The sequence below is a fragment of the Methylobacterium nonmethylotrophicum genome (assembly GCF_004745635.1).
In the GTDB taxonomy this organism is placed as follows: domain Bacteria; phylum Pseudomonadota; class Alphaproteobacteria; order Rhizobiales; family Beijerinckiaceae; genus Methylobacterium; species Methylobacterium nonmethylotrophicum.
In genome coordinates this window covers 281,810-338,258 of the sequence record NZ_SRLB01000002.1, presented here as the reverse complement: position 1 = coordinate 338,258, position 56,449 = coordinate 281,810, and the positions used below count along the sequence as shown (strand labels likewise).

The window sequence follows — 56,449 nt, the reverse complement described above, 5'->3', positions numbered from 1 at the left end:
CGCTCTCCGACGCGGTGGCGATCGGCTACGCCTCGCCGCTCCTCGTGGTGGTGCTGGCCGCGGTCGTGCTGCGCGAGCGGGTCCAGGCCTATCGCTGGGCCGGGGTCAGCGTCGGCTTCCTCGGCGTGCTGATCACGCTCGCGCCCCATCTCGAGTTCGGCGGCGGCGCCGGCGGGGGCACCGGCGCCCTGTTCGCGATCCTGGCGGCGGGCTGCTCGGCGGCGGCCACCATCCAGGTGCGCAAGCTCACCGGGACCGAGCGCACCGGCGCCATCGTGCTCTACTTCTTCCTGTTCACCTCGCTCCTCGGCCTCTCGACCCTGGTCCTCGGCTGGCGGATGCCGGGGCTCGCCGATCTCGCGCTGTTCGTGGTCGTGGGCGTCCTCGGCGGCATCGGTCAGATCCTGCTCACCGAGAGCTATCGCCACGGCGACGCCTCCCTGGTCGCGCCGTTCGAGTACACCACCATGCTGTGGTCGCTGCTGATCGGCTGGTTCGTGTTCGGCCAGCTCCCCACCGCCTCGATCGCGGTGGGCGGCGCCATCGTGGCGGCGGCGGGCGTGTTCGTGGTGTGGCGCGAGCGGCGGCTCGTGGTCGAGCGGGCGCGCGAGGCGGCGGCGGGCGGGGCCCGCGCGAGCTGAAGCCACGACCCGTTGACGCCCGCGCCGCCCGGCCCTTACTCCGGGATGACGAGTTCGTCGCGCCCGCCGTCCCGGGCTCAGAAGGGAAGCGCCCCCGATGCCCGCACGCCCCCGCCCGCGTCCCGCGGGAGCCCGCCCGTGAGTCCCGAGGGCGGGCACGCGACCGTGCCGGTCGACCTGCGGCTCTACGGCCTCCTCGATGTCGGGGTCTGCGGCGGCGATGCCGATCACCTCGCCCGGATGGCGGCGGAGGCCGCGTCGGGCGGATGCACCCTGCTGCAATACCGCGAGAAGACGATCGCCAACGCCCGCGAGACCGTGGCGCGCCTGCGCCGGATCCACGACGCGCTCAAGGGCACCGGGGTGCCGCTCCTCGTCAACGACCGGGTGGATCTCGCGCTCGCCGCCGGCGCCGAGGGCGTGCATCTCGGCCAGGAGGACCTGCACCCGGCCGATGCCCGGCGCCTCCTGCCCCGCGGCGCGATCGTCGGGCTCACCGTCAAGAACGCGGCCCAGGCCGACGAGCTCTACCGGCTGCCGGTGGATTACGCCTGCATCGGCGGCGTGTTCTCGACCACCAGCAAGGACAACCCGGACCCGCCGGTCGGGCTCGACGGGCTCAACCGCATCGTCTTCCGGGCGCGGCTTGCCCGCGGCGCCGGCCTGCCGGTCGGGGCGATTGCCGGGATCGACCGCAGCAACGCGGCCGCGACGATCGGGGCGGGGGCGGACGGGATCGCGCTGATCTCGGCCCTGTTCGGCACCGGCCGCGACGTCGAGGCGCGGGCGCGCGACCTGCGCGCGGTCGTCGACGGGGCGCTGGCGGCGCGGGGGTCGGCATGAGCGGGAGCGCCGCATGATCGCCGTCACGGTCGCGGGCTCGGATTCCGGGGGCGGCGCCGGCATCCAGGCCGACCTCAAGACCTTCTCGGCGCTCGGCGTCTACGGCGCCAGCGTGCTCACTGCCCTGACCGCCCAGAACACACGCGGCGTCCAGGCGATCCACGACGTGCCTCCCGACTTCGTCGCCCGCCAGATCGAGAGCGTCTTCTCCGACCTCGACGTGAGGGCGGTGAAGATCGGCATGCTGTCGCGCGCGGCGGTGATCGCCGCGGTGGCCGAGGGGCTGGCGCGGCACGCCGCCGGCCTGCCCCTGGTGCTCGACCCCGTGATGGTGGCGACGAGCGGCGACCGGCTGCTCGCCGACGACGCGGTCGAGGCCCTGCGCCGCGATCTCCTGCCCCAGGCCGCATTGCTGACCCCGAACCTGCCGGAAGCCGCCGTGCTGCTGGGGGAGGAGATCGCCGGGACCGAGGCGGCGATGCTCGACCAGGGGCGGCGCCTCCTGGCGCTAGGGCCCCGGGCGGTGCTGATGAAGGGCGGCCACGGCGAAGGCCCCGAGAGCGTCGATCTCCTGGTCGGCCCCGGCGACGCGGTCCTGCGCCTGACCGGTCCCCGGATCGCGACCCGCAACACCCACGGCACCGGCTGCACCCTGTCGGCGGCGGTCGCGGCCGGGCTCGCCCGCGGCCTGCCCCTGCCGGAGGCCGCGCAGGACGCCAAGACCTATCTGAGCGCCGCGCTCGCCGCCTCCGGGCAGATCCGGATCGGGCACGGCAGCGGTCCGGTGCACCACTTCCACGCCTGGTGGCGCTGACCGCATCATCCCCCCGGGAATCACCCGACGCGGCCGCATGGACCCTTGCGCGCCCCCCGCGATTGCGTTTGATGGAGCGCACGGGCGTTCGGAATGCGGAACGCCACCAGCAGGGTTCAAGGGCGGGCGATGGGCGTCGAGCGGGGGCGGGAGCGCACGAAGGACCTGGTGACCGGAGCGCAGGTGCTGTCGGGCCAGCTCGGCAAGACCATCCAGCGCCTGCGCAAGGCCTACAACCTGTCGCTCTCGGAGCTCGCCGAGCAGTCTGGCGTCGCGAAGTCGATCATCAGCCAGATCGAGCGCAACGAGACCAACCCGACCCTGGCGACGATCTGGCGCCTGAGCCAGGCCCTCGACGTCTCGATCGAGCGGGTGCTCGCCACCGGCGACGAGGAGCCGTTCATCGAGAAGTCGTCCCGGGCCGACACGCCGATCCTGGTCTCCGACGACGGCCGCATGCGGCTCGCGATCATCGGCTGGATCAAGACCGTCGAGTGGCTGCAATGGTACGACCTCTCGGCCGATCCCGGCGGCGTGCTCGATTCCGACGCCCACCAGCGCGGCTCGGTCGAGTGCCTGTCGGTCACCGAGGGCGAGTTCGAGGTCGACGTGGCCGGCGCGGTGCAGCGGGCGCGAGCCGGCGAGACCCTGCGCTACCGCTGCGACCGCCCCCACACCGTGCGCTGCGTCAGCGAGGCGACGGGGCGCGCCATGATGGTGGTGATCATGAAAGCGGCGGTGATGGAGTGAGCGGCGCCGGCAGGCGACCGTGACCATGGGTGGGCGCGCCCTCACCCCCCCGAGTTGATCCACCGCACCATGTCGGCGAGCACCAGCGACAGCGCCCGGTCGAGGCCGTTCGCCGCGACCGGCGCGCTCACCGCCGCGACCGGCACCCGGGCCTGGAAGATCTTGGCGGCGATCACCGTGCCGCTGCTCTCCTGGATCAGCTTGGCCGAGAGGTCGACCACCGCCTCGCGGGTGCCGGCATTGATGTCGAAGGCGCGCAGGTCGGTGATCAGGATCGTGTCGGCCGCGACCTTGTCGCCCGGCCGGCTCACCGATTTCAGCCGGTTGGCGTTCTCGAGGCTCTGGATCAGCCGGGTCTGGACCAGTCGCGGCAGCCGGTCGGCCCACTGGCCGCCGCCGAGATAGGACACGGCGCCGCCGGGCTCGCGCACGATGATCCGGTCGGCCTCGAAGGGCTGCAGCCCGACCGGCTCCGCCACCACGATCGAGCGGCGCGCCGCGCCGCTGCGGGCCGCACCCGGCAGGGCGGTGAGGTCGAAGGTCGTCGGCGCCGCGCCGCTGCCGCAGGCGCCGACGAGCAGGGCCAGGCCGAGGGCGACGAGCGGTCCGGGCCGGCGGCGGGCGAGGCGCGGCAAGGGGGGCGGCAAGGGGCGCAGCAAGGGGGCCAGGAGGAGCATGGGAGCGGGCGAACCTGCGGGGGACCTGGCCGGGACGGACCCGGAAGCTTGGCCGAACATGGCCTGACAACGCCCCGGCACGCGCGCGGGTGCAACCACGCCGAGGCTGCACTGCAACATGATCAGCGACCGTTGTATTCCGGCAACGACGGCTTGCCGCCGAAGATCACCTGGGACGGGTCGCGCTCGATGTTGCGCACGGCGCTGTTGAGGCTGTTGAGGGTGCGCTGGCCGTCGGTCGAGAGGGTCTGCACCTCGCGCCGGCCGGCGCCGCTGAGGCGGCTGACGCTCTGGGTCAGGGTGGCGGTGCGCTTGTCGAGGTTCTCCGACATGGTGCGGAAGGCGCGGCCCGCCTCGCGGATCGAGATGGCGGCCTCGCGCACCTCCGCGAAGGTGCTCTTGCCGGCATCCCCCGAGGCCGAGCCGAGGAAGCCCTCGGCGCCCTTCAGCACCGCGTCGAGCCGGTCGGCCGAGGCGTTGAGCTTGCCGGCGAGGCTGCGGGCGTCGTGCAATCCGGCCTGGACGTCGGGCGAGGCCGCCGCCAGCGCCCCCGAGAAGCGGTCGGCGTTGTCGATCAGGCTGGCGAGCTTGGCGCCGTCCACCGCCTTGGTCAGGGCGTCGAGGGCCGGCGCGCTGTCGCTCAGCGTCTTCGAGAACCGCTCGACATTCGCGAGCGTCCGGTTGATCGCGCCCTCGTTGCCGGCGACCACCCGGTCGAGACGCTGGAGCATGTCGTCGGCGCGCTGCGCGATGGTGCGGGCGGCCACCATCAGGTCCTGGATGTCGGAGGGATCGGCGAAGATGGTCGGGATCGGATCGTCGCCGATCGGGGCCAGGGCTGCGGCCTCGGCGCTGCCGCCGACGAGCGCGATCGAGGCGACTCCGGTCAGCATCGCCATGTCGAGGCGGGCCCGCGTATCGACGCGCAACGGCGTGCCGCGGTTGATCTCGACGATCGCCGTCACCCGGCGCGGATCCTGCGGCAGCAGGTGCACGTCGGTGGCCTCGCCGACCCGGATGCCGTTGAAGGTGACGCTCGCCCCCTTGGCGAGGCCGCCGACGCCGCCCGAGAACACGATGCGGACCGGCATCCGGGCCTGGTTGGACGAGCCGCCGCGCAGCCAGAACGCGAAGGCGAAGCCGAGCGCGATCACCGCCAGCGTGAAGGCGCCGATCAGGACGTTGTTGGCGCGGGTTTCCATGCCTTAACGGTTTCCGTGCTCGTGCGGGGCGGGGGGCCGGGGGATCAGCCCGGCGCGGAACCTCGGGGCACGGCCCAACCCGCCAAGCTTAGGCGAGGCGGGCCGTCCGGCTGGTGCGCGAGCGCACATCAGGCGACGCCCTCCACCAGCCCGCGGGCCGAGGCGGCCGCCTCCGGCACCGCGATCGAGCGGGCGCGCTTGCCGTGGAAGTAGGAGCGCAGCCAGGGATGGTCGGAGGCGAGCATCGCGTCGATCGGCCCCTCGGCGATGATCTGGCCGTCCCCGAGCGCCGCGATGCGGTCGCAGGCGGTGTAGAGGCTGTCGAGATCGTGGGTGACCATGAACACGGTGAGCCCGAGCGTGCGCTGGAGGGTCGCCACCAGCTCGTCGAACTCGCCGGCGCCGATCGGGTCGAGGCCGGAGGTCGGCTCGTCGAGGAAGAGCACCTCGGGGTCGAGGGCCAGCGCCCGGGCCAGAGCCGCCCGCTTGATCATGCCGCCGGAGAGCTCCGAGGGCAGCTTGTCGGCGGCGTCGGGCTTCAGGCCGACCATCTCGATCTTGAGGCGGGCGAACTCGTCGAGCAGGCGCTCCGACAGGTTCAGGTGCTCGCGCATCGGCACCTGGATGTTCTGCTTGACGGTGAGCGCCGAGAAGAGCGCGCCCTGCTGGAAGAGCACGCCCCAGCGCCGCTCGATCACCCGGCGTTGCGCCAGGGTCAGGCGGTCGACGTCCTCGCCGAAGACCTCGATCGTGCCGGAGCGCTTCGGCACCAGGCCGAGCAGCGTGCGGGTGAGCACCGACTTGCCCTGGCCGGAGGGGCCGACGAAGCCCAGGATCTCGGCCCGGCGGATGTCGAGGTTGAGCCCCTTGAGCACCGTGCGGTCGTTGAAGCCGACCACGAGGTCGCGCACGCGGATGATCGCGTCGCCGCTCGGCACAGTGGAGGGGGCGGGGTTCGGGAGGGGCAAGGGTCGGGTTCGCCTCGCTCAGAAGTCGATGGCCGCGAAGAACACCGCGAAGAGTCCATCGAGGACGATGACCATGAAGATAGACTTGACGACTGAGGCGGTGACATGGCGGCCGAGGGATTCGGCCGAGCCCTCGACCATGAATCCCTCGACGGAGGCGATGATGCCGATGATCAGCGCCATGAACGGCGCCTTGATCAGGCCGATCGCGACGTGACGGAAGCCGATCGCGTTCTGCAGCCGGAACGCGAAGGCCTCGAGCGACATCCCGCCATAGATGAGCGAGGTGAGCGCGCCGCCGGCCAGCGCCGCGAGGTCGGCCAGGAAGGCCAGGAGCGGCAGGGCCAGCATCAGGGCGAGGATGCGCGGCACGATCAGGATCTCGATCGGGTCGAGGCCCATGACGCGCAGCGCGTCGACCTCCTCGCGCATGCGCATCGAGCCGATCTCCGCCGTGAAGGCCGAGCCGGAGCGGCCCGCCACCATGATCGAGGTCAGGAGGACCCCGAGTTCGCGCAGGGACAGGATGCCGATCATGTTGACGACGTAGCTCTGGGCGCCGAAGCGCTGGAGCTGGATGATGCCCTGCTGGGTGACGATGCAGCCGACCAGGAACGCGATCAGCATGATGATCGGCGCGCCGCGCAGCGCGATCTGCTCGACCTGGTTGACGAGGGCGGGCCCGCGGAAGCTGCGCGGTCGGGCGAGCACCCGCAGGCAGCCCGCCACCACCTCGCCCAGGAAGGCGAGGCCGGCCACGCCCTCGCGGCCGAGGTTCCGGACCCCGGACCCGAGGCCCGCCACCGGGTCGAGGGGGCGCAGGCGCCGCCGGCGCGGCGCCGGCTCCGCCTCCCGGTAGGCGACCTCGCGCAGGAGGATCAGGTGCTCGGGTGCGGCGCCCGCATAGGCCGTGCCGGCGGGCAGTCTCGCGCGGCTGCGCTCCAGCACCCACGCCCCGAGGGTGTCGAGGCGGGACAGGCCCGAGAGGTCGATGACGAGGGGAGCGCCCCCGGACGCCGCCAGCATCTCGGCGGACGCGGCCTCGACGGCGGGTGCCTGGTCGGCGGTCCAGCGTCCGGTCAGGCGCGCGGCGAGACCCTCGCGGACGCGCTCGACCGCGACGCGGGCCGGATCGGCCCCCCGCGTGCTGGGTGCGGTCGGCACGGGCCGGCCTCCCTGGTTCGCCACGTGATCCCCTCGGGCCGGTCCTATACCCCGTCGTGCTAACAATTCGCAAACCATGGGGCGGGAGCGCAACCCAGCGTGGCGCGGCGGCTCACCTGCGGAAGGCGGCTACCGGCGCGACGCCCTCGCGGCCGCCAGGGTCAGGGCGAGGCCGAGGCCGGCCACCGGCAGCATCAGCCCGAAGGCGAGGGGCGCGCCGCCGGCCCGGTAGGCCGCGCCGCTCGCGAGCGTTGCGCTCGCCGAGGCGAGGGAGGCGCAGGCGGCATAGATCCCCTGGGCGCCGCCGCGCCCGCCCTCCGGGGCGAGGCGCGACAGGGCCGCCATGGCGCCGAGCTGCGTCGCCCCGAAGGTGAGCCCGTGCAGCAGTTGGAGCGGCAGGACCAGCGCCGGCAGGCCGGAGGCGGCGAGCAGGCCGGCCCAGCGCAGGAGGGCGGCCGCGGCCCCGAGGGCGAGCAGGCGGAACGGTGCGTCGCGAAGGACCGCGATGCGGCCCGCCAGGGCGAAGAACGCGATCTCCGCGACGACGCCGAGGCTCCAGGCGAATCCGGTGGCCGCCGGCGACAGGCCGAGGTCGACCCAGTGGATGCTGCCGAAGGCGTAGAATGCGGCATGGCTCGCCTGGATCGCCGCGCCGGCCGCGATGGCGAGCCACAGGGCGGCCGGGAGAGGCGTGCGGCCGGACGGGCGGGGACCCGGCCGCGCCGTGTCCGCCCGGCGGAGCAGGAGGGCGGCCCCGGCGGCCGAGGCGAGTTCGAGGCCGGCGAGGAACCCCGTGATGCTGCCGGTGCCGACGACGCCGAGGAGCCAGCCGCCGAGGAGGCTGGCGGCCAGGAAGCCGAGGGAGCCGCCGAGCCGGATTCGGGCGTAGTCGAGGCCCGGGCTGCGCCGCGATGCGGCGAGGCTCTGGTAGTCGAGGCACGGCACCAGGGACGCCCCGGCGACGGCGTTGAGGGCGATCACCCCGGCGAGCAGCGGCCAGCCCAGGGCGGCGGCCGCCGGCATCAGCGCATAGGTCGCGGCGAGCCCGAGGCTGCCGGCGACCATGAGCGTGCGCGCCGGGATCCCGCGGTCGATGAGGCCGACGAGGGGCGCCGTGACGGCGATCCTGACCAGGATCGGCAGCGCCACCAGCGCCCCGATCAGCTCCGGCCCGAGGCCGAGGCCGGCGAGCCAGAGCGGCAGGAACGGCATTGCCACGCCGATGCCGGCGAACACCGCCGCGTAGAGCAGGGCGAGGCGAAGGCCGTCGCGGGAGGAGGGCGGGGGAGAGGGCACGCGGATCCCCGGGATCGTGGCCCAGGGTCCTGCCCTGGGGCCTGGGCGAATCAGCCGCCCCTGGACGGGCCTGGCGTAAGCCGTCGTTAACGCCGGGATGTCAAGCCTCTTCGACGTTTCGCCCTCGCGGGCGACGCCGCCGGGCCGTCCGATCTGGCTGGCGATGACAGGGCAGGTGAGATGACCGGGACCCCTTCGCTCCCCGCGCCGCGGGAGGAGTACGACGTCATCGAGGGCGCCATGCTGGAGACGGCGCGCGGGCGCTGGTTCCTCGGCGAGTATGCGAGGCGCAACCGCACCGCCGATACCGACATGCTGCTCCAGGCGATCGGCCGGCTCGAGAACGCGGTGACGGGCGAGCGCGGGCCCCCCGGCATGGAGCGCCTGCGCTTCGACCTGATCGAGATGGCCAAGGCGATCAGTCGGACCAAGTCCGAGATCGCGGCGATCCACACCCCCGACCAGGACCAGAGCCAGCTCGGCGCGGCGTCGGAGGCCCTGGACGGCATCGTGCGCACCACCGAGCGCGCCACCTCGGACATCCTCCAGGCGGCCGAGGAGGTGCAGGAGGTGGCCTGGACCCTGCGGGAGACCGGGGCCGACAGCCGGATCTGCGACCGCCTCGACCACAACGCGACCCAGATCTATACCGCCTGCTCGTTCCAGGACCTGACGGCCCAGCGCACCAGCCGCATCGTCAACACCCTGCGCTACCTCGAGCAGCGCCTGACCGCGATGATCGAGATCTGGGCCAGCGAGGACGACCCGCCGGCGCCGGCCCAGAGCCGGGAGGCCGTGCCGGACACCACCCTCGACCAGGACGATGTCGACCAGATCGTGGCGACCGGCCAGGGGCAGGCCCCGGTCGAGGACGAGGAGGCCGCCCCGGCGCCGCGGCTGCGCCTGGTCGAGCCGGCCTTGCCCGACGACGACCTCGCCTTCCTGCCGATCCGCGAGGCGGCGGCCGCACCGGAGCCGGAGTACGCGGTGCCGCTCGAGGACGCCTTCGCGGAGATCGACGACCTCGACCTCGACGAAAAGCTCGCCCGCTTCACCTGAGCGCCGTGCGGGCGCTCGCCCTCGCGCTGCCACGATCGCCCCGCAGGGAGCCGGCCTCCCTCACCGTCAGGCCCGGCCGCGATGCCCCTGCACCTCCTCAAGCTCTGCGTCGGCTGCGAGTCCATCGCCGACCTCGAGGAGTGGATCGCCGCCCGCCGAGCCGAATCGGCCCGCCAGAGCCGCCCGCACGAGCAGGCCCACATCACCCGCATGGTGCCCAAGCGCGGCGACGAGATCGTCGGCGCGGGCTCGCTCTACTGGGTGATCCGCGGCCTGATCGCCTGCCGCCAGCCGGTGCTGGCGATCCGCCCCTTCACCGATGGGGAGGGCGTCGGCCGCTGCCGCCTCGTCCTCGACCCGGAGGTCACGCCGGTCGAGCCCCGGCCGTGCCGGCCGTTCCAGGGCTGGCGCTACCTCGCGGCCAGCGACGCGCCGCGCGACATCTCGCGCAACGCCGCGGGCGACCTCGCGGCGATGCCGGAATCGATGCGGCGGGAACTGGCCTCGCTCGGCCTGCTCTGACGGGCAGCGCCCCGGGGCCGGCCGCGGACCGCTCACGCCGTCGAGCGGATGAACGCCGTGATGAGCCGGGCGACCTCGGCCGGCTGCTCCTGCTGCACCCAGTGGCCGGCGCCCTCGACGAGGTGGAAGCCGGTCAGGCGTGTGCAGGCCTCGCGCATCGCCTCGACGGCGCCCGGCGTCTGGTAGACGCCCCAGTCGCTCCGGCCCGAGATGAAGCTCGCCGGCACGTCGATGGTGCGGCCGGCGAAGATGCTCAGGTCGGCGATACAGTCCGCATCGGTGTAGCGGCGGTAGCCCTGCAGGCCGCCCTGGAAGCCGGTCCGGCTGTATTCCGTCACGTAGACGTCGAGTTCGGCCTCCGTCAGCCACGCGCAGGACCGGACCTGATCCGCGGACGGCATCTCGGTTGCCACCGTCTCCGCCATGCCCTTCCGGCGGTCCATGATGTAGTAGGTCGGAAGCTTGGCGAACTCCTCGGCCGCGCGCGACGCGAGCGGGTGGGGCGCGTTGTCCGCCCAGTCGGCGCTCTTGGCATGGTAATAGGCGCGCAGGAACGCGTGCAGACCCTGCGGCGCATGCAGCATGTCGTCGTTGGCCTCCCGCATCCGGTACCAGCGCTGGTAGAACTTCCGTGGCCGCGGCAGGGCGGCGAGCTGGGCGTCCAGCGCATCGTCGCTCTCGGCCGGGCCGGGGCGAGGGGCACCCACCGGCAGCGCCGGCGGTCCGGCGAAGGGCGCGCTCATCATCACCACGGCGCGGAAGACGTCGGGCCGGATGAGCGCGCACCACGCCGCGGCGGGCGAGCCGGCATCGTGGCCGACCACGCAGGCGACCTGCCGGCGGCCCAGGGCGGCGGCGAGCGCCAGCGTATCGGTGACGACGTTCACGAAGCCGAAGGGATGCGTGCTCGCCTCGTAGGACGGGTCCCACCCCGTCGTCCGGCCGTAGCCGCGCTGGTCGGCGGCCACGACGTGGAAGCCCGCCTGCGCCAGCGGCAGCATGATTCTGCGCCAGCTATAGGCGAGTTCCGGGAACCCGTGCAGGAGGATGACGAGCGGCCGGCCGGCCGGCTCGAACCCGGCCTCCAGCACGTGGACGGTCAGGCCGTTGAGCCCCGGGATGAGCCGCGACCGGATCCCCGCGGGCAGCGTCCCGTTCCCGTATGGCGGCAGTGCGGCGTCGCCGGGGACCTGAGCCGAGGATTGCATGGGTGCGACGCCCGCGAAGAGACCTGCTCCTTGCAGGATTGCAGCGCGGCGCGGGAACCGCAATCCGGCGGCAGGGTCCAAGCGGAGGTGATCGCAGGGCCGCTGTTCTTCCACGACGGCCATTGCGCTCGGCATCTGACCGCATGCGAACCGCAGGCACCATTCCGACGGCTTCTGCTTGCTCCGCTCCGACACGTACAGGGCTTGTCCCGTGTCCAGCCTCTCCCCGGTGAGCTTGCAGATCCACGCAAGGGCGGTGCGCATGACCTCTCCCCGCGGGCGGGGAGGGCTTGGGGATCGAAGATCCCACGCCCGGTCAGGGAACGCAGCGAGGCGGCGCATCGATCCCTTAGGGATCGACCCGACGGTGAGGGGGAGGTGCCGGATGGGGCACTTCCGGAAACACCCCCTCGCCCTCGCCCTACGGGCTCCCTCCACCCCCGACGAGGGGGGGGTGAAGGCCTCTCCCCGCCCGCGGGGAGAGGAGAAGGCCCGCGCTCACGCAATGAGAGCAGATCGGGCGGAAGCGGTTTCGCGCCTCGCGAGGCGAAGACGCCCCCGATCCGATGCGGACCGGGGGCGTCTCTCATCCGTCTCTGGCCGCGTCCGGCGCCTACGCCCCGTCGAAGCGCCCGCTGGCATGGGCCAGCATGGTGTAGACCTTGCCGCTCTCCGAGGTGAGGTAGGCGTTGGCCCGGCGCGGGTCCTTGTCGGTGCGGGAGACCTCGCCGAGCAGCCGCTCGAACTCCCGCACGTAATGGTCGACGGTGCGGCGGAATTCCGGCTCGGCGCGGTAGCGGCGGCGGATCTCGTCGAAGGTCTGCTGGCCCTCCGCCGTGTAGAGGCGGCGGGTGAACAGGTCCGACTCGCCGCGCCGGTAGCGCTCCCACAGGTCGACCGCGGCCGGGTGCTCGATCATCCGGGCGATGTTGCTCGAGATCGAGTCGATCGCCGCCGTCCCGGAGGCCGCGGGCCCGGCCGCCTTGCCGGTGGGCTTTGCGTCGTCCTCGTCCTCCTGGGAGGCGCGGCTGAGGAGGTCGGAGAGCCAGCCGCCTGAGCCGGCGCGGGCCGTCGGGGCGGCGTCCCGGCGCGCCTCGGTGCCCGCGCGGGTCGCGGCCTGCGGCGCGGGCTGGCGGACCGCGCCCTGCGGCGCCGCCGGGCGCGCCGGCTCCTGGACGGTGCCGGGTGCGCTCCGGGCGGCCGGCTGCCCGGAGGACTGGACCGGAGGCTTGGTTGCAGCGGCCGGGGGCTTCGGGGCCTGGGCCGGCGCCGGCCCGGAGGCTTGCGCCGGGGCCTGAACCGGTGCCTGTGCCCGCGGGGCCGCGGGAGCTGGCGTCGCGGGTGCCGGGATCGCCGCCGCCGGGGTGGGCCGGCCGGCCTCGGCGGCGCGGGGCAGCGCCACGTCGACCGAGCGGGACGAGCGCGAGACAAGGGCCGAGAGCTCGTTCAGCGCCTTGATCTGCTCGGCCACCACGCGGCGCATCTCGCCGGTGGCATCCTGGGCCTCCTGCGGGATGCTGACCACGCCGCGCTGCAGGTCGCCGCGGATTTCCTCGAGGGTGCGGCGGATCTCGCCCGCCATGGTGCGCATCGACTCGACCGTGCCCTGGAAGCGCTCGGCGGCGTCGCCGAAGGCCTCGCGCAGCTCGCCGGAGGCGCCCGCCACCGCCTGGCGGACCGATTCGGCCGCCCGCTCGCCCTCCTGGCCGGTGCCGGTGCGCAGGCGCTCGAACGCCTCCGTCACCGCGCTGCCCGCCTGACGGGCGCTGGCCTCGATCTCGCGGCCGAGGGCCTGGGTGCGGGCCTCGATCGTCCTGAGCGTGGCCTCGACGCGGGCGCCGACGCCCTCCGTGGCGGCGGCGAGCGCCGCCGAGCGGGCGTCGATGCTGCCGAGCAGGGTGTCGATCTCGGCCTGGCGCCCGCCGAGCGAGGCGGACACCCGGCCCTCCGCGCCCTCGAGCGCCCCGGCGGCGGCCGTGAGGTCGCCGAGATGCTGGCGTGCGGTCTCGGTCAGGGCCTTGCCGCGGGCGTCGAGCGTCGCCGCGAGGCTGGCGGCCTGGCGCAGGGCCCCGGTCGCCGCGCCCTGGAGCGCACCGACCTGCTCGGCGACCCGGTCGGAGGCCTTGCCGGTCTCGGCGGCGATCTCGGCCAGCGCCGCCTGGATCTCTTGCACGCGGCCGGAGAGCCCGCCCTCGATCGCCGACAGGTTCTCGCCGGAGCGGCCAATGAGGTCCTGCAGGGCGTTGCAGGCCGCCTCGATGCGCCCGATCAGGCCGCCGAGCTCGCCCCCGAGACGCTGGTTGATCTGCGCCAGGGCCTCGACCGCCCGGGCCGCGCCCTGGTCCGCCGCGCGGCGCAGGGTCTCGGCCGCCTCGGCCGAGAGCGCCGCCAGCGCCTCGGACCGCTCGGCGAGCGCCGCGACGGCGCCGCCCATGCCCTCGGTCACCGCCCGCTCCAGCGCCTCGCTGCGCTGGGCCAGGACCGCGACCAGCTCGGCGCCGGGCCCGTCGACCAGGCCGCGCAGCTGCGCGACCTGGCGGTCGAGCCCGTCGACCGTCTCGCCGCCCGCGGCCAGCGCCGCCACCAGGGCCTGGCCCTGCTGGTCGATGGTCCGGTGCAGCGAGGCGGTCGTCGCCTCGAGCGACTGCGTCAGGGCGCCGCCGCGCTCGTCGACGATCTGCCGCAGGGTCTCGACCCGCTCCGCGAGGCCGCGGGTGAGCTCGCCGCCGCGCCCGTCGATCGCCTGGGTGAGGTCCCGGGCGGTCTCGGCCAGCGCCCGGGTGAGGGTGGTGCTGCGCTGGTCGACCAACGCCGCGAAGGCCGCGGCGCGACGATCGAAGCCCGAGCTGAGCTGCGCGCTGCGCTCGTCCACCGCCGCGGCGAGGGCCGCCGAGCGCTCGTCCATGGCGCCGTGCAGGCTCGCCACCCGCTCGTCGAGAGCCGCGGTCAGCGCCGCCGTGCGGGCGTCCACGAGGGCCGCGTAGGCGTCGCTGCGGTCGTCGAAGGCGTCGGCGAGCGCTTCGCCGCGGGCCGCCACCAGGGCCGCGAAGGCCCGCATGCGGCCGTCGATCCGGGCCGTGAAGGCGGCGCTGCGCTCGTCGACGCTGCCGGACAGGGCCTCGGTGCGGGCCTGCATCAGGGCGGCGAGCTCCGCCGCCTTGGCGTCGACCAGCATCCCGAAGGCCGCCGCGCGCTCCTCGACGGTGCCGCCGAGAGCCTCGACGCTCGCCCGCAGCCGCTCGGCCATCGCCTCGCCGCCGGCGTCGAGGCGCCGGCTCAGGACCTCGACCTGCCCGCTGAGCACCGCCTCGAGGGCGGCACGGCTGCGCTCGAGGGCGCCCGACAGCTCGGCCACGCGGGCGTCGAGCAGGGCGGTCAGCGTCGCGCCGCGGCCGTCGAAGGTCTCGGCGAGGTCGGCGTTGCGCGAGTCGAGGAGGCCCGCCAGCGCATCGCCGCCGCGGCTGATCGTGGTGGCCAGCACGTCGATGCGCTCCTGCACCCGGCGGGCGAGCGTGTCGCCGGCGCCGGTCAGCTCGGCGAGCGCCCGTTGCCGGACGTCGATCAGGCGCACGAGGTTGCCGCCGCTCCGCTCCAGCGTGCCGGCGATCGCCGCCTCGCGCTCCTGCAGCAGAGCCGCCAGGGCCTCGACCCGCTCGGTGAGCGTCTGGGCAAGCGCGCTGCGGTGGCCGTCGAGGGCGTCGTCGAGACCGGCCTGGCGCTCGGCCAGGAGCCCGGACACCGCCTCGGCACTGCGCGACACGGCGTCCCCGAGCGTCGCGACGCGGCTCTCGAGCAGGCCGGCCGCCTCCTCGCCGCGGAAGGCGATGAGGCCCGCCACCGCCTCGCCGCGCCGGTCGAGGCTGGTCTCGAGCGCCTGCGCCCGCGCCTCGATCACACGGTCGAGGTCGCGCAGGGCCGCCGCGATCCGGCCCGACAGGCTCGCGCCGCCGGCCTCCACCGCCTCCGCGAACGCTGCGGCGCGCCTCTCCACCAGGTGGTCGAGGGCCCCGAGGCGGTCGTCGAACAGGCCCGTGAGGGCGCGGGTGCGCTCGTCGACGGTGCCGACCGCCCGGCCGACCTGCTCCTCGAGGGCCGAGGCCAGGGTGTCGCCGCGCTCGGCGAGCACGCCGCGCAGGGTTCCGACCCTGTCGTCCAGCACCGCCCCGAGGGTGCCGGTCCGGTCGTCGAGGAGGCTCTTCACCGCGGCGGCGCGCTGCTCGAGCGCCTCGTGCAGGGCGCGGATCCGGTCGTCGAGGCCGGCATGGAGCGCCTCCGCCTGGCTGTCGAGCAGACCCCGCAGGGTCGCGGCCTGCGCGTCGACGAGGCTGCCCAGCGCCTGCAGCCGCTCGTCGAACAGGCGCTCGACCGTGGTTCCGCGCTCGTCGAGGAGCGCCGCGAGCGCCGTGCCGCGGTCGCCGACCGCGACTTCGAGGCGGCCCGACCCCTCGGCCAGCACCCGGTCGGCCTCCTCGACGGATTGGCGCAGGGCGCCGAGGACCGCCTCGCCGCGCCGCCCGATGAGGTCGGCCAGCGCGGTGCCGCCCCGGTCGAACAGGCGCGCCAGCTCGGTCATGCGGCCGGCGACCGAGCCGACCATCGCCCGGCCGCGCTCATCGATCTCCTGCGCCAGCGCGGCGATGCGCTCGTCGACGAGGCGCGCGAGGGTCTCGTTGCGGCCGTCGAAGGCGGCGCGGATCGCCTCCGCCTGCACCGCGAGCTCGCGGCTCGCCTCGCCGCCGTAGCTCTCCAGGAAGGTCACGAGCTCGCGCGTGCGCGCGCCCAGCTCCTCGTCGAGACCGCGGGTGCGGCTCTCGATCAGGCGCAGGGCCTCCTCGGCCTTGGCCCCGAAGGTCTCGTCGACGATGCGGCCGCGCTCCTCGAGCGCCGTGCCGAGGCCCTCGAGGCGGGCAATCACCCGCTCGTCGAAGCGGGCGGCGCCGGCTTCGAGGCTGCGGGTCAGCTCCTCGGTGCGCCGGCCGAGCTCGTCGCCGATCTCGCCGACCCGGGCCGTGAGGGCGTCGCTCATCGCCTGGCTGCGGGCCGTGATGGCGCGGGCGAGCTCGTCGGCGCGGCCGTCGAGGGCCTGGGCGACCTCGCGCCCGCCCTCGGCCATCACCCGGGCCATCTCGCCGGCCCGCACGATCAGGGCCTCGTTGAGCGCCGTGGCGCGGGCGCCGATATGCTGGTCGACATGCGCCACCATGGTGCTGAAGGTAGCGCCGATCTCGGCGGTGCGCTTGGCCGAGCGGTCCTCCAGCGCCCCGAGCTGCGCCTCGACCGCCTCCCGCGCCTCGCGGGTGCGCTCGGCGATGGTCTCGGCGACGGCGCGGCCCTGGACCGTGATGAGGCGGTCCATCTCCTCGAGGCGGCCGGCGACGCTCTCGGTGAGGTCGTGGGTGTCGCGGGAGATGCGGTCGGCCAGGATGTCGCCGCGGGCGATCGCGTCCTGCAAGGCCGCGAGGCGGTTCGTCAGCACCTCGTCGATCGCGCGGCCGCCGGTCTCCGCCGCGCCCGCCAGCACCGTGCCGGTCTTCTCGAGGGCGTCGTTGACCCGGGCGCCCTGGCTCGCCACCGCCACCACGATGTCGCGGCCGACCGCGGCGAGGCGGGTCTGGGTCTCGTCGGCGTGCCGGCCGAGCAGGTCGGTGAGGCTGCGGCCGTGGCCGTCGAACGCCGTCCCGACCTCAGCGAGGCGGGCGTCGAGCGCACCCGTCGCGGTCTCGGCCGCGCGGCCGATGGCGAGCGCCGCCTCCTCGGCCCGGCCCGCCAGGCCCACCACCGCGCCGTGCAGCGCCGCATCCGCCTCGCCCGCCCGCGACCCGATCAGATGGGCGGCCTCCTCCGCCACACGGGCGAAGGACGACGAAGCCTCCGCCAGGCGCGCCTGCAGCGCACCCGACGCCTCCTCGGCCCCCTGCCGGAACGCCTCCACGCTCTCCGCCGTCCGCGCGCCCACCGCACCGGTCGCCGTCTCGGCCGCCCGACGCAGAACCTCCGCGGCTTCCTCCGCCCGCGCGCCCAGCTCGCCCGTCGAGGCCGCCGTCGCCTGACGGAACAGCTCGGTCGCTGCCTGGCTGCGGGCGTCCAGCTCCGCGCCCGTCGTCTCCAGCGTGCGCCGGAAGATATGCGCCACCTCGACCGTGCGGGTGCCGAGCGCCCCGGTCGCCTGCTCGGCGGAGCGGCGCATGATCTCGGCGGCTTCGACGGAGCGGGCCTGGAGCGCGTCCCCGACCGTGTCGGCCGAGGCGGTCAGCGCCGCGGCGGCGGCTTCCGCCCGCTCGGCCAGGCCGGCGAGCGCGGTGCGCAGGCTGGCATCCGCCGTCTCGGTGCGCTCGCCGATGAGGCGGCTCGCCTCGCCGGCTGCGGCCGCGAAGGCCGCCGCGGCCGCGGCGGTGCGGCCGTCGAGGGCGCCGGTGGCGCTCTCGGCCGCGAGCGCGATCGCCGCGGCCACGTCCTCGGCCTGCCGGGTCAGGTGCTCGATCGTCTCGCGCAGCGCCTCGTCGAGGGATTGATGCCGGGCCGCGACGGCGCGGCCGGCCTCGTCGGTGGCGGCTGCGAAGGCGGCGGTCAGGGCGGCGGTGCGGCCGTCCAGGGCGTCCGTGGCGGTCTCGGTGGCGAGCGCGATGGCGGCGGCGACGTCCTCGGCTTGGCGCGCCAGGCCCGCGACCGTGCCCCGCAGGGTCTCGTCGAGCGACTGGGCCCGGAGCGCGACCGTGCGGCCGGCATCCTCGGCCGCGCGGGCGAAGGCGGCGGCCGCTGCCTCGGTGTGGTCGCCGACCTCGCCGGTGGCCGCCGCGGCGGCGGCGCGGAAGCGCTCGGCGAGGGCGTCGGCGCGGGCGTCGAGATCGGCCCCGAGGTCGTCCGCCGTGCGGCGCAACGCCTCGCCGGCGCCGGCGGTGCGGGCCTCGAAGCTGCCCTGCAGCGCGTCGGCCGCCTGGGCGAGGGCGGCCTCGGTCTCCTGCGTGCGCCGGTCGAGGCCGTCGATCAGGCCGCGGCTCTTCGTCTCGAAGGCGGCCGCCAGGCCATCGAGGGCCTGGCCGATGCGCCCTTCCGCCTCGGCGGTGCGGTCGCCCACGAGGGCGGCGACGCGCTCGCCGGTCGAGGCCAGGCTGCGCTCGAGGTCGCCGCCATGACCGACCAGAACCTCCTCGACGCGCCCGATCGTCTCCGCGAGACGGGCCGACAGGTCGGCGCCGCGCACGCCGAGGGCCTGGGCCGCATCCTCCACCAGGGCCGAGAGGTCGTCGCGCACCTGGGTCGCGCGCTCGCCGAACGCCTCGATCACGCCGTCGCTGGCGCGGGTGAGCCCGGCCTCGGCCACCGCCGCCCTTGCCTCGATGGCCTGGACGACCCCGGTGCCGGCCCGCTCGATCTCCTCGCGCAGCGCGACGCCGCGGTCGGAGATGTGGGCCGCGATGGCGCTGCCGGAGGCCGCGAAGCGCTCGGTGATGGCGGTGCCGGTCTCGGCGAAGCGGTCGGTGAGGTCGCCGCCGCGGGCGAGGAAGCGCTCCTCCAGCCCCTGCGCCGAGCGCTCGAAGGTCTCGCGGACCTGGGCGCCCTCGCGGTTGAGGGCCTCGATCACGCCGGCGCCGGTCTCCGCGAGCGTGCGGGCGACCTGGCCGGCATTCTCGGCCAGCGTGCGGGTGAGCAGGCCCCCGGTGCGCTCGAAGGCCTGCGTGACCTCGACGGCGCGGCTCTCGAGCGCGCGGCCGAGGGACTCGCCGACGGCGCCGAGATCGGACTTCACGCCCTCGCTGGTGGCGACGAGGCGCTGCACCAGGTCGTCGCCGCGGCCGGCCACGGCCTCCACCACCCGGTCGCCGGTCGCCGCGAGCGCGGCCGTCACCGCGTCCCCGCGGTCGCCGATCGCCGCCGTGATCGCCTCGCCGCGGGCGCCGAGCGCCACGGTCACCCGCTCGCCGACGCCGTCCACGGCGGTGACGATGCGCTCGGCGGCGGTGTCGAGCTCCTGGGTCAGGTTGTGGTGCGAACCCTGGATCGCCCCGCGCACCCGCTCGGCGTTGGCGACGATGGATTCGCGCTGCGCCACCAGCTCGTCGACGAGGGTGCGGATGCGGATCTCGTTGTCCGAATAGGCCCGTTCCAGGGTCGAGATCTCGCCCCGCACCAGGGTCTCGAGCTCGCCGGCGCGGGCGAGCGCCCGCTCGACGCCGTCGCCGACCGCCGCGACCTCGCGCCGGACCGCCTGCGACATGGTGAGGACCGCGTCGGTCGAGAAGCCCTCGGGCTCGGCGAGCCGGATCGCCACCTCGCCGACCGCCCGGGCGACGAGGCGCATCTCCTGGGCGCGCACCGCCAGCATGGCGGCAATGAAGAACAGCATCACCGGCGCGAGCACGGCGGCGGCGCCGACCGCGCCCTGCAGGCCGGTGAGCCCGGCGGCGAAGCCGCGCAGGTCGCCGCCCGACTGGCTCCAGGCAAGGGCCGCGAAGCCGGCGAGCCAGGCCAGCGCCGCCAGGCCCGCCAGGAGGTAGGGCCCGCGCGACGGCTCGACCCGCAGGGTCTGCTGCAGGGCGCCGACGCTGCGGCGGTCATCGTTGGCCACGAGGGAGCGGTCGGGCGGCAGCAGCCCGCCCTCGCGCCGGCCGTCGCGGGGACCGGGCAGGGGGCTGCCGTCGAAGCCGGGCTCGCGGGCGACGGCGTTCGAGAGCGGATCGGAATCGTGCACGTCGGGGAGGCGGGGCTCGACCCGGACACCGTCGCCGGCCGCGTCCCGCGACGGGGATAGCTGCCCCTCCGCCGGATGGTCCAGGTTCAGGGCCTGCTCAATCGCCGACAGCGCCGCTTCCGCCGGGTCCTTGAGCTTCTTTTCCGTCGCCATCGAACGCCTCGTTACGCCGTGAACGCCGCCGGGCGGCCCGCGAGGGCCGCCGCGCCGTACCATCCCCGAGATCCCGCGATACCCGCGCCGTGCCGCCAGCCGCCGCGATCTCAGCGGTTTACCACGGAAACCTTAGACGCAAGGAGTACCAGCCGGATACCCGGATCGCGCGACCCGTCCCAAAAAGCTTAACGGAATGGTTACCATGTGGCCCGGGCGCCGCGCGTCCGTCGCCTATCGTGCCGCAGAGTCTTGCATTCTGCCTCCGGCGGTCATGACTGGGCCCGGCTCGATCCGACTGTGGACAGCGGTCCACCGGCGATGCCGGAACCTTCTCCGCCCACAGCCGCCCCGACCCGAGACCTTGCGCCGGGCCGGTTCGTGCGGAATCTGACGTTTCGCTCAACCCCGGACCCGACCCGCGAGACGCCCAGGATGGAGACGCTCCTCGACCGCGCGCACCTGGCGCAGCAGACCTTCGGTGACGACGCGCTCGCCCGCGAGGTCCTGGCGCTGTTCTCGGACCAGTGCGCGCGCCTGGTGCCCGGGCTGTTCGACCCGGGCCTCGCCCCGGAGGCGCGGGCGGACCTCGCCCACACCCTGAAGGGCTCGGCCCTCGGCGTCGGCGCCACCCGCGTGGCGGCCCTCGCCGGACAGCTCGAGACGGCCCTGCGAGCCGGCGACGAGGCGGCTTTGCGCCTCCTCGCGCCCGCCCTCGCCGCGGCCGTGCGGGAGACGCTCGCCCTCGTCTGACAGGGCGGCACGGGTCGTGCCGCGGCGGTCCGGCTCCCATGGCGGCCGGAGTGCCGCGCGACGCACGGCGCGCTTGCATTCCGGGACGGCAGCCGCCAATCAGACCCGGCCGCGCCCTCGTCCGATCCGCGGCCGCGCTCGAGGCTTCCGGAGTCCCAGATGGTCCAGATCACCTACGTCGATGCCGCCGGCACGCCCCGCACCGTGAAGGGCGAGGTCGGCTCGACCGTGATGGAGACCGCGATCCGCAACAACGTGCCGGGCATCGACGCGGAATGCGGCGGCGCCTGCGCCTGTGCGACCTGCCACGTCTATGTCGGCGAGGAGTGGGAGGGCGCCGTCGGCCCGGCCGAGCCGATGGAGCAGGACATGCTCGACTTCGCCTCGGACGTGCGGCCCAATTCCCGTCTCTCGTGCCAGATCCGGCTCAAGCCCGAACTCGACGGGCTGATCGTCACGACTCCGGCCCGTCAGGGCTGAGGCCGCGCTGGCCGTTCCATCCGGAGCGCTCCGCGCCCGCACCGCGTTGCCCTCAGGGCATCCTCTTTCCCGCCCTGCAAAGGCGGTTGGAGTGACCTTAGGTAATCTACGCGGCCGAGCCAGGAAAAGAGTCGCGATTCCTTAAGCATCCCGCCGCGATCCTCGGCGCCGGAACGGATGCCATCGGACGCGAACACCATGCCCTTGACCAACACAGCAGCCGCGGCGGGCGGCGACGATCGCCTGTCGGCCATCGCTGCGGCAGCGACGGCCTTGCGGCAGGTCGCCCGCGACAAGACCCAGCGCATCCGCGCGATCACCGGCCAGGTGAAGATGCTGGCGCTCAACGCCCGGATCGAGAGCAGCCGGGCCGGCGAGCATGGGCGCGGCTTCACCGTCGTGGCCAACGAGGTCGGCGCGGTGGGCGAGGCGATCGCCGGCCTCGCCCGTGAACTGGAAGCCGATGTCGACGGACGCATCGCGACCCTCCAGGACCAGGTCTCCCGCCTCGTTTCCCGGGCCCAGGGCGAGCGCCTCGTCGACCTCGCGCTCAACGCCGTGGAACTGATCGACCGCAATCTCTACGAGCGGACCTGCGACGTGCGCTGGTGGGCGACGGACGCGGCGGTGGTCGCCTGCGCGGCGGCGCCGGGGCCCGACGCCGTGTCCTTCGCCGAGAAGCGGCTCGGGGTCATCCTGTCGGCCTACACGGTCTATCTCGACCTCTGGCTCTGCGACCTCGAGGGCCGCGTGCTCGCCACAGGCCGGCCCGACCGCTTTCCCGGCCTGCGCGGCCAGAGCGTGGCGAACGAGCCCTGGTTCCGGCAGGCCGCCGCCCTCGCCTCGGGCGACGACTACGCCGCGGCCGACATCCGGGCCGAGCCGCGCCTCGGCGGCGCCCAGGTGGCGACCTACTGCGCCAGCGTGCGCCAGGACGGCGAGGCGTCGGGCCGACCCCTCGGCGTGCTGGCGATCCATTTCGACTGGGAACCGCAGGCGCGGGCCATCGTCCAGGGCGTGCGGGTCGCGCCCGAGGACCGGGCCCGTACGCGGGTGCTCCTCGTCGATGCCGCCCAGCGGGTGATCGCCGCGAGCGACGGCGCCGGGCTCCTCACGGAGCGGCTTCGCCTCGGCCTCGACGATGCCGTCAGCGGCGTCGCGCCGACGGCCGACCGCAAGGGCGTCGTCGCCTATCACCGCACGCCGGGCTACGAGACCTATCGCGGCCTCGGCTGGTACGGGGTGATCGTGCAGGGAGCGGCCTGACGACCCGGGTCAGCGCAGCAGCGCCCGGGTCGCCAGGTCGATGCCCTCGAGGGTCAGGGGGTACATCCGGTCCGAGAAGATCTGCCGGATCATCGCGTTCGACTGCGAGTAGCCCCACTGCGCCTGCGGCACCGGGTTGAGCCAGGCCGCCTTCGGGAAGTGGGCGAGCACCCGGCTGAGCCAGACCTGGCCGGCCTCCTCGTTCCAGTGCTCGACCGAGCCGCCCGGCATGGCGATCTCGTAGGGCGACATCGCCGCGTCGCCGACGAACACCACCCGGTAGTCGGACGGGTAGGTGCGGATCACGTCGAGGAGCGGCGTGCCCTCGCTGTGGCGCCGGCGGTTCTCCTTCCAGACCTGCTCGTAGAGGCAGTTGTGGAAGTAGAAGTGCTCGAAGTGCTTGAACTCCGAACGGGCGGCGGAGAAGAGCTGCTCGGCCAGTTCGACATGCCAGTCCATCGAGCCGCCGACGTCGAGGAAGAGCAGCACCTTGACGGCGTTGCGGCGCTCCGGCCGCAGCCGCAGGTCGAGCATGCCGTGGCGGGCGGTCTCCCGGACCGTGCCGTCGAGGTCGAGCTCCTCCGCCGCGCCGGTGCGGGCGAAGCGGCGCAGGCGCCGCAACGCCAGCCGGATCGTGCGGGTGCCGAGTTCCGCCGAGTCGTCGAGGTCCTTGAAGGTGCGCTGGTCCCAGACCTTCACCGCCCGGAAGTTGCGGTTGCCGTCCTGGCCGATGCGGATGCCTTCCGGGTTGTAGCCGTAGGCCCCGAAGGGCGAGGTGCCCGCCGTCCCGATCCATTTCGAGCCGCCCTGGTGTCGCCCCTTCTGCTCGGCCAGCCGCTGCTTCAGCGTCTCGAACAGCTTGTCCCAGCCGAGCGCCTGGAGCTGCGCCCGCTCCTCCTCGGTGAGGTACTTTTCGGCGAGCTTGCGCAGCCACTCCTCGGGGAGTCCTTGCGGCTCGACCGCGTCACCCACCGTGACGACGCCCTTGAACACCCGGCCGAACACCCGGTCGAACTTGTCGAGGTTGCGCTCGTCCTTCAACAGGGCGGTGCGCGACAGGTAGTAGAAATCCTCGACCCGCTGGTCGGCGAGGTCACGGTCGAGGGCCTCGAGCAGGGTCAGGTACTCGCGCAGCGAGACCGGGACCTTGGCGGCGCGCAGCTCGGTGAAGAAGGTCAGCAGCATGGCGCCGATCAACGCGCCGCGGCGCGTCTCGGTCAAGCCCCCTTCGGCACCGCGGACGGGGCCTGCCGCCGCGCCTCCGCCGCGAGGTTCCAGACGATGCCGCCGACGATGAGCCCGGCACCGAGGAAGAGCCAGGGATCGAGCGGCTCGCCGTAGAGGCGCCAGCCCAGCACCGCGATCAGCGGGATGCGCAGGAAGTCGAGCGGCATCACCAGGATCGCGTCGCCGCGGCGATAGGCGCTGGTCAGGCACCAGTGCGAGGTGAGCCCGGCGATGCAGACCGCCGCGAGCGCCAGCCCGTGCCGCCCCTCGAAGGCGTGGACCGGCACGGCCGGAAACAGCCGGCCCGCCGCGAGGTTGAGCGGCAGCTGGATCAGGTTCATCCAGAACAGGATCGAGAGCACGCTCTCGGTCCGGGTCAGCGCCTTGGTGGCGACCGCGGTCAGCGCGAACAGGATCGCCGAGACGAGCACCACGAGGCTCGCCGGCTGGAGCGCCGCCACGCCCGGCCGCAGCACCACCAGCACGCCGAGGAAGCCCAGCGCCACCGCGGCGATCCGGCTCGCGGTCAGCCGCTCGCGCAGGATCAGGACGGCCAGCAGGGTGACCCAGGCCGGGGTCGTGAATTCGAGCGCGAAGACGACCGCGAGCGGCAGCAGCGTGACGCCGAGCGACCAGGCGTAGTTGCCGCCCCAGTGGACGAGGTTGCGGGCGAGATGCAGCCGCAGCCGCCGCGCCGGCAGCGGCCGGCGGCGCAGCGCCGCCACCGTCCCGACGATCGCCACCCCGGCCGCCGCCCGGGCCGCCAGGATGTCGAACAGGCCGAGCGCCGGCGCCAGCTCGCGCACGGCGATGGCGGTGGCCGAGAACGACAGGAGCGCGCCGGCCATCCACAGGACGACGGCGATCAGGTCTGGGAGGGGTCTCACCGGGGGCGCGCGGACTCGCGGCGCGGCTTGTCGGCGGGCGGGGCAGTGACCTGGTCCGCTGCGGGCGCGAAATCCCGATCCAGCAGCAGCGCGGCATCGACGCCGCAGGCCTGCGCGACGGCCTCGATCTCCGCATCGGTTCCGGTGCGACGACCCTGCTCCATCGCGGCCAGCGCGTCCGCTGCGATGCCCGCCCTCGCGGCGAGATCGGCGAGGTCCAGACCGCCTTGGCGGCGGGCGGCCCCTAGGGGAGACTCGCCGGCGAGCACGGCGGCCGTCAGCCAATCCGGCGCGAGGGTGACGGTGCCGGCGGCCCGTGCGGTCACGTGTTCCTCGGCGAGGCGGGCGGTCATGCGATCCTCCGCGTCCTCGTCGCCGGCGCGGGCCAGCAGGGCGTCGTAGGCGCGTCGCGAGAGGATGACGAGTTCCTCGCCTCCCTCGGTGACGATCGACTGAACGCTCATTCGCCTGACCTCATTCATAGATGTCGCGCCGGTCACCGACCTTGAAGACCTCGATTGCGTCGGTCGTCTCGATGAAGATCGCCCGATACGACCCCGATCGGATACGCACCCCAGGCACCCCGACCAGAGCTTTGACGTCACCCGTTCCCGTCGCGGCGTAGCGCTCCAACTTCGCCCGCATCTGCGCCCGAGCCCTGTCCGGCAGCCTCGCGAAGGCTTTCAGGGCCGGTGCCGTGAAGCGGATCGCCTTCATGCCCGAGGCCGTTCAGATGGGAGCGCGACAGCCTCGGGATAAGGCGGACCTAAGGCCAGCGCACCGTCGGCGGCATGGAGGACAGGATCGACGCGACGTTGCCGCCGGTCTTCAGGCCGAAGATCGTCCCGCGGTCGTAGAGCAGGTTGAACTCGACGTAGCGGCCGCGGCGGACCTGCTGCTCGTGGCGGTCGGCCTCGGTCCACGGGGTCCCGACGTTCCGGCGCACGATCTCGGGGTAGACGCCCAAAAAGGCCTCGCCGACCTCGCGGGTGAGAGCGAGGTCGGCCGCAGGATCGCCGGTCCAGTGATAGTCGTAGAAGATGCCGCCGATGCCGCGGGGCTCGTCGCGGTGCTTGAGGTGGAAATACTCGTCGCACCAGGCCTTGTAGCGGGCGTAGTCGGCGCCCGGGTGCCGGCCGCAGGCCGCCTCGAAGGCGGCGTGGAAGGCGACCGTGTCGGGATCCTCCTGCGTCCGGCGCCGGTCGAGGACCGGGGTGAGATCCGCTCCGCCGCCGAACCACGGCTTCGTCGTCACCACGAAGCGGGTGTTCATGTGCACGGTCGGGACGTGCGGGTTCCACGGATGGGCGATGAGCGAGAGGCCGGTGGCGAAGAAGCGCGGATCCTCCGCCGCGCCCGGGATCTGCCCGCGGAACTCGGGCGCGAACTCGCCATGCACCGCCGAGACGTGGACGCCGCACTTCTCGAACACCCGGCCGCGCAGCATCGCCATGGTGCCGCCGCCGCCCGGCGCGCCGGAATGGTCGGTCCGCTCCCAGGGCGTGCGCGCGAACCGCCCCGGCCCGCCGGCCTCCGGCGCGAAGGGGCCGGCTGCCTCCTCTTCGAGCTGCTCGAAGGCGGCGCAGATGCGGTCGCGTAAGGAGGCGAACCAGGTGGTCGCCTCGTTCTTGAGCGCGGCGACGTCGAAAGCGGCATCGGTCATACGCGATGTCATCCCACAGCGCCGGCCCGAGGCCAAGGTCTCAGATGCCGGTCTGCCGCAAGGCTTCCCCCAGGATCATCCCGGCCGCCACCGCGACGTTGAGCGAGCGCATCCCGGCGCGCAGCGGGATCGCCACCCTCGCATCGGCATCGGCGTGGACCGCGTCCGGCACCCCGGCCGATTCGCGCCCGACCATCAGGCAGTCGCCGTCCCGGAAGCCGTACGTCGTGTAGGGCACCGAACCGTGGGTGGTGGCGAGCACGAGCCGGATCCCGGCCTCGCGGCGCCAGGCGTCGAAGGCGGCGTAGGAGCGGTGGCGGGTGATCGCGACGTGGTCGAGGTAGTCGAGGCCGGAGCGGCGCAGGTGGCGGTCCGAGACGTCGAACCCCGCCGGCTCGATGATCTCGACGGCGATGCCGAGGCAGGCGGCGAGCCGCAGCATCGTGCCGGTGTTCTGCGGGATGTCGGGCTGGTAGAGGGCGAGGCGCAGCATGGGTTCCGGGGTGGCGTTGCGAGCCTTGACCCATACGCCAGGTTCGCGGCCTGCGGCATCGCCCCCCGGTTGGCGCGCCGCCGCCTCCGCATAGCTGAGACACCCGTCACCCTCGGAAGGCCCGCATGTTCCTCGACTGGCTCGAGCGCCGCATCGATCCCTTCAGCCCCTTCGACGAGGCGCGCCGCCCGCCCGGCACGGTGGGAGGCTTCGCCTGGTTCTACCTGCGGCCGGTGCGGGGGGCTCTGGCGGTCCTGTTCGTGACGGCGCTCACCGCCGGCAGCGTCGAGGCCTCGCTCTACCTGCTGATGGGCTGGTTCGTCGACATCCTGGCCCGCTCCGGTCCGGAGACCCTGTGGCGCGACCACGGCACCGGCCTGACGCTGGCGGCCCTCCTGATCCTGGTGGTCCGGCCGGCCCTCGCCTGGCTGCACGAGGCGATCTCGAACCAGCTCGTGGTGCCGCAGACCACCGGGCTGATCCGCTGGCGCACCCACCTCTACACCCTCGGCCACGCCCTGTCGTACTTCCAGGCCGACTTCGCCGGGCGGCTCGCCAACCGGGTGACCCAGGTCGGGGTCGCGGTGCGCGAGCTCGCCGTCGTGGTGATCGACACGCTGCTCTACGTCGCGATCTTCGCCGTCACGGCGGTGAGCCTGTTCGGGTCGATCAGCCCGTGGCTGGTGCTGCCGGTGCTCGCGTGGATCCTCGCCTATGCGGTGCTCACCACCTACTTCGTGCCGCGGGCGCGGGCGCGCTCGCTCAAGGTCGCCGATACCCGCTCGGTCCTCGTCGGGCGCATCGTCGACAGCTACACCAACATCCTGACCGTCAAGCTGTTCGCCCGCGACCGCGAGGAGCGCTCGGCGGTGCGCGCCGCCACGGTCGATCACACCGACGCCTACCTGCACTCGTTCCGGCTCGTCACCGCGGTCACCGGCACGCTCTCGCTCCTCAACAGCATCCTGATCGTGGCGACCGCCGGCGTGGTGCTGGCCCTGTGGTCGCGCGGGCAGATGACCACCGGGGAGGGGGCGGCGGGTCTCGCCCTGGTGCTGCGGCTGATCGCGATGTCCGGCTGGGTGATGCAGACCGTGCGCGGGCTGTTCGAGCATATCGGGGTGGTGCAGGAGAGCATGCAGACCATCGCCCGCCCGCACGCGCTCACGGACCGGCCGGGGGCCCGCGACCTCGCGGTGACGGGCGGCGAGGTGCGCTTCGAGGGCGTCAGCTTCCATTACGGCCGGGAAGAGGCCGGGATCATCGAGGACCTCACCCTGCGGATCGCGCCGGGCGAGAAGGTCGGCCTCGTCGGCCCGAGCGGGGCCGGCAAGACCACGCTGACCTCCCTGCTCCTGCGCCTGCACGACCTCGAGGGCGGCCGCATCCTGATCGACGGCCAGGACATCGCCGAGGTGACGCAAGGCTCCCTGCGCCGCCAGATCGCGGTCGTGACGCAGGACACCTCGCTCCTCCACCGCTCGATCCGCGACAACATCGCGTATGGCCGCGAGGATGCGACCGAGGCCGAGATCGTGGCGGCGGCCCAAAGCGCGCATGCCGACGCCTTCATCCGCGCGCTCAGCGACCACAAGGGCCGCGGCGGCTACGACGCGCAGGTGGGCGAGCGCGGGGTCAAGCTGTCGGGCGGCCAGCGGCAGCGCATCGCCATCGCCCGGGTGATCCTGAAGGACGCCCCGATCCTGATCCTCGACGAGGCGACCTCCGCCCTCGATTCCGAGGTCGAGGCGGCGATCCAGGGCTCCCTCGACCGGCTGATGCAGGGCAAGACCGTGCTCGCCATCGCGCATCGCCTCTCGACGATCGCGGCCCTCGACCGGCTGGTGGTGCTCGACCGCGGCCGCATCGTCGAGGAGGGCCGTCACGCCGACCTGGTGCGGGCCGGCGGCCTCTACGCCCGCCTCTGGGCGCGCCAGTCCGGCGGCTTCCTCGGCGGCGAGCCGGATGGTGGAACGGCCCGCGATGCCGCGGAGTAGAGCAGATCCGGCCCCTCAAGCAGACGGACCCATCACCGAACAGGTGGTGATCATCGAAAGTTTACCATGTCGCCGACGTGCCGGCGATTCATGGTTTGAGAACCGGGATTGACTATTCTGCAGTCGAACTCAGCGCTTCTTGCGGGCAGTCAATGTCGTCTCGGTTGCATCGCGCCATCTCCGTCGCCCTGCTGCTCGTCGCGACGAGCCTCGGCCCGGCGGGCGCCGAGGAGTTGCTGCTGAGCGTCAAGGCGCCGACGCCGGATCCTGCGCCGGACGCCGCACCGCCGGCCGTGAACCTGGGCGGCGGCTTCATCGAATTCCTGATCACCGGCCGCGTGCCCCAGCCGCGCAGCGACGTGGCCCCGATGCCGACCGCGGCTCCGGGGCAGGCGGCCCAGGTCCCGGCTGTGCCGATGCAGGGCGCGCAAGTGCCCGCACACGTGCCCGCGCAAATGCCGATCGCTCCGGCACGGACGGTGCAGGCTCAGGCGGCGACCGGGCCCGCCATGCCGACCGGAGACGTCACGGTCGTCGACTATAGCGGCCCGTTCGAGCCGGGCTCGGTCATCCTCAACGTGACGAAGAATCTGGTCTACCGCATCCTGCCGGACGGCAAGATGGCGATCTACAGGAACGACAGCAGCCAGATCAGGCTGGCGCGGTCCATGCTGAAGCAAGCAGGCCGCTGACGCATCGTTCGATGAAGCGCACGTGGCTTCGTCGCGGACCATGCGGCGGCATCGGAGGTCGAGAGCGGCACCCGATCATCGTGTGATCGGGCGCTGCCCTCGAGACGTCTCGTGCAGACCGCGTTCCGGATCGTCGCCGCCGGCGCGATCTCTCACCCGACCCGCATGCCGTGTCGAAGCGAGGCCGGCTGCGATACGGGCCGTCGGGGCGTGCGGCCCCGCGGCACCGGGCGACCGACCGGGCGACGCGTCACGCAGCCCAGGCGCGTCGGATCAGCGCGGGCACGCCACCGGAACGAGGGTGTAGTGCTCCCGCTCCACGACCCGCTGGGTCTTGATGTACATCGCCGGCTCGACGCCGGTCCGCACGATGCCGCCGCTCGTGCGCCCGCCGACGCCCGGATCGATGAAGGCCTGTGGACCGCGGACGAGACGACCCCGGGTGTTCTCGATCACAAGGTTCGGGATGTACTGCTTGCTGTAGCAGACGTCCGCGCCGTCCTGGTCGACAGTGTAGGTTCTGGCCGAAGCTTCCCCGGCAATCACGCTCATCGCGAAAGCACTGAACACGACAACAGCATTTTTCATTTTCATTATGATGCCTCCACTTGGCGCTGAGCACCGCTCGTTCCTTAACAGATTTCAAGCTATTTTCAACAGTGGTTAACTACTGATAGGGCGGATTCCGGAAATAGAAGCAAAGATACTTCCCAAACGTAAACAATGCCACGACAAAATATCCATGTCGAAAGTTCGGGCATTGCGCGCCACTATCAGAGCAAAATTATCGACTTCATGGCATAACTGGATCAAAAATCGTTCTGATCGGAGAGGAATTTGCTCTTGATTGTGTCGCGACGGTCGAGGGAAGATCGACCAAAGACGCGACAGCGGGCTGCATTTTACTCGATTGTGGGCCATGAAATCGGGCTCGATGGCATGTTCCCCCGTCCGGAGCAGCCGGGGCGGGGCGGCAGCGACGAAGGGAGGGGGGACGCGCGGGTGCCGCCGTCCGCGAACCGACCCGCTGGGCCTCCGGTCACGCGACGGCGCACGGGGGGAGGGAAGGCCCGGAGAGCGGTGGCGACGGTTCTGAGGGAGAGGGGCCGTCCATCCCGCGGGGAGACGCCCGGCGCACGAGCCGTCCGGAGCGTCCTGATCGCCGGTCGGGCAGGGGCGCGACGCGACGCAGCGCCCGCGCCGTGACGACGAAGACCCGTCGCCGCCGAGGCTTCGGATGACGCGGAGCGTCGTCCGCCTTTCCAGGGTCCCTAGTCCGGGCTCCGCCGTGCGGCCCGAGGACACGGATGACCGAAAGGACATCGAGGACCGGCCGAGACCGTCCGGCCGGGCGTCTCGCCGCCGCGGGGCCGGCCTGTCGTCACGGTCGGAGCGGGCCGGTGACGCGGTCGACCGGCCGGTTCGTCACCGCGCGTTGCGGAACGGCTCGAACTTGGTCAGGCCGCGCAGGAGCTGGCCGAGGAAGGCCTGCTCGCCGCCGCTGGTCGGGGTGGTGCGGGAGATGAAGTCGAACACCCGACCGTCCTGCTCGCCGTAGAGCGCCACCCGCTCGACCTTGAACCCGGCGTTGAAATACACCGCAAGGACGCGCTGGTCCTTCGGGCGCTCGCCCAGGAACATCACGGTGCGCTCGGTGTTCTGGCTGATGTAGTACCAGGACTTGTTGCCGACCGTGGAGACGGTGGTGGGGGTGCCGAGGGCCTGCAGCACCTGCTCGGCACTGGCGCCCGGCCGCACCTGGGCGACCGCGGCCTCGTCGATGATGTAGCCGTGCCGGAACTCTTCGCCGATCACGCAGCCCGCGGCCGACAGACCGATCAGGCCGGCCGCGGCGAGGCGGAGGAGCGACGGTGTGAAGCGGCGCGGCATCGAGACCTCGGAAGACGTGGTGCGGGACGGTGTGAGGGCCGACCGGACGGTGGCCTTGCGCGAGAAGCGACCGCTGCCGTACCCCGGGGTTGTGGCGTTGGCAAGGCACGGCCAAGCTTCGAGCTGCCGCTGCGATGGGCGCGATGGGCGCCGGCCCTTGCCGGCAGGCAGGGGTCGCGCCGGGGCAGGCGGTGCGAACAATCGGGAGTCCGGATGATCAGAAACCCGTTCCGCCGCGAGGATGCCCGCCGCCGCGCCATCGAGGCGTTGCATATCCGCATCAATGCCGGGGCCCGCGTGCCGGCGCTCTACCTCGATCTCGGTGTGCCCGACACGGTGGAGGGCCGCTTCGAGGCCCTGTGCCTGCACGTGGTGCTGGTGCTGCGCCACCTGCGCCGGCTTCCGGCGCCGGCGGGGGACATCGCCCAGGACCTCGTCAATTCGGTCTTCGAGCAGCTCGACTCGTCCCTGCGCGAGCTCGGCGTCGGCGACATGGGCGTGTCGAAGCGGATGAAGAAGCTGGCGCAGGCCTTCTACGGCCGCGCCGCGGCCTACGATGCCGCCCTCGATGCCGGCGACCGCGAGGCCCTCGCGGGGGCGCTCGCCCGCAACGTGCTGGCCCGCGACGAACCGGGCGCGGCGCGGGGCCTCGCGGCCTACGTGGCGGCGGCCGATGCCGGCCTCGCGGCGACCGACCTCGACGCGCTGATGGCCGAGGGTCCGGTGCTGCCCGACCCGGCGGGCTTCGCCTGAAGCCCGGCGCCGCGGGCCTGAGGACCGGGCCGCCTCCTCTTGCGCCTGGGCGGAGTGCGACGCATCTCGGGAGGGCCGGGCCCGACCGCGTCGGAGGCGCCCCTCGGGGCTACCCCGCGCCCGCCCCTCGCAAGCATCCGGAAAGGAGCCCCCATGACCCCCGACAGCGTCGGCCCGTTCTCCCGCCCGATCCTGGTCGAGCGCACCCTGAAGGCCGGCCAGCCCGTCACCGTCGAGGCGACCGAGGAGGAGCGCGCGGCCCTCGCCCGCGATTTCGGCCTGCCGGGGATCGCGCGGCTTGCCGGCACCTTCCGGCTCTCCGGCTCGCTGCACCGGCTCCAGGTCGCCGGCACCGTCGAGGCCGCGGTCACCCAGACCTGCGTCGTGACCCTCGAGCCGTTCGACGCGACCGTGACCGAGGAGGTCGACGTCGACTTCGCCGCCCAGGACGCCTTCGCGGGCACCCCGGCCGAGGATGCCGACATCCCCGACCCGATCGTCAACGGCCGCATCGACCTCGGCAGCCTGGCCGCCGAGTTCCTGGCGCTCGGCCTCGATCCCTACCCGCGCAAGCCCGGCGTCGCCTTCGAGCCGCCGGCCGAGGCCGGGGAGGAGACGCCCTTCGCGGCGCTCCGGGATCTCGGGAGCCGCGACGGCTGAAGGCGCCCCGAGACGCGGATCGGACACGGAAGGCTTCAGAATTCGTTTGCGGCCCGGCGCCGTGTCGCTATTTTCCGCCGCGCCGCGGACCCCCTGCACCGTCCCCGACTCCTTCCTCCCCACGTCCCCGGCGGATCCGAGAGGCTGTTCGACACCCCCATGTCCCAGAGAGTGCGCATCTCGCTCGACGCGATGGGCGGCGATCACGGCCCCTCGACGGTCGTGCCCGGTGCGGGGCTCGCCCGCGAGCGCCACCCCGAGACGACGTTCCTGATGTTCGGCGACGAGGCGGTGCTCACTCCCCTGGTCGCGGCCGAGCCGCGCCTGAAGGATGCCGTCGAGATCCGCCACACCACGGTCGCGGTCGCGATGGACGAGAAGCCCAGCCAGGCGGTGCGCTCGGGCCGCGGCAAGTCGTCGATGTGGAAGGCGATCCAGGCGGTGCGCGACGGCGAGGCCGACGCCGCGGTCTCGGCCGGCAATACCGGCGCCCTGATGGCGATGTCGAAGATCTGCCTCAAGACGATGTCGCACATCGAACGTCCCGCGATCGCCTGCCTGTGGCCGACGATCCGGGGCGAGAGCGTGGTGCTCGACGTCGGCGCCACCATCGGCACCGACGCCAACCACCTCGTCGACATGGCGGTGATGGGCGCCGCGATGGCCCGCATCGTGTTCGACCTCGACCGGCCGACGGTCGGCCTGCTCAACGTCGGCACCGAGGAGATGAAGGGCAACGAGGCCGTCAAGGAAGCGGCGCGCATGCTGCGCGAGAGCGACCTCCCGGGGCTGTCCTATCACGGCTTCGTCGAGGGCACGGATCTCGGCCGCGGCACCGTCGACGTGGTGGTGACGGAAGGGTTCACCGGCAACATCGCGCTGAAGACCGCCGAGGGAACCGCCAAGCAGATCGCCGCGTACCTCAAGGGGGCGATGGGCCGCACGCTGATGGCGAAGATCGGCTACCTGTTCGCCCGCGGCGCCTTCGAGGCCCTGCGCGAGAAGATGAACCCGAGCCGGGCCAATGGCGGCGTCTTCCTCGGCCTCGAGGGCATCGTGATCAAGAGCCACGGCGCCGCCGACGCCGAGGGGTTCGCCAGCGCCATCGACATCGCCCACGACATGGCCCGCCACGACCTGATGCGGACGATCCGGGAGCGCCTCGACGCGACGCCGGCCCAGGCCTCAGCATGAAGACCGCTTCGGCTTGAGAGAGGACGCATCATGACCCGCCTTCGCTCGGTGGTGCGGGGCTGCGGCTCCTACCTGCCGCGGACCACCGTCACCAACGACGACCTCGCCGCCCGGGTCGACACCTCGGACGACTGGATCATCCAGCGCACCGGCATCCGCCAGCGCCACATCGCCGAACCCGACGAGACCACCTCGGTCCTCGGCATCAGGGCGGCGCAGGCCGCCCTGCGCGACGCCGACATCGATCCGTCGACGATCGACCTCGTGGTCTGCGCGACCTCGACGCCGGACCACACCTTCCCGTCGACCGCGACCCAGATCCAGGCCGGGCTCGGCATCCACGCGGGGGCGGCCTTCGACCTGCAGGCGGTCTGCGCCGGCTTCGTCTACGCGGTCGCCACCGCCGACAAGTTCCTGACAACCGGCGGGGCCACCCGCGCCCTCGTGGTCGGCGCCGAGACCTTTTCGCGATTGCTCGACTGGGAGGACCGCACCACCTGCGTGCTGTTCGGCGACGGCGCCGGCGCCGTGGTGCTGGAGGCCCAGCCCGGCGAGGGCCTTGCGAGCGACCGCGGCGTGCTGACGAGCCAGCTCCGGTCCGACGGCCGCCACCGGGAGAAGCTCTACGTCGACGGCGGCCCGGGCTCGACGGGGACGACCGGCAAGCTGCGCATGGTCGGCAAGGAGGTCTTCCGCTTCGCGGTCGGCTCGGTGACCGACGTGATCGCCCAGGCCTTCGAGGCGACCGGCACCACCGCCGACGACCTCGACTGGTTCGTGCCGCACCAGGCCAACCGGCGGATCATCGAGGCCTCGGCCGACAAGCTCGGCATCGCCCGCGAGAAGGTGGTGCTGACGGTCGACCGCCACGGCAACACCTCGGCGGCCTCGATCCCGCTCGCCCTCGATGCCGCCTGCCGCGACGGCCGGATCAAGCGCGGCGACCTCGTGATGATCGAGGCGATCGGCGGCGGCTTCACCTGGGGCAGCGCGCTCATCCGCTGGTAGGCCCGCAAAGTATCCGGGGACCCGTCCGGCGCCCGGTTGACCCGGCGCGCAACGCAGATTAGCGTGCGCGATCATAGACATACGTTATTTTCGCGAATCAGCCGCCGGGGGAGCAGCACGATGGCAGGCAAGACGGTCACGCGGGCCGATCTGAGCGAGGCCGTCTACCAGCGGGTCGGCCTGTCGCGGACGGAATCCGCCGCCCTGGTGGAGACGGTGCTGTCGGAGATCTGCACCTGCCTCTCGGCCGGCGAGACCGTGAAGCTGTCCTCCTTCGGCTCCTTCGTGGTGCGCGACAAGGGCAAGCGGGTCGGACGCAACCCGAAGACCGGCGTCGAGGTGGCGATCGAGCCGCGCCGGGTGATGGTGTTCAAGCCCTCGAACGTGCTCAAGGCCCGGATCAACGGCGACGCCGCACCCGAGGACGACGAGGCCTGACCAGCCGCCGGAGGGCGGACGCATGAGCGGCATGGCGGGGGAGAACGAGGGCCCCGAGCCCGACGAGCCCGGCCCTGCGCCGCTGCCCGAGCGCGCATTCCTGCCCGAGAGGGGTGTTCTGCCCGAGAAGGAGCCCGGCGCCTTCCGGACCATCAGCGAGGTCGCGGACGACCTCGACCTGCCCCAGCACGTGCTGCGCTTCTGGGAGACGCGGTTCACCCAGGTCCGCCCGCTCAAGCGCGGCGGCAACCGGCGCTACTACCGCCCCGACGACGTCGATCTCCTGCGCGGCATCCGCCGGCTGCTCTACGGCCAGGGCTACACCATCCGCGGCGCCCAGCGGGTGCTGCGCGAGCGCGGCATGCGCTTCGTCCAGGCGGTCGGCCGCGGCGAGCAGATCGCCCCGGCCTTCGTCGAAGCCGACCACGATCCGGAGCCGGAGACCGCCCCGCCGCCCCTCGCGCGGGCGGACCGGGCGAGCCTCACGGCCGTGCTGGAGGAGTTGCGGGCGTGCCGGCGGCAGCTCGCGCGGCTGCACGGCGCGGATCAGGATCGCGACAGCGTGCGCGATTGACCTCGCCCGCATCGAACCACCGCTCGACGTGGAGCGGAACGATGGTAGGCTGAGATTTGTCCAGCAGCAGCACGCCTTCCCGCAACGGAGTCGATCGTGGACGTCAAGCAGGCCGTCTCCAAAGCCAAGAGATATCTGGCCGAGGTCTTTTCCGATGAAGAAATATCGGACATAAGGCTCGAAGAGGTCGAGTACGATCAGGTCGATAAGACTTGGTTGATCACGCTGGGCTTCCTTCAGCCTGATGTTGAGATGCCTGTCGACCGAGCACTTCGGAGAACCTCATTGCATCGCCCGGTGCGGCACAGCTACAAGCTCGTCAAGATCCCTGAGAACGACAACGACGTTCCGTCGATCAAGACCAGGATCCTTGGCGAGCCATGAATCGTGCGGTCATCCTGGACACGCAGCTAATCGTTCTTTTCACGGTTGGCCATACCTCCCGAGAGATGATCAAGAAGCACAAGAATCTGACCGACTTCAGCACGAGGGATTTCGACCTGCTGATGCTCCTGCTCGGGTTCGAGCCGAGGCTCGTCTTCCTGCCGAATACGGTGTCCGAGTCGGCGAACCTGCTCCGCCAGCACAGGGAGCCCAAGCGGAGCATCATCATGGAAACCTTCAGGGGCGTGGTGCACAGCCATCGGGAGCGATACATCACCAGCAGGGCTGCGACGGCTAGGAAAGAGTACAAGCGCCTGGGCGTCGCCGATGCTGCGATTCTCGAATGCTGCTCCGACAGATGCGAAATCCTCACTGCCGACGCCGACCTCCATGTGACAGCTTCCGGCCTCGGGATGCGATCGACCAACTTCAACCACAAGCGGGAGGAGTACGGCCTGCTCTGACCTTGCAGGTTCGGACGCGTCACGGACGGTCGGCGCCCAGTGCTCATTTTTCCATTCCATTGCCGAACTCGTTGCCCGGCCCCGCGTTACGCGCACATGGTCGATGCCCGCCGCCACGCTTCTCCGACCACCGAGCTGATCGCCCGGCTGATGCGCGTCGTGCGCACCTGCCCGGAGGCGACGGCGGACGTGCTCGAGCTGGTGCTGCTGGTGAGCCAGATCGAGGCGATCCCCGTGATCGACCGGGACTACCGCGACGCCAAGCGGGTGATCTCCCGCCTGCGTCACCCGCTCTGGGACATGACACCCGACCAGCGCGCCGTGCTGGGCCGCGCCGCCGACACGATCCGGGACGCCTGCCGCCTGCGCGAGAGCGACATCCCGGTCGATCCGATCGGCGATGCCGGCGAGCGGGCCAGGATCGAGCACGGACTGGCCTCGGCCCTTGCGGGCGAGTTCACGCCGGCCCAGATCGCCCGGGTGACCGGCGCCACCCTGGCGGTGCTGCAGGCCGCCAAGGGCGACGAGCCGGTCCGCACGGGCGACGAGGCGGGGGAGGGCGCACCATGATGATCGGCGATTACCCGGTCGAGGGTCGGGGTTACTGGCTCTGGCTCGGCGGCGTCGCCCTGCTCGGCCTGTTCAACCTCTTCGTGATGCTGGTCCTGCACTGAGCGCGGTTTCCCCCGCCGGGACCCGCCTCCGGGCCTCGACGGGACCGGGCGCGCTCCCCACATGCGGCCGGCATCCCCCTCGGAGAGCTTTGAGCCACATGACCAGCCCCTTTCGCCCGATCCTGGCGCTCGCCGTCCTGATGGCCGCCGGGCCCGTGCTGGCCGCCGGCCCCGCCCTCGCCCAGGTTATCCTCGTCCAAGCTGCGAAGGTCCGCGAGCACACCGTCGCCTCCGGCAAGCAGGTCCGGCTGGTGATGGTGCCGAACCTCAAGAAGGACTGCTCGCTGGGGCCGCAGCCCGAGCTGAAGGTCACGGGCGCCCCGAAGAACGGCGCCACGATCCAGCGCGCCGGCAAGGTGAAGACCCCGGCCACCTATCGCTGCCCGAACGTCGAGGCCAACGTCCAGGCCCTGTTCTACGAGAGCAAGGCCGGCTTCACCGGGACCGACGAGGTGACGGTGGAGATCAAGGGCACCGACGGCACCGTGAGCACCCAGACCATCAAGCTCACCGTCGGCGGCGCCGGCACCAAGGAAGGCCCGAAGGACGGCGCCAAGAAGGAGACCACCGACCTCTGAGCGCTCCTCGCGCCGGGCGCTCCCGGCCGGCGCGAAACGAAGCGGGAACGTTGGCCGCGCGGCCGGCGTTCCCCTTCCGTCTCGCGGCGCGCCGGTGGCGCGCCGGGAGGATGTGGAAAAACCGGAACAGGCGTGTCCTTTACGGCACAGGGCCGGGACGAACTCGGCTTTCGCGTTGGCGGACCTGCAACTTTCCCGGCCGTTGCGGCATGCGCCTTGCCCGCAGGCGGCCTGCATACAGGCTCCTGGCCGCCTCCGCATCCCTCCCCGCGTCGCCGCGCTGCGACAAACATGGGGATATCGATTGCATCCGAGGCGGGACAGGATGATCCTGGCGATGTCGTGAGGGTCCGGAATGCCAATGCCGTCAGCGAGCGACCTCTTTCAAACTTTCGCGCGCAGCTACGAGTCCCGCCGGGACTCCGAGCTGACGCTGTCCGAGTATCTCGAAGCCTGCCGTGACAATCCCCTGATGTACGCGAGTGCGCCGGAGCGCATTCTCGACGCGATCGGCCAGCCCGAGTTCATCGACACGGCGCGGGATTCGCGCCTGGGCCGGATCTTCATGAACCGGACCATCCGCGTCTACCCTGCCTTCTCCGAATTCTACGGCATGGAGGAGACGATCGAGCGCATCGTCTCGTTCTTCCGCCATGCCGCGCAGGGGCTCGAGGAGCGCAAGCAGATCCTCTACCTGCTCGGGCCGGTCGGCGGCGGCAAGTCGTCCCTCGCCGAGCGCCTGAAGTCGCTGATGGAGGTGCACCCGATCTACGTGCTCAAGGCCGGCAACGAGATGAGCCCGGTCTTCGAGAGCCCGCTGGTGCTGTTCGACCCCGAGACGATGGGGCCGATGATCGAGGAGCGATACGGCGTGCCGCGCCGGCGCCTGACCGGGCTGATGAGCCCGTGGTGCCTGAAGCGCCTCGACGAGTTCGGCGGCGACATCTCGAAGTTCAAGGTCGTCAAGGTCAACCCGTCGCGCCTGCGCCAGATCGCGATCGCCAAGACCGAGCCGGGCGACGAGAACAACCAGGACATCTCGTCGCTCGTCGGCAAGGTCGACATCCGCAAGCTCGAGACCCTGAGCCAGGCCGACCCCGACGCCTATTCCTACTCGGGCGGCCTCAACCGGGCGAACCAGGGCATCCTCGAATTCGTCGAGATGTTCAAGGCGCCGATCAAGATGCTGCACCCCCTGCTCACCGCGACGCAGGAGGGCAACTACGTCGGCACCGAGAATATCGGGGCGATCCCGTTCACCGGCATCATCCTCGCCCACTCCAACGAGGCGGAGTGGCAGAGCTTCAAGACCAACAAGAACAACGAAGCCTTCATCGACCGCATCTACGTCATCAAGGTGCCGTACTGCCTCCGCGTCACCGAGGAGCAGCGGATCTACGAGAAGCTGGTCTCGGGCTCCGAGCTCGCCAACGCCCGCTGCGCCCCCGGCACGCTGGAGATGCTGGCCCGGTTCTCGGTGCTTTCGCGCCTGCGCGAGCACGCGAACTCGAACCTCTTCTCCAAGATGCGGGTCTATGACGGCGAGTCCCTGCGCGAGGTCGATCCCCGCGCCCGCTCGATGCAGGAATACAAGGACACCGCCGGCGTCGACGAGGGCATGGACGGGATCTCGACCCGCTTCGCCTTCAAGGTGATGGCCGCCACCTTCAACCACGACACAACCGAGGTCTCGGCCGACCCGGTCCACCTGATGTACGTCCTCGAGCAGTCGCTGCGCCGCGAGCAGCTGCCGCCCGAGACCGAGAAGCGCTACCTCGAATTCATCAAGGGCGAGCTGGCGCCGCGCTACGCGGAGTTCATCGGCCACGAGATCCAGAAGGCCTATCTCGAATCGTATCACGATTACGGCCAGAACCTGTTCGACCGCTACATCGACTACGCCGACGCCTGGATCGAGGACCAGGACTTCAAGGACCCGGAGACCGGCCAGCTGCTCAACCGCGAGCTGCTGAACCAGGAGCTCACTAAGATCGAGAAGCCGGCGGGCATCGCCAACCCAAAGGATTTCCGCAACGAGGTGGTGAAGTTCGCCCTGCGCTCGCGCGCCCAGCATGGCGGGCGCAACCCGTCCTGGACCTCCTACGAGAAGATCCGCGAGGTGATCGAGCGGCGGATGTTCAGCCAGGTCGAGGAGCTTCTGCCGGTGATCTCCTTCGGCTCGAAGAAGGACAGCGAGACCGAGAAGAAGCACGGCGAGTTCGTCGAGCGGATGAAGGACCGCGGCTACACCGAGCGCCAGGTCCGGCGCCTCGTCGAGTGGTACATGCGCGTCAAGCAGGCGGGCTGAACCGCGCGACGACCCGGGCCCGCGGGAGACGTTCCCGCGGGCCGCCGCGCTCACCCGATGAGAGCGGTGGCGGGGCCCCGGCCCGTTACGGTATGGTGGCGTGATCGGAAAGCGTGAAGCGGATGCACATCATCGATCGACGCCTCAATCCCGGCGGCAAGAGCCTGGCGAACCGGCAGCGGTTCCTGCGCCGGGTCAAGGACGTGGCCCAGCGCGCGGTGCGCGAGGCCGCCCGGGAGAAGGACATCAAGGACCTCGGCAAGGACGGCAACGTCACCGTCCCGGTCGACGGCGTGCGCGAGCCGAAGTTCAGCCGCAACCCCTCCACGGGCGTGCAGGACCACATCCTGCCCGGCAACAAGACCTATATCGAGGGCGACCTGATCGAGCGCCCGCCGGGCGGCAGCGGGGGTGGGGGCGGCAGCGGTCAGTCCGGCGACGGCGGCCAGGACAGCGAGGACTCGTTCCGCTTCGTCCTGACCCGCGACGAGTTCCTGGAGCTGTTCCTCGAGGACCTCGAACTGCCCGACCTCGCCAAGCGCCGCCTCGCGGTGGTCGAGACCGCGACCCTGCGCCGGGCCGGCTACACGGTGTCCGGCTCGCCGGCGAACCTCGCGCTGGGCCGGACCCTGCGCAACTCGCTGTCGCGGCGCATCGCCCTCAAGCGGCCGAAGACCGAGGAGATGCAGGCGCTCGAGGAGGAGATCCGGGCGCTGGAGGCGACCGACCCGGACGCCGTGATCCTCGACGAGCTGCGGGCGGAGCTGGCGCGCCTGCGCACCCGCTCGCAGCGCATCCCCTATGTCGATCCGATCGACCTGCGCTACCGGCGCTTCGAGCCCTATCCGCGCCCCGTCGCCCAGGCGGTGATGTTCTGCCTGATGGACGTCTCGGGCTCGATGACCGAGCACATGAAGGACCTCGCCAAGCGGTTCTACATCCTGCTGCACATCTTCCTGACCCGGCGCTACAAGCACGTCGAGATCGTCTTCATCCGCCACACCGACCACGCCAAGGAGGTCGACGAGGAGACGTTCTTCGGCTCGCGCGAGACCGGCGGCACGCTGGTCTCCTCGGCCCTTGTCGAGATGAAGCGGATCATCGCCGAGCGCTACAACCCCGAGGACTGGAACATCTACGCCGCCCAGGCCTCGGACGGCGACAACGTGTCGAGCGACGGCGCGACCTCGCAGGACTTGCTGCGCTCGTCGATCCTGCCGGCCTGCCAGTACTTCGCCTATCTCGAGGTCGGCGACGAGGGCGGGCCGCGGGCCGGCTTCGTCGAGCACCGCACCACGCTCTGGCGCACCTACGAGCCGGTCTCGAAGACCAACTCCGTGCTGGCGATGCGCAAGGTCAACCACCGCCGCGACATCTACCCGGTCTTCCGCGAACTCTTCGCCCGCAAGGCCGGGCAGGAGACCGCGGCCCCGTAACGAAGGCGCGGCCTGACCGGGGCCGCGCCGCACGATTTCGGTTCGCATCCCGCCGCCGGGGGATGCTTAGAGGCACCGGGAGGTCCGACGCCCGATGAGTTCCGCCACCTTCGGCGCGCGGCCCGCCGGCCCGGCCGTGATCGCCAAGACCACACCGCTCTTCACCGGCAACGACTGGGACTTCGACACCATCCGGCGCATCCACGACGCCTGCGAGGCCATCGCCGGTCCGGAACTGGGCCTGAGCTGGTACCCGAACCAGATCGAGATCATCACCGCCGAGCAGATGCTCGACGCCTACGCGTCGATCGGCATGCCGCTGTTCTACAAGCACTGGTCGTTCGGCAAGCACTTCGCCCAGCACGAGGCCGGCTACCGCCGCGGCCTGATGGGCCTCGCCTACGAGATCGTCATCAACTCCGACCCGTGCATCTCCTACATCATGGAGGAGAACACGGCGACGATGCAGACGCTGGTCATCGCCCACGCCGCCTTCGGCCACAACCACTTCTTCAAGAACAACTATCTCTTCCGCCAGTGGACCGACGCGGAAGGCATCCTCGACTACCTCGAGTTCGCCAAGACCTTCATCTCCCGCTGCGAGGAGCGCTACGGCCACAACGCCGTCGAGGCGGTGCTGGATGCCGCCCACGCGCTGATGAACCAGGGCGTGCACCGCTATCCCCGCAAGAAGCGGCCCGACCTCTCCTCCGAGCAGCGCCGCGAGCGCGAGCGCCAGGAGCATCAGGAGAGGATGTACAACGACCTCTGGCGCACCCTGCCGGCCAAGGCCCAGGCCGGCAAGCCCGACCCGCAGGCCGAGCGCCGCCGGGCGCTCCTGGAGCTGCCGCAGGAAAACATCCTCTACTTCCTGGAGAAGGCGGCGCCGCGGCTGCAGCCCTGGCAGCGCGAGATCCTGCGCATCGTCCGCCACGTCGCGCAGTACTTCTACCCGCAGCGCCAGACCAAGGTGATGAACGAGGGCTGCGCGACCTACAACCACTACCGGATCATGACCCGCCTGTCCGAGACCGGGCAGATCGACGAGGCGGCCTATCTCGAGTTCCTGCAGTCGCACACCAACGTGATCCGCCAGCCGACCTACGACGACCGGCATTACGGCGGCCACAACCCCTACGCCATCGGCTTCGCGATGATGACGGACATCGCCCGCATCTGCACCGAGCCGACCGACGAGGACCGGGACTGGTTCCCCGACATCGCTGGCAGCGGCGACCCGATGGGGGTCCTGCGCGACGTCTGGGCCAATTACCGCGACGAGAGCTTCATCGCGCAGTTCCTCAGCCCGCGCCTGATGCGGCAGCTGCGGCTGTTCCACGTCACCGACGATCCCGACAAGCCGGAATTGCGGGTCGAGGCGATCCACGACGAGCGCGGCTACCGGCGCCTGCGCCGGGCCTTCGCCCGGCAATACGACGTCGCCTGGCTCGACCCCGACATCGAGGTGGTCGACGTCGACCTCGAGGGCGACCGCAAGCTGATCCTCCACCACAAGGTGCTCAACCGCGTCCTCCTCAACAAGGACGACGCGGCGCGGGTGCTCCAGCACCTCGCCGACCTGTGGGGCTACGACGTGCTGATGAAGGAGGTCGATACCGCCACCGGGACCGTGCTCAAGGAGCACACCGCCAGCGCGCGGCCGACCTTCTTCTGATGCCAGCGGTCATTGAAAATGACCTTTGGTTCCGTTCTCGATTTTTCGCCAAGACTCTGGCGTGGCATCGAAAATTCGAGATGACCCAACGGCCTGATGCGTCAGTATCTCAGGCCGTTGGCATGATCAGGCCCGGGCCTGTTCGCGTACGGTCCGGGCCGCCTCGGCGCCGTAACGGGCGATCAGCCCCGGCAGGGCGTCGGCCTCCGCCTCGACGCCGCGTCCGGCGAGGTCGGCCCGCAGCCGCTCGGCCAGGGCCTCGTCGTGGCTGCGTCCCGCCGGGGGCCGGCCGGCCCCGGCCTCGACCAGGCGCTGCACATAGGCCTCGGCCTCGCGGCCGGTGAGGTTCAGGCGCTCGCACATCCAGGCGCCGAGCATCTTGTTGCGCCGGGCGAGCGCCAGGAACCGCAGCTCCTCGTCCAGGGCGAACAGAGCCTCGTAGGCCCGCTCCCGCTCGTCGAACAGCGTCGTCATGGGGTCATCTCCCTCGGATCCATGCCCCCGATCCGCAGAATGGCCCGCCGTGCCCCCGGGCGCCAGGGCCGGGCCGTTCACGAAGCGCCGAGGAACGAAGGCCCCGACCGAGGAGTTGCCCGGGCACTTCGGTACCCCACGGGAGCATATCATGGCCGATGACAAGAACCTCCGGGCTCTCTTCCTGCACCAGCTCAAGGACACCTACTTCGCCGAGAACGCGATCCTGAAGGCGCTGCCCAGGATGGCGCAGGCGGCCCGCTCGGACGAGTTGCGCGGCGCCTTCAGCGTCCACGTCGAGGAGACCCGTCAGCAGGTCAAGCGGCTCGACCAGGTCTTCCGGCTGGTCGGCGAGAAGCCGGAGGGCGTCACCTGCCAGGCGATCCAGGGCATCATCGCCGAGGGCGAGGAGGTGATGCAGGACTTCGCCGGCAGCGAGGCGCTGGATGCCGGCCTGATCGCCGCCGCGCAGGCGGTGGAGCATTACGAGATCACCCGCTACGGCACCCTGCTGGCCTGGGCCCGCCAGCTCGGCCTCTCCGAGGCGGAGGACCTGATCAAGGAGACCCTGATCGAGGAGGAGAACACCGACGAGGTGCTGTCGGAACTCGCCGAGGACGCGATCAACCCGGCGGCGGCGTAACCCGAGGCAGCGCCCGCGCGTTTCTCGGGCAGGAGGTGCGCCATGCCGGAGATCGCCGGGATCCTCGAGACGGTCCTCTACGTCGACGACCTCGCGCGGGCGGCCGCGTTCTGGGGCGGGCCGATCGGCCTGCCCTGCATCCACGAGGATCACCGGATGCGGGCCTACGACGTCGCCGGGCGCGGCGTGCTGCTGCTGTTTCCCCGCGGCGGCTCGCTGCACCCGGTTCCGACGCCCGGGGGCACGATCCCGCCGCATGACGGGTCGGGCCCGCTCCACCTCGCCCTCGCGATCCCGGCCGACGCGCTCGAGGCCTGGGAGCGGCACCTCGCGGCCCACGGCATCGCGATCGAGGGCCGCACCACCTGGCCGCGCGGGGGCGTCAGCCTGTACTTTCGCGACCCCGACGGGCACCTCGTGGAGCTGGCGACGCCGGGATTGTGGAAGGGCTACTGACCCGGCGCGGCCAGCTCACAATCCGAACTGCGCGCCCGCATCCCCCGGCGTGACGAGGCTGCGCGCCCGGCTGCGGGCCGGCAGGAAGGGCAGGGCCACGCAGGAGGCGCCAACGCTGTCGCAGAGGCGCTCGACCGCCCGCACGATCTCCGGCGGGCCGGCGGCGTGGACGGTGTCGCTCGGGCGCAGGGGAGGCAGATGGGCCGTGACCGGGCCGTGGCGCACGTCGCTCTGGCCGCGGCGGTCGCGGCTCGCCGCCAGCGTGATCTGCTGCACGCCGGTGCCGCGCAGCCAGGCGAGGGCCGGGCGCATGTAGAGGTCGTCGGCGTCGCCGGCGCCGACCACCAGCACCATCTCGCGGTTGATCTCGAGGTGGCGCGCCGCACGGGCGATGGCCCAGATCGGCGCGAAGCCGGTCTCGGCCGAGACGAGGACGAGGCGCCCGGGCCCGGGCCGGTACGGAGTGCCGCCGGCCGGCCCCTTGATCCGCACCGCGTGGCCGGGATGCACCGCCTCGCCGAGGGCGGGGCCGAGCGCGCCGCCGTCGCGGCGCAGGTGGAACACGAGCTCGTTGAGCTCGGTGGTGCCCTCGATGCGCTGGGTCGGGCAGTAGGGCCGGGCCGGCAGGCCCGCGAAGGTGACCTCGACGGCCTGGCCGGGGGCGACCTCGAGGGCGCGCGAGACCGTCACCGCCACCTCCAGCACCGCGCCGGAGAGCGGCGTCGCCGAGAGCAGCGTGCCGGCGCGCTTGACCGTGCGCAGCACCGCGAGGGGCGAGGGCGCCGGGCCCGGCCGGGTGCCGGGACCCTCGCCGAGGCGCGGCCGGGCACGGCTGGTGTTGCGCAGTCGCGGCAGGGCATCGTGGTGCCGCGCGTCCTGCAGGAGCGAGTCCTGGACGAGGCCGTCCCGGCCGGCGGCGACGCTTCCGGGCAGCGCGGCATCGAGGGGCGTGTCGCCGGTCGCCACACGGACGGGCTTGCCGTTGACGACGAGCGAGCAGCGGGGGCTCATGGCCGTCTCCGTGCGACGTTCAGGGCGGATGAGGCGAAGGGCAGCGGCGCGGGGATGCGTCAGCGGGGGGCGAAGAGCAGGCGCTCGACCAGGGAGGCCCAGCGGTCGCGGTCGGTGCGAAGCTCCTCCTGCCGGTCCTCGTCTTCAGCCTGCTGGGTCGTCAGGGCGGCGACCTGGGCGCGCAGCTCCGCCGCGGCCTCCCGCTCGGAGCGCAGAACCGCCTTCATCACCTTGTTCTCGGCCTCGAGCTGGGCCACGAGGTCGTCGATCTCCTCGGCCGGCGGCTGCTCGGGCATCGGCAGGCGGATCGGCCGGGGCCCGAGCCAGCCCGGGGGCAGGAGCAGGCGCCGCACCAGATCGAAGTCCGGGCCCTCACCGTGCCGGTCCGCGATGTCAAACGCCGCCTCGCCCATCACCGCCTCTCCGCGCCTCGTACCGAGCCGTCCGGACGGCACCCTCGGAAGGGCGCTCCCGCATCCGTTCGCGGCCAGGCTGACGATGCTGCCGTCATGGTTAAGGAGCGTTTAAGCGGCAGCCTCGCATTCGCGCGATTGACCGGGCGGGCCCGGCCGACACACTCTTGCCGCTCGACCGAGCGGGGCGCCGATTCGCCCGGTCCGGAACCCACGGAGATCGCGATGCTGAACGGACGACGGGTGCTGATCGTCGAGGACGAGGCGCTGGTCGCCCTGGAGCTGACCGAGATCGTCACGGGCTCGAATGCCCACGCCGTCGGCCCGGCCCGCACCAACCGGGAGGCCCTGGCGCTCCTCGATTTCGAGGAGGTCGACGTCGCGATCCTCGACCTCAACCTCGCCGACGGCGAGGCGACGCCGACCGCCGAATGCCTGATCGCCAAGGGCGTCCCGGTCCTGATCTGTACCGGCGGCGTGCTGCCCCGGGCCATGCGGCTGATGTGGCCGGACCTGCCGATCCTGAGAAAGCCGCTGAACCCGGACCGGCTGGTCGAGGCGCTAGGTGCGTTGTGCGCCGAGGCGGTGGGAGCAGGGCGCCCCTGATGGCGGCGGTGGCGGGCGGTCAGCCCGCCTGAAGCGTCAGCCCGGCCGGACCGTCTCGCGCATCGGCTGGCCCGGCGGCCTCGGCGACCACCCGCCGGCTTCAGGGACGAGACCCCGGTCGCTCCCTCTCGGTACCGTCCGCCTCGGCGGTGTCCGGCTGGGTATCGGGCGCCAGGCTCGCGTCGGACACCGTCCGGGACGACGCGGCGATCGGAGAGCCGGCCCATCCCGCGAGAGGGGCAGCCGCTGCCTCCAGCACCGACCTCATGATCGAGGATTGCCACGCGAAGTAGGGGTTGAAGGTCAGCCGCGCGTGGATCTTGTTCGGTTCGCGGTAGCCCCAGTCCGAGTACCAGACCTCCGCCCCGCGCTCGCAGGCCAGCGTGGCGGCCGTGTCCTGTCCGTTCCAGCAGATGCGGGACGTCCCGCGATCACCGTAGAGGCGGTTCGACGGGTTGAACAGGATCCCCATATGCGAGAACTGGCTGATCCGCCATTCCGGCAACCGGTCGCTGCGCACGAGGATCCGGGTGTCGTCGCCCGGCCTCGCCGGTGCCTCGCCGTACCAGACCAGCCGGCTCGCCGGATGCGGGAAGCGGGTCCGGAACGTGTCGAGCAGGTAATCGGCGTCGAGCACCGAATCGTGTCTGGCCACGACCATGAAGACCGGCTTCCCGAACGGCCGCTCGCCGAGGCGCCGACGCACCGTCCGACTGCTGTGGTAGAATTGCGCGAACCCGTTGGTCGGCACCGTCAGATAGCGCACCTCGTTCTGCAAGGGCGCCCGCCCGTCCGGCGTCAGCAGCCACGGGCGGAACCGGGCGGCCAGCGGCGTGAGCCAGTCGAGGGGCACGTCCGACTTGAAGGCCGGTGAGAACAGCACGAGCCCGGCGACGTCGTCGTTCGCGTAGGCGTAATCGGTGACCAGGTTGGCTCCGGTGGAGAAACCGCCGAGATAGACCTGCCCGACATCGCGGCGCAGAGCCTCGGCCTGCTCCCGGACGACCTGCCGCCACTGCTCCACATCCACGCCGAGCAGATCCTCGGGATGCGTGCCGTGACCGGGCAGCAGGACCGTCCGGACGAGGTAGCCCGCTGCGGCCAGATCCCGGGCGACGTCGTGGAAGGACCAGGGCGAATCCCCGAGCCCGTGCACGAGAAGGATTCCCCTCGTCGGCTTCGCGCCCCGACGCGCTCCGGCGGGCCGCCACTCGCGCGGGGCGTTCAGGGTCACCGCCTCATCCGACTTGCGGCGCGATTGCAGCACCTGGAGCGCATCGCGCCGGTGAACGGCGAAGGTGGGCGGTTCCGGGGAGGGCACCTCGGCAGCAACGGCGCCCCGCAGACCGGTCGCGAGCAGGAGCGCGAGGACCAGCGCGGCGTGCAAGGCCTTCATCGGGGTTCTCCTCGGAACGGGCGAGCGCCGGGAGGTCGGTTCGCGCCCGAACCGGCATCAACGGCGCATGGTCCCGCCGCCAGAGGTCTCGCACGCTTGTCCCGCGGCCAAGCAGGGCGATGCTGTGCGAAATCGCACGGATCCGACCGGGCAGCGGGATTTTTCCTCGCATTCCGAGGCACGCTGCGCCCGTGCGGAGCCGGCTCGCGGCCCGTGCTGAGGGTCACAGCCGGAATCCCGCCCGATCACGGTGCCGCACGGTGCACGGCCCGAGAGCGGCCATGGCCTCGTGTCGTGTCCCGTGACGGCGCGATCGGGTCGTGCTCAGAGGGGAGGGCGGCCGTCAGGGCTCACGTCGCCTCTGCCCGATTTACCCGCCCCGGACCCTCACGCCCGCACGAGCGGGCAGCCGCCCTTGTCGAGGGGCCGGAAGGCCTCGTCGATCGGGGTCGTGCCGACGAGCTTGTAGTAGTCCCAGGGCCCGCTGCTCTCGGAGGGCTTCTTCACCTCGAACAGGTAGGCGGGGCAGAGCTTGCGGCCGTCCTCGCGGATGCGGCCGGGGCCGAAGGCGTCGTCGTCGGTCGGCATCGCCTTCATGCGGTTGACGACATCGACGCCCGAGGCCTTGGCGGCCGGCACGCCCATGTCGGTCACGGCCTTCAGGTAGTGCAGCACGGCCGAGTAGTTCGCGATCGACGCCATGTTCGGGTACACGCCCTTCAGCCGCGGCAGCGCCCGCCGCGTCACCGCCCGGGTGCGGTCGTTGAGATCCCAGTAGAAGCTCTCGGTCAGGACCAGGCCCTGCGCCGCCTTGAGGCCGAGCGCGTGCACGTCCGACAGGAACATCAGCAGGGCTGCCAGCTTGAAGCCCTGCTGGGTCAGCCCGAACTCGGCCGCCTGCTTGATCGAGTTGACCGTATCCGCGCCGGCATTGGCCAGCCCGATCACCTTGGCGCCGCTGTTCTGGGCCTGGAGCAGGAACGACGAGAAGTCGGCGGTCGCCGGGAAGGGATAGCGCACGCTGCCGAGGACGCGCCCGCCATTGGCCTTCACGAAGTTGCCGGTGTCGCGCTCGAGCGCGTGGCCGAAGGCGTAGTCGGCGGTGATGAAGAACCACGAATCGCCGCCCGCCCGAACCATGGCGCCGCCGGTCGACTTCGCCAGCATGTAGGTGTCGTACATCCAGGAGATCGTGACCGGCGTGCACTGCACCCCGGTCAGGTCGGAGGTGGCCGCGCCGGTGTTGATGTAGGCCTTGTTCTTCTCCCGGGCGACCTGGTTGACGGCGAGGCCGACCGAGGAGGTCGGCACGTCGATGATCAGGTCGACGCCGTCGCGGTCGTACCATTGCCGGGCGATGCCGGCCCCGACATCGGGCTTGTTCTGGTGGTCGGCCGAGATCACCTCGACCCGGAAGCCGTTGGCGGCGAACTCGTCGACGGCCATCTGGGTGAGGGCGACCCCGTAGGGCCCGCTGATGTCGCGGTACGGCCCGGACTGGTCGTTGAGGACGCCGATCCGGATCGTATTCGCGGCCTGCGCCCGCGACAGGCGCGGCAGCATCGGCATGAGGCTGAATCCGGCTCCAGCGGCCAGTACCTGACGTCGGGTCGTCTGCATCGTGGTAATCCTCCCAGCCCAGGAGGCTCGTTCGCGATACTTGTGTCAACGCCGAAACCGCTGGACGGACAAGAATTCACCTTGATCCTGCGGGCCGTACAGTCTCTTCGATGCTGCACTGCAAATAAAAACCCGTGCCGCACTGCGCGGGACGAACCGGTTTAACCTCGTTTAACGTAGCAGATTGGATGAAGTGTTCCTGTCTCGACATCGGACATTGCGGTTGAAGGCTTCAATCGGCAACACAGCAACGGTTGCATTGCCGTACCCGAGCCGGGCGGGAAGGCCGGAGGCCCCGTCCCGCGAAGGCCCGCTCTGCTTGGGCTCTTGTTAGACCGCCGCGCCTTCGAACGGACTGGTTCGCAGGCGCTGGCGACGTCTCTCTCACAAAAACTCCCGATCGCCGGCCCTGCTCAGTGTGGCGGCCTCGGCGCAGCGGGAGTCTCGTGAGGTGCACGAAGCCCGAACGGGTTCGCGCCGACAGGCGCTGATGCGCCGAACGCCTTCGCATCGATGTGTCGATGCGAAGGCGCCCGGGTATTCCTGCATCATGGTCACCGCCGAACCCGTGACCACTTCGGCACCGGTCGTTCGCGACCGGCGGACTGATGCTCAGGCCGCCTCCGGGGCCGCCCCCACCAGCTGCCGCGCCTGCAGGACCGACATCGGCTCGCCGAAGGCGAAGCCCTGCGCGTAGTCGCAGCCGATCTCGGCGAGCGCCAGGGCGTCGGCCTCCGATTCGGCGCCCTCGGCCACGATCTCGAGGCCGAGCTCCTGCGCCATCCGGACGATCGAGCGCAGGATGCCGGAGCGGCCGCTCGCCATCTGGCGCACGAAGGACTGGTCGATCTTGATCGTGTCGAAGGGGAAGCGCTGCAGGTAGGTCAGCGCCGAGTAGCCGGTGCCGAAATCGTCGAGGCAGAGGCCTGCGCCGAGCTCGTGGATGCGGGCCAGCATCTGGGCGGCGTATTCCGGGTTCTCCATCACCAGCCCCTCGGTCAGCTCGAGCTTGAGCGAGCCGGGGACGACGCCGGTGCGGGCGAGCACGGTCTTCACGTCGTGCAGGAGGTCGTGGCGCAGGAGCTGGCGCGACGACAGGTTGACCGTCGCGAAGATCGGCGGCTCGACCACGAGCGCCTGCTGCCAGGCGGCGAGCTCGGCGGCGGTGCGCTCGAGCGCGAAGACGCCGAGATTGACGATGAGGCCGGACTCTTCCGCGATCGGCAGGAAGACCTGCGGAGTGACGCGGCCGAGCCGCGGATGGTCCCAGCGCAGGACGGTCTCGAAGCCCGCCACCGTGCGGTCCTCGAGACGCACGATCGGCTGGAACAGCACCTTGATCTCGTTGCGCTCGAGCGCCCGGCGCAGGTCGCTCTCCATCGTCAGGCGCTCGCCGCGGTCGGAGCGCATGGTCGGGCGGTAGACCTCGATGCGGTCGCCGCCCTGGCGCTTGCCGCTGATCATCGCGAGTTCGGCGTTCTTGACCACGTCGTCGCGCTTCACCACCGCGCCGGCCTCGTGGAGAGCGACGCCGATCGAGGGCGTGAGGAAGATCTCGCGGTCGGCGTAGGTGATCGGCGTCGTGATCGCCCGGCGGATGCTGTCCGCGAAGGCGATGATGCGGTCGGGGTCGCGCTCCGAGAGCAGGATGATCGCGAACTCGTCGCCGCTGACCCGCGCCAGGGTGTCCTGGGGCCGCAGCAGCCGGTTGAGGCGGCGCGAGAGCGTCAGCAGGATCGAATCACCCGCAGAGAGCCCGATCGTGTCGTTGACCTGCTTGAACCGGTCGATGTCGACCACGAACAGGGTCGGCTTGAGGCGCGGATCCTGGCTCGCCAGCGCCAGGGCGGCGTCGAGCCGGTCGCTGAACAATTCGCGGTTGGGCAGGCCCGTGAGGTTGTCGTGCACCGCGTCGTGCAGCAGCCGTTCCTCGGCGATCTTCGCCTCGGTCACGTCCGCGATGGTGCCGACGATGCGCACCACCTCGCCGTCGGTGCCGATCACCGGACGGGCCTTGAGGCGGAACCAGTAATAGGGACCCGCCGCCGAGCGCAGGCGGAAATCCTGGGTGATGCGGCCGCGGCGGTCCTCGATCACGGTGTCGAGGGCGGCCGAGTAGCGCTCGACGTCGAAGGGGTGGAGGAGGGAGAGCCAGTTCGCCTGCGGCCCTTCCAGCGCCCCGCGCTTGAGGCCGAGCTGCGCCTCGATCTCGGGGCCGGCGAAGACCCGGTCGCCCGGCACGTCCCAGTCGAACACCACGTCGCCCGCGCCGGTCAGCGCCAGGGCCCGCCTCTCGGTGTCGGAGACGAGGCTGTTGCCCAGGCCCCCGCCCGCGAAGGCGTGCTGGAGCACCGTGAAGCCGATCAGCATCACGATCAGCACCAAGCCGCCGATCAGGGCCGGCTGGACGAGGTCGTTGTGGAGCTGGCCGGTGATGGCGAAGCCCGCCGCGACGACCCAGGCGAGCAGCAGGAGCCAGGTCGGGATCAGCAGGATCGCCCGGTCGTAGCCGTTGTGGATGGCGAGGTAGACCACCAGCAGCAGGCCGACGCCCGCCACCGTCGCGACCGAGATCCGCGCCACGCCCGCCGCGACCGGCGGGTCGATGACGGCCAGCCCGACGAGGCCGGCGAGGAACAGGAGCCAGATCAGCGCGACGTGGCTGTAGCGCACGTGCCAGCGGGCGAGGTTGAGGTAGGCGAACAGGAATACCAGGAGCGTCGCGCCCAGCACCGCCTCGGCCGAGGCGCGGTAGATCCGCTCGGCGGCTTCCGTGACCGGGAAGATGCGCTGGAAGAACCCGAAATCGATGCAGGCGTAGGCCAGCACCGCCCAGGCGAGGGCCGCCGCGGCCGGGAAGATGATCGCGCCCTTGACCACGAACACGATGGTCAGGAACAGGGCCAGCAGCCCGGCGATGCCGATGATGATGCCCTTGTAGAGGGTGAGGCCGGTCGCCTTCTTGCGGTAGGCGTCCTGGTCCCAGAGGTAGACCTGCGGCACGGTGGGGGTGCGCAGCTCGGCCACGAAGGTGACGGTGGTGCCGGGATCGAGGGTGATGACGAACTGGTCGGCATCCGGGCTCTCGTCGCGCTCGGGCCGGATGCCCTGGCTCGCCGTGATCGCGGCGATGCGCGAGCCGCCGAGATCGGGCCAGACCACCCCGGAGCCGACGAGGCGGAAATGGGGGGCGACCAGCAGGCGGTCGATCTGCTCGTCGGTGTCGTTGGTGAGCGCGAACACCATCCAGTCCGGCCGCGCCCCGGTCTCGCGCGCCTTGACGGCGATGCGGCGCACGATGCCGTCCTTGCCGGGTGCGGTGGAGATCTGGATCAGGTCGCCGTCGGAGCGGTAGCGCTCGATCGCCGGGGTGAGGTCGATGGCCTGCGAGTCGAGGGTGACGCGCACGGCCTCGACCGCACCGGCCTCCGGCGCGGACAGGAGCAGCCCGAAGAGGGCGGCGAGGCAGGCGAGGACGAGTGAGAACGTGCGCAAGCTTCGGGGTCTTCCGACCGGACGGGGACGGCCACGGTCACGGGGCGACTCAAGGGAGGTGCCGGACCGTACTGACGCCCAAGCTTCCGAGCAAGGCGGAGGCCTCGGATCTCCCCTGCCGCCCGCACGCGCGGCCGCCGACGGGCCTCGATCGCTCCGCTTTGCGGCCAAATCAAGTTGTGCCGATTGCTCCGCAATCGGTGCCGGTCGTTCCGCGACCGGTGGCTTCGGCCTCGGCGACCGGTACCACCTCCCAGCAGTCCGGGTGGCGCATCAGCTCGGTCAGGAACGCGAAGGTCAGGGCGTGGGTCGGGCAATTCGCCACGATGCGCCCGAGGATCGGCCGGCCGGCGAGCGCCAGGTCGCCGACGAGGTCGAGGATCTTGTGCCGCACCGGCTCGTCCGGGAAGCGCGCGCCGCCGAGGACGCGGCCGCCGAGCAGGATCGCCACCCGCCCGGGACGGGCGCCGCGCAGCAGGGGCTCGCGGTCGCGGGGCTGCATCCTGCCTTGCGTCTCGGGCGCGATCGCGCGCTCGCAATCCGGCCGGGCCGGCGTGGGTTCCGGACCGGCGGCGGCGCACACCGTCTGGGCGGCGAACGAGCAGGCCCAGAGGCGCTCGATGGTAGGGGCGGGCAGTAGCGTCCGGGCGAGGCGCGTCTTGAGCAGGGTGCGCCAGATCAGCGAGGCGTTGCCGAAGCTGCGGCTCGGGGCGATGGCGGTCCGGAACGAGGCCGGATCGATCGGGCCCGACCAGCGCAGCACGCCGAAGCCCGGCAGGCGGTCGGTGCTGACGTCGACGCTGAATCCCTCGCCGGGCTCGGCGCGCAGGAAGCCGTGCATCCCGTTGACCTGGAACGGGGCGCGGATGAGCAGGGCCTGACGCGGCCGCTCCTGCGGCACCCGCCCGGCCGCGTCGATCAGCGCGCACCAGCGCGAAGCCGAGCCGTCGAGGATCGGGATCTCGGTCCCCTCCACCGCGATCGCGGCGTTGTCGATGCCGGAAGCCGCCAGGCTCGCCATCAGGTGCTCGATGGTGCGCAGCTTGCGCCCGCGGCCGAGATCGAGGGACGTGCTCATCCGGCTCGCGACCCAGCCGGACGCGACGGCCGGCACCTCGGTGCTGGTCTCCGTGACCGGGCAGCGCACCGCGAAGCGGATGCCGTGGCCGGCGGGCGCCGGCGCCAGGGTGACGCGGGCGACCCGGCCGGTATGCAGACCGGCGCCGCGCACCGACACGCTCCGCCCTAGCGTCGCCTCGCGCACGCCGCTGCCGGCCGCACGCGCACAGCCCTCGAGACCCATCCCGTTCGCCCAACCGTCCCGCCGACCGGTCTCGCCGGTCGTCGTGCTGCTGTTCCCCTCGAGCCGGTGCGGTCGTTCCGTGGGCGGGACGGCGATGCCGCCAGTCTCCTCGACCCCGGGACTTGGGCCGCACAGGACCCGACGCCGGGCGCTGGCGCGCTCGACTTCCGGTCGGTTCTACGGAGACTGGCCGTGACTCGACACTAGACCGTTCGGACTAGATCAGGCGGGCAGCACACGGGCGGGACGTCTTGCGCCGCGCGGGATGGTGTCTGTTCGATTGTCGACGGTCGGCCGACTGCTTCGGCATGGCTTCGGAAGACCGCCGCTTCATCCCTCCCGCACAGAAGGCAGAGCTGCCCGGGGGAAGGAAAGGCGCGGGTTTCCTCCTCTCCCCGCAGCGAAGTCGGGCCTGCCCGACGTCGCCCTATTCTTGCAGATCCCGGGCAGGCCCGGGATCTGTCGGGGAGAGGAGAGAAGCGGGTTCTTTCTTTTCCCGGACGGCCCTGGGGAGGCGGGAGGTTCTGCGCGAGCCGAGACTCAGCCGCTGGCTGGAGACGGAACGGCAGTGCCTGCCGAGGCTCACGCCGCCCGGAGCGCCTTGGACACCGCCTCGAGGCTCTGAAGTTTCCTGATCGGCCCGATCGCCGCGATCGTCGGCGCCCCCGCGATCAGCGCGCGGCCTGCCGCCCGGACGTCGTCCGGCGTCACGGCATCGACCTTGGCGATCACCTCGGCGGCGGGGATCACCCGGCCCCAGGCCAGGAGCTGCCGCGCCGTGCGCTCGATGCGTCCGCCCGGCGTCTCCAGCGCCGAGAGCAGCGCCACCTTGAGCTGCGCCTTCGCCCGGGCGAGCTCGGCCGAGTCCACCGTCTCGGCGGCCTCGCGCAGGCAGGCCAGCGTCACCTCGACGAGGCCAGGCAGGTCGGCGCCCGCGGTGCCGGCGCCGATGCCGAACAGGCCGCAATCGCTGAACGGCCAGTGGAAGGCGTGGATCTCGTAGGCGAGGCCGCGGGTCTCGCGCACCTCGTGCCAGAGCCGCGAGGTCAGCCCGCCGCCGAGCACCTGGGCGAAGAGGTGGGCGGCGTAATAGGCATCGTCCCGGAACGACAGGCCGGGCAGGCCCAGCACCAGGTTGGCCTGTTCGAGCTTGCGCGGCATGCGCCGCTCGCCGCCGCGATAGTCGCCCGGCACCGCCTCCGGCGCAGTGCCGGCCGGCATCGCGCCGAAATGCTTCTCGGCCGCCGCCACGATCGCCTCGTGCTCGACCGCGCCGGCCGCCGCCAGCACCATCCGGCCCGGCGTGTATTCCCGGGCGAGATAGGCCTCGATCGCCGCACGATCGAAGCTCTGGATCGTCTCCGGGCGCCCGAGGATCGGCCGGCCGATCGGCTGGTCCGGGAAGGCGGCCTCCGTGAAGGCGTCGTACACGACGTCGTCGGGCGTGTCCTCGACGGCGGCGTATTCCTGCAGGATCACGCCCTTCTCGCGGGCGAGCTCGCCGGCCTCGAAGGCCGAGCGGGTCAGGATGTCGCCGAGCACGTCGAGGGCG

50 protein-coding genes (2 of these 50 cut by a window edge) are annotated in these 56,449 nt (G+C 72.0%); 27 read left to right on the top strand and 23 right to left on the bottom strand.

What is annotated here, in order from left to right:
• The 4 genes from EU555_RS04310 to EU555_RS04295 form a co-directional block, all read left to right on the top strand.
• A protein-coding gene (locus EU555_RS04310) for a DMT family transporter (protein WP_135413292.1) crosses the window boundary here: on the top strand, positions 1-641 show its 3' portion. Its footprint begins 340 nt before the window's first position; only the last 641 of its 981 coding nucleotides appear in the window; its start codon lies off the left edge, out of view; it ends in the stop codon at positions 639-641.
• Positions 642-779: 138 nt separating this feature from the next.
• On the top strand, positions 780-1,484 hold the full coding sequence (gene thiE / locus EU555_RS04305; RefSeq protein ID WP_245524133.1) for a thiamine phosphate synthase: 705 nt from the start codon (positions 780-782) through the stop codon (positions 1,482-1,484).
• Positions 1,485-1,497: 13 nt separating this feature from the next.
• Entirely contained in the window at positions 1,498-2,298 is an 801-nt protein-coding gene (thiD, locus tag EU555_RS04300) for a bifunctional hydroxymethylpyrimidine kinase/phosphomethylpyrimidine kinase (RefSeq protein ID WP_135413288.1), read from the top strand.
• 129 nt (positions 2,299-2,427) lie between these two features.
• Positions 2,428-3,048, top strand: coding sequence for a helix-turn-helix domain-containing protein (locus EU555_RS04295; protein WP_135413493.1), 621 nt, complete (start codon positions 2,428-2,430; stop codon positions 3,046-3,048).
• Between the two features lie 41 nt (positions 3,049-3,089).
• Here the strand turns inward: EU555_RS04295 and EU555_RS04290 are convergent, their stop codons facing one another.
• The 5 genes from EU555_RS04290 to EU555_RS04270 form a co-directional block, all read right to left on the bottom strand.
• The gene (locus tag EU555_RS04290) at positions 3,090-3,725 is read right to left on the bottom strand and encodes an ABC-type transport auxiliary lipoprotein family protein (RefSeq protein WP_135413286.1); all 636 of its coding nucleotides are present in this window, start codon (positions 3,723-3,725) and stop codon (positions 3,090-3,092) included.
• 122 nt (positions 3,726-3,847) lie between these two features.
• The gene (locus EU555_RS04285) at positions 3,848-4,927 is read right to left on the bottom strand and encodes an MlaD family protein (RefSeq protein ID WP_135413284.1); all 1,080 of its coding nucleotides are present in this window, start codon (positions 4,925-4,927) and stop codon (positions 3,848-3,850) included.
• Positions 4,928-5,055: 128 nt separating this feature from the next.
• Complete coding sequence (locus EU555_RS04280) at positions 5,056-5,895, bottom strand: ABC transporter ATP-binding protein (RefSeq protein ID WP_205820761.1); 840 nt, start codon at positions 5,893-5,895, stop codon at positions 5,056-5,058.
• Positions 5,896-5,913: 18 nt separating this feature from the next.
• Positions 5,914-7,059, bottom strand: a complete 1,146-nt coding sequence (locus tag EU555_RS04275; protein ID WP_425375080.1) for an ABC transporter permease — start codon at positions 7,057-7,059, stop codon at positions 5,914-5,916.
• 129 nt (positions 7,060-7,188) lie between these two features.
• Positions 7,189-8,355, bottom strand: coding sequence for an MFS transporter (locus EU555_RS04270; protein WP_135413280.1), 1,167 nt, complete (start codon positions 8,353-8,355; stop codon positions 7,189-7,191).
• A 180-nt stretch (positions 8,356-8,535) separates the two neighbouring features.
• Between EU555_RS04270 and EU555_RS04265 the strand changes: the two genes are divergently transcribed.
• Complete coding sequence (locus tag EU555_RS04265; RefSeq protein ID WP_135413278.1) at positions 8,536-9,414, top strand: hypothetical protein; 879 nt, start codon at positions 8,536-8,538, stop codon at positions 9,412-9,414.
• Between the two features lie 81 nt (positions 9,415-9,495).
• On the top strand, positions 9,496-9,936 hold the full coding sequence (locus EU555_RS04260; RefSeq protein ID WP_135413276.1) for a DUF1489 family protein: 441 nt from the start codon (positions 9,496-9,498) through the stop codon (positions 9,934-9,936).
• A gap of 32 nt (positions 9,937-9,968) precedes the next feature.
• Here EU555_RS04260 and EU555_RS04255 read toward each other — a convergent pair whose 3' ends face one another.
• Together EU555_RS04255 and EU555_RS04250 are read right to left on the bottom strand one after the other, a co-directional pair.
• Positions 9,969-11,144: an alpha/beta hydrolase gene (locus tag EU555_RS04255; RefSeq protein ID WP_135413274.1), complete on the bottom strand. Its 1,176-nt coding sequence runs from the start codon at positions 11,142-11,144 to the stop codon at positions 9,969-9,971.
• 613 nt (positions 11,145-11,757) lie between these two features.
• Positions 11,758-19,986 carry an apolipoprotein A-IV repeat region-like domain-containing protein gene (locus EU555_RS04250; RefSeq protein ID WP_135413272.1) on the bottom strand — a complete coding sequence of 2,743 codons (8,229 nt, stop codon included), beginning with the start codon at positions 19,984-19,986 and terminating at the stop codon, positions 11,758-11,760.
• Positions 19,987-20,421: 435 nt separating this feature from the next.
• Here EU555_RS04250 and EU555_RS04245 point away from each other — a divergent pair, with 435 nt between their 5' ends.
• The 3 genes from EU555_RS04245 (at position 20,422) to EU555_RS04235 (ending at position 22,485) form a co-directional block, all read left to right on the top strand.
• The gene (locus EU555_RS04245; protein ID WP_135413270.1) at positions 20,422-20,739 is read left to right on the top strand and encodes an Hpt domain-containing protein; all 318 of its coding nucleotides are present in this window, start codon (positions 20,422-20,424) and stop codon (positions 20,737-20,739) included.
• A gap of 159 nt (positions 20,740-20,898) precedes the next feature.
• Complete coding sequence (locus EU555_RS04240; RefSeq protein ID WP_135413268.1) at positions 20,899-21,219, top strand: 2Fe-2S iron-sulfur cluster-binding protein; 321 nt, start codon at positions 20,899-20,901, stop codon at positions 21,217-21,219.
• A 198-nt stretch (positions 21,220-21,417) separates the two neighbouring features.
• Positions 21,418-22,485, top strand: coding sequence for a methyl-accepting chemotaxis protein (locus tag EU555_RS04235; protein WP_281041269.1), 1,068 nt, complete (start codon positions 21,418-21,420; stop codon positions 22,483-22,485).
• Positions 22,486-22,494: 9 nt separating this feature from the next.
• Here the strand turns inward: EU555_RS04235 and EU555_RS04230 are convergent, their stop codons facing one another.
• From EU555_RS04230 to EU555_RS04205, 6 genes are read right to left on the bottom strand one after another with little or no spacing between them, the layout of a single operon-like run.
• Positions 22,495-23,670, bottom strand: coding sequence for a vWA domain-containing protein (locus EU555_RS04230; protein WP_135413489.1), 1,176 nt, complete (start codon positions 23,668-23,670; stop codon positions 22,495-22,497).
• A gap of 32 nt (positions 23,671-23,702) precedes the next feature.
• Positions 23,703-24,599 (bottom strand): DMT family transporter, encoded by an 897-nt coding sequence (locus tag EU555_RS04225; protein ID WP_135413265.1) that lies wholly within the window; start codon positions 24,597-24,599, stop codon positions 23,703-23,705.
• Positions 24,596-25,063: a helix-turn-helix domain-containing protein gene (locus EU555_RS04220; protein WP_167858426.1), complete on the bottom strand. Its 468-nt coding sequence runs from the start codon at positions 25,061-25,063 to the stop codon at positions 24,596-24,598. Before EU555_RS04220 ends, EU555_RS04225 begins: the two co-directional genes overlap by 4 nt.
• A 10-nt stretch (positions 25,064-25,073) precedes the next feature.
• Complete coding sequence (locus tag EU555_RS04215; protein ID WP_135413261.1) at positions 25,074-25,316, bottom strand: type II toxin-antitoxin system RelE family toxin; 243 nt, start codon at positions 25,314-25,316, stop codon at positions 25,074-25,076.
• 49 nt (positions 25,317-25,365) lie between these two features.
• The gene (hemF, locus tag EU555_RS04210) at positions 25,366-26,262 is read right to left on the bottom strand and encodes an oxygen-dependent coproporphyrinogen oxidase (RefSeq protein WP_135413260.1); all 897 of its coding nucleotides are present in this window, start codon (positions 26,260-26,262) and stop codon (positions 25,366-25,368) included.
• Positions 26,263-26,302: 40 nt separating this feature from the next.
• A complete protein-coding gene (locus EU555_RS04205; RefSeq protein WP_135413258.1) occupies positions 26,303-26,755 on the bottom strand; it encodes a tRNA (cytidine(34)-2'-O)-methyltransferase in 453 nt (150 codons plus the stop codon).
• 125 nt (positions 26,756-26,880) lie between these two features.
• Here EU555_RS04205 and EU555_RS04200 point away from each other — a divergent pair, with 125 nt between their 5' ends.
• Both EU555_RS04200 and EU555_RS04195 read left to right on the top strand, forming a co-directional pair.
• Positions 26,881-28,752, top strand: coding sequence for an ABC transporter ATP-binding protein (locus EU555_RS04200; protein WP_135413256.1), 1,872 nt, complete (start codon positions 26,881-26,883; stop codon positions 28,750-28,752).
• 164 nt (positions 28,753-28,916) lie between these two features.
• The gene (locus EU555_RS04195) at positions 28,917-29,444 is read left to right on the top strand and encodes a hypothetical protein (protein WP_135413254.1); all 528 of its coding nucleotides are present in this window, start codon (positions 28,917-28,919) and stop codon (positions 29,442-29,444) included.
• Positions 29,445-29,717: 273 nt separating this feature from the next.
• Here EU555_RS04195 and EU555_RS04190 read toward each other — a convergent pair whose 3' ends face one another.
• Positions 29,718-30,038 carry a hypothetical protein gene (locus EU555_RS04190; protein ID WP_135413252.1) on the bottom strand — a complete coding sequence of 107 codons (321 nt, stop codon included), beginning with the start codon at positions 30,036-30,038 and terminating at the stop codon, positions 29,718-29,720.
• An 831-nt stretch (positions 30,039-30,869) separates the two neighbouring features.
• Positions 30,870-31,334 (bottom strand): outer membrane protein assembly factor BamE, encoded by a 465-nt coding sequence (locus tag EU555_RS04185; protein WP_135413250.1) that lies wholly within the window; start codon positions 31,332-31,334, stop codon positions 30,870-30,872.
• Positions 31,335-31,547: 213 nt separating this feature from the next.
• Here EU555_RS04185 and EU555_RS04180 point away from each other — a divergent pair, with 213 nt between their 5' ends.
• The 13 genes from EU555_RS04180 to EU555_RS04120 all read left to right on the top strand — a co-directional run bounded on the left by EU555_RS04180 (position 31,548) and on the right by EU555_RS04120 (position 43,480).
• Positions 31,548-32,087, top strand: coding sequence for a ubiquinol-cytochrome C chaperone family protein (locus tag EU555_RS04180; RefSeq protein WP_135413248.1), 540 nt, complete (start codon positions 31,548-31,550; stop codon positions 32,085-32,087).
• A 153-nt stretch (positions 32,088-32,240) separates the two neighbouring features.
• A complete protein-coding gene (locus EU555_RS04175; protein ID WP_135413247.1) occupies positions 32,241-32,747 on the top strand; it encodes a YceD family protein in 507 nt (168 codons plus the stop codon).
• A 159-nt stretch (positions 32,748-32,906) separates the two neighbouring features.
• Entirely contained in the window at positions 32,907-33,941 is a 1,035-nt protein-coding gene (plsX, locus tag EU555_RS04170) for a phosphate acyltransferase PlsX (protein ID WP_135413245.1), read from the top strand.
• Between the two features lie 30 nt (positions 33,942-33,971).
• Complete coding sequence (locus EU555_RS04165; protein WP_135413243.1) at positions 33,972-34,949, top strand: beta-ketoacyl-ACP synthase III; 978 nt, start codon at positions 33,972-33,974, stop codon at positions 34,947-34,949.
• A 120-nt stretch (positions 34,950-35,069) separates the two neighbouring features.
• Complete coding sequence (locus EU555_RS04160) at positions 35,070-35,387, top strand: integration host factor subunit alpha (RefSeq protein ID WP_135413241.1); 318 nt, start codon at positions 35,070-35,072, stop codon at positions 35,385-35,387.
• 22 nt (positions 35,388-35,409) lie between these two features.
• Positions 35,410-35,961 (top strand): MerR family transcriptional regulator, encoded by a 552-nt coding sequence (locus EU555_RS04155; protein WP_245524132.1) that lies wholly within the window; start codon positions 35,410-35,412, stop codon positions 35,959-35,961.
• A 96-nt stretch (positions 35,962-36,057) separates the two neighbouring features.
• Positions 36,058-36,345, top strand: coding sequence for a hypothetical protein (locus EU555_RS04150; RefSeq protein WP_135413240.1), 288 nt, complete (start codon positions 36,058-36,060; stop codon positions 36,343-36,345).
• On the top strand, positions 36,342-36,809 hold the full coding sequence (locus EU555_RS04145) for a PIN domain-containing protein (RefSeq protein ID WP_135413238.1): 468 nt from the start codon (positions 36,342-36,344) through the stop codon (positions 36,807-36,809). Before EU555_RS04150 ends, EU555_RS04145 begins: the two co-directional genes overlap by 4 nt.
• Before the next feature lie 96 nt (positions 36,810-36,905).
• The gene (locus tag EU555_RS04140; protein WP_135413236.1) at positions 36,906-37,379 is read left to right on the top strand and encodes a hypothetical protein; all 474 of its coding nucleotides are present in this window, start codon (positions 36,906-36,908) and stop codon (positions 37,377-37,379) included.
• 202 nt (positions 37,380-37,581) lie between these two features.
• A complete protein-coding gene (locus tag EU555_RS04135) occupies positions 37,582-38,061 on the top strand; it encodes a 4-aminobutyrate aminotransferase (protein ID WP_135413234.1) in 480 nt (159 codons plus the stop codon).
• Positions 38,062-38,416: 355 nt separating this feature from the next.
• Positions 38,417-40,369 (top strand): PrkA family serine protein kinase, encoded by a 1,953-nt coding sequence (locus tag EU555_RS04130; protein WP_135413232.1) that lies wholly within the window; start codon positions 38,417-38,419, stop codon positions 40,367-40,369.
• 122 nt (positions 40,370-40,491) lie between these two features.
• On the top strand, positions 40,492-41,805 hold the full coding sequence (locus EU555_RS04125; RefSeq protein ID WP_135413231.1) for a YeaH/YhbH family protein: 1,314 nt from the start codon (positions 40,492-40,494) through the stop codon (positions 41,803-41,805).
• 94 nt (positions 41,806-41,899) lie between these two features.
• Complete coding sequence (locus EU555_RS04120; RefSeq protein WP_135413229.1) at positions 41,900-43,480, top strand: SpoVR family protein; 1,581 nt, start codon at positions 41,900-41,902, stop codon at positions 43,478-43,480.
• Between the two features lie 126 nt (positions 43,481-43,606).
• Here EU555_RS04120 and EU555_RS04110 read toward each other — a convergent pair whose 3' ends face one another.
• Entirely contained in the window at positions 43,607-43,954 is a 348-nt protein-coding gene (locus EU555_RS04110; RefSeq protein ID WP_135413228.1) for a DUF1476 domain-containing protein, read from the bottom strand.
• Positions 43,955-44,105: 151 nt separating this feature from the next.
• Here EU555_RS04110 and EU555_RS04105 point away from each other — a divergent pair, with 151 nt between their 5' ends.
• Positions 44,106-44,597 carry a YciE/YciF ferroxidase family protein gene (locus EU555_RS04105; RefSeq protein WP_135413226.1) on the top strand — a complete coding sequence of 164 codons (492 nt, stop codon included), beginning with the start codon at positions 44,106-44,108 and terminating at the stop codon, positions 44,595-44,597.
• A gap of 42 nt (positions 44,598-44,639) precedes the next feature.
• Positions 44,640-45,053: a VOC family protein gene (locus EU555_RS04100; protein ID WP_135413224.1), complete on the top strand. Its 414-nt coding sequence runs from the start codon at positions 44,640-44,642 to the stop codon at positions 45,051-45,053.
• A 15-nt stretch (positions 45,054-45,068) separates the two neighbouring features.
• Here EU555_RS04100 and EU555_RS04095 read toward each other — a convergent pair whose 3' ends face one another.
• Complete coding sequence (locus tag EU555_RS04095) at positions 45,069-46,064, bottom strand: ferredoxin reductase domain-containing protein (protein ID WP_135413222.1); 996 nt, start codon at positions 46,062-46,064, stop codon at positions 45,069-45,071.
• A gap of 59 nt (positions 46,065-46,123) precedes the next feature.
• Entirely contained in the window at positions 46,124-46,477 is a 354-nt protein-coding gene (locus EU555_RS04090; protein WP_135413220.1) for a hypothetical protein, read from the bottom strand.
• Positions 46,478-46,702: 225 nt separating this feature from the next.
• Here EU555_RS04090 and EU555_RS04085 point away from each other — a divergent pair, with 225 nt between their 5' ends.
• Positions 46,703-47,083, top strand: coding sequence for a response regulator (locus EU555_RS04085; protein ID WP_135413218.1), 381 nt, complete (start codon positions 46,703-46,705; stop codon positions 47,081-47,083).
• Between the two features lie 100 nt (positions 47,084-47,183).
• Here the strand turns inward: EU555_RS04085 and EU555_RS04080 are convergent, their stop codons facing one another.
• The 5 genes from EU555_RS04080 to EU555_RS04060 form a co-directional block, all read right to left on the bottom strand.
• Positions 47,184-48,479 (bottom strand): alpha/beta hydrolase, encoded by a 1,296-nt coding sequence (locus tag EU555_RS04080; protein WP_135413216.1) that lies wholly within the window; start codon positions 48,477-48,479, stop codon positions 47,184-47,186.
• 387 nt (positions 48,480-48,866) lie between these two features.
• Complete coding sequence (locus tag EU555_RS04075; RefSeq protein ID WP_135413215.1) at positions 48,867-50,099, bottom strand: ABC transporter substrate-binding protein; 1,233 nt, start codon at positions 50,097-50,099, stop codon at positions 48,867-48,869.
• Between the two features lie 612 nt (positions 50,100-50,711).
• Complete coding sequence (locus tag EU555_RS04070; protein ID WP_135413213.1) at positions 50,712-53,594, bottom strand: EAL domain-containing protein; 2,883 nt, start codon at positions 53,592-53,594, stop codon at positions 50,712-50,714.
• Between the two features lie 172 nt (positions 53,595-53,766).
• The gene (locus EU555_RS04065; RefSeq protein WP_135413211.1) at positions 53,767-54,897 is read right to left on the bottom strand and encodes a UDP-3-O-acyl-N-acetylglucosamine deacetylase; all 1,131 of its coding nucleotides are present in this window, start codon (positions 54,895-54,897) and stop codon (positions 53,767-53,769) included.
• Positions 54,898-55,479: 582 nt separating this feature from the next.
• A protein-coding gene (locus tag EU555_RS04060) for a M16 family metallopeptidase (protein WP_135413209.1) crosses the window boundary here: on the bottom strand, positions 55,480-56,449 show its 3' portion. It continues 326 nt past the right edge of the window; 970 of the gene's 1,296 nt are visible here — the last part of the coding sequence; its start codon lies beyond the right edge, outside the window — the gene reads right to left on this strand; its stop codon occupies positions 55,480-55,482.

What these genes read in the sequence shown, in the direction of transcription:
- thiD (WP_135413288.1), top strand. Translation starts at nt 1,498, where the DNA reads ATGATCGCCGTCACGGTCGCGGGCTCGGATTCCGGGGGCGGCGCCGGC.
- EU555_RS04295 (WP_135413493.1), top strand. Translation starts at nt 2,428, where the DNA reads ATGGGCGTCGAGCGGGGGCGGGAGCGCACGAAGGACCTGGTGACCGGA.
- EU555_RS04290 (WP_135413286.1), bottom strand. Translation starts at nt 3,725, where the DNA reads ATGCTCCTCCTGGCCCCCTTGCTGCGCCCCTTGCCGCCCCCCTTGCCG.
- EU555_RS04285 (WP_135413284.1), bottom strand. Translation starts at nt 4,927, where the DNA reads ATGGAAACCCGCGCCAACAACGTCCTGATCGGCGCCTTCACGCTGGCG.
- EU555_RS04265 (WP_135413278.1), top strand. Translation starts at nt 8,536, where the DNA reads ATGACCGGGACCCCTTCGCTCCCCGCGCCGCGGGAGGAGTACGACGTC.
- EU555_RS04260 (WP_135413276.1), top strand. Translation starts at nt 9,496, where the DNA reads ATGCCCCTGCACCTCCTCAAGCTCTGCGTCGGCTGCGAGTCCATCGCC.
- EU555_RS04255 (WP_135413274.1), bottom strand. Translation starts at nt 11,144, where the DNA reads ATGCAATCCTCGGCTCAGGTCCCCGGCGACGCCGCACTGCCGCCATAC.
- EU555_RS04250 (WP_135413272.1), bottom strand. Translation starts at nt 19,986, where the DNA reads ATGGCGACGGAAAAGAAGCTCAAGGACCCGGCGGAAGCGGCGCTGTCG.
- EU555_RS04245 (WP_135413270.1), top strand. Translation starts at nt 20,422, where the DNA reads ATGGAGACGCTCCTCGACCGCGCGCACCTGGCGCAGCAGACCTTCGGT.
- EU555_RS04240 (WP_135413268.1), top strand. Translation starts at nt 20,899, where the DNA reads ATGGTCCAGATCACCTACGTCGATGCCGCCGGCACGCCCCGCACCGTG.
- EU555_RS04235 (WP_281041269.1), top strand. Translation starts at nt 21,418, where the DNA reads ATGCCCTTGACCAACACAGCAGCCGCGGCGGGCGGCGACGATCGCCTG.
- EU555_RS04230 (WP_135413489.1), bottom strand. Translation starts at nt 23,670, where the DNA reads ATGCTGCTGACCTTCTTCACCGAGCTGCGCGCCGCCAAGGTCCCGGTC.
- EU555_RS04220 (WP_167858426.1), bottom strand. Translation starts at nt 25,063, where the DNA reads ATGAGCGTTCAGTCGATCGTCACCGAGGGAGGCGAGGAACTCGTCATC.
- EU555_RS04215 (WP_135413261.1), bottom strand. Translation starts at nt 25,316, where the DNA reads ATGAAGGCGATCCGCTTCACGGCACCGGCCCTGAAAGCCTTCGCGAGG.
- hemF (WP_135413260.1), bottom strand. Translation starts at nt 26,262, where the DNA reads ATGACCGATGCCGCTTTCGACGTCGCCGCGCTCAAGAACGAGGCGACC.
- EU555_RS04205 (WP_135413258.1), bottom strand. Translation starts at nt 26,755, where the DNA reads ATGCTGCGCCTCGCCCTCTACCAGCCCGACATCCCGCAGAACACCGGC.
- EU555_RS04200 (WP_135413256.1), top strand. Translation starts at nt 26,881, where the DNA reads ATGTTCCTCGACTGGCTCGAGCGCCGCATCGATCCCTTCAGCCCCTTC.
- EU555_RS04190 (WP_135413252.1), bottom strand. Translation starts at nt 30,038, where the DNA reads ATGAAAATGAAAAATGCTGTTGTCGTGTTCAGTGCTTTCGCGATGAGC.
- EU555_RS04185 (WP_135413250.1), bottom strand. Translation starts at nt 31,334, where the DNA reads ATGCCGCGCCGCTTCACACCGTCGCTCCTCCGCCTCGCCGCGGCCGGC.
- EU555_RS04180 (WP_135413248.1), top strand. Translation starts at nt 31,548, where the DNA reads ATGATCAGAAACCCGTTCCGCCGCGAGGATGCCCGCCGCCGCGCCATC.
- EU555_RS04175 (WP_135413247.1), top strand. Translation starts at nt 32,241, where the DNA reads ATGACCCCCGACAGCGTCGGCCCGTTCTCCCGCCCGATCCTGGTCGAG.
- plsX (WP_135413245.1), top strand. Translation starts at nt 32,907, where the DNA reads ATGTCCCAGAGAGTGCGCATCTCGCTCGACGCGATGGGCGGCGATCAC.
- EU555_RS04165 (WP_135413243.1), top strand. Translation starts at nt 33,972, where the DNA reads ATGACCCGCCTTCGCTCGGTGGTGCGGGGCTGCGGCTCCTACCTGCCG.
- EU555_RS04160 (WP_135413241.1), top strand. Translation starts at nt 35,070, where the DNA reads ATGGCAGGCAAGACGGTCACGCGGGCCGATCTGAGCGAGGCCGTCTAC.
- EU555_RS04155 (WP_245524132.1), top strand. Translation starts at nt 35,410, where the DNA reads ATGAGCGGCATGGCGGGGGAGAACGAGGGCCCCGAGCCCGACGAGCCC.
- EU555_RS04145 (WP_135413238.1), top strand. Translation starts at nt 36,342, where the DNA reads ATGAATCGTGCGGTCATCCTGGACACGCAGCTAATCGTTCTTTTCACG.
- EU555_RS04140 (WP_135413236.1), top strand. Translation starts at nt 36,906, where the DNA reads ATGGTCGATGCCCGCCGCCACGCTTCTCCGACCACCGAGCTGATCGCC.
- EU555_RS04135 (WP_135413234.1), top strand. Translation starts at nt 37,582, where the DNA reads ATGACCAGCCCCTTTCGCCCGATCCTGGCGCTCGCCGTCCTGATGGCC.
- EU555_RS04130 (WP_135413232.1), top strand. Translation starts at nt 38,417, where the DNA reads ATGCCAATGCCGTCAGCGAGCGACCTCTTTCAAACTTTCGCGCGCAGC.
- EU555_RS04125 (WP_135413231.1), top strand. Translation starts at nt 40,492, where the DNA reads ATGCACATCATCGATCGACGCCTCAATCCCGGCGGCAAGAGCCTGGCG.
- EU555_RS04120 (WP_135413229.1), top strand. Translation starts at nt 41,900, where the DNA reads ATGAGTTCCGCCACCTTCGGCGCGCGGCCCGCCGGCCCGGCCGTGATC.
- EU555_RS04110 (WP_135413228.1), bottom strand. Translation starts at nt 43,954, where the DNA reads ATGACGACGCTGTTCGACGAGCGGGAGCGGGCCTACGAGGCTCTGTTC.
- EU555_RS04105 (WP_135413226.1), top strand. Translation starts at nt 44,106, where the DNA reads ATGGCCGATGACAAGAACCTCCGGGCTCTCTTCCTGCACCAGCTCAAG.
- EU555_RS04100 (WP_135413224.1), top strand. Translation starts at nt 44,640, where the DNA reads ATGCCGGAGATCGCCGGGATCCTCGAGACGGTCCTCTACGTCGACGAC.
- EU555_RS04095 (WP_135413222.1), bottom strand. Translation starts at nt 46,064, where the DNA reads ATGAGCCCCCGCTGCTCGCTCGTCGTCAACGGCAAGCCCGTCCGTGTG.
- EU555_RS04090 (WP_135413220.1), bottom strand. Translation starts at nt 46,477, where the DNA reads ATGGGCGAGGCGGCGTTTGACATCGCGGACCGGCACGGTGAGGGCCCG.
- EU555_RS04085 (WP_135413218.1), top strand. Translation starts at nt 46,703, where the DNA reads ATGCTGAACGGACGACGGGTGCTGATCGTCGAGGACGAGGCGCTGGTC.
- EU555_RS04080 (WP_135413216.1), bottom strand. Translation starts at nt 48,479, where the DNA reads ATGAAGGCCTTGCACGCCGCGCTGGTCCTCGCGCTCCTGCTCGCGACC.
- EU555_RS04075 (WP_135413215.1), bottom strand. Translation starts at nt 50,099, where the DNA reads ATGCAGACGACCCGACGTCAGGTACTGGCCGCTGGAGCCGGATTCAGC.
- EU555_RS04065 (WP_135413211.1), bottom strand. Translation starts at nt 54,897, where the DNA reads ATGGGTCTCGAGGGCTGTGCGCGTGCGGCCGGCAGCGGCGTGCGCGAG.